The organism is Intestinimonas sp. MSJ-38, assembly GCF_018917925.1.
GTDB lineage: Bacteria > Bacillota > Clostridia > Oscillospirales > Butyricicoccaceae > Pseudobutyricicoccus.
On the sequence record NZ_JAHLPO010000021.1, the window covers coordinates 1 to 44,087 of the forward strand.

At 56.3% G+C, this 44,087-nt stretch carries 38 protein-coding genes; 21 read left to right on the forward strand and 17 right to left on the reverse strand.

Features of this window, described 5'->3' with window-relative positions; all coding sequences use genetic code 11:
- Positions 1–146: 146 nt before the first annotated feature.
- From KQI26_RS11690 to KQI26_RS11700, 3 genes are read right to left on the reverse strand one after another with little or no spacing between them, the layout of a single operon-like run.
- Positions 147–1,457 carry a S1C family serine protease gene (locus KQI26_RS11690; protein ID WP_216504563.1) on the reverse strand — a complete coding sequence of 437 codons (1,311 nt, stop codon included), beginning with the start codon at positions 1,455–1,457 and terminating at the stop codon, positions 147–149.
- A gap of 8 nt (positions 1,458–1,465) precedes the next feature.
- Positions 1,466–2,923, reverse strand: coding sequence for a HAMP domain-containing sensor histidine kinase (locus KQI26_RS11695; RefSeq protein WP_216504564.1), 1,458 nt, complete (start codon positions 2,921–2,923; stop codon positions 1,466–1,468).
- A 42-nt stretch (positions 2,924–2,965) separates the two neighbouring features.
- Positions 2,966–3,646, reverse strand: coding sequence for a response regulator transcription factor (locus KQI26_RS11700; RefSeq protein ID WP_118426830.1), 681 nt, complete (start codon positions 3,644–3,646; stop codon positions 2,966–2,968).
- Positions 3,647–3,910: 264 nt separating this feature from the next.
- Here KQI26_RS11700 and yfcE point away from each other — a divergent pair, with 264 nt between their 5' ends.
- The gene (yfcE, locus tag KQI26_RS11705) at positions 3,911–4,453 is read left to right on the forward strand and encodes a phosphodiesterase (RefSeq protein WP_216504565.1); all 543 of its coding nucleotides are present in this window, start codon (positions 3,911–3,913) and stop codon (positions 4,451–4,453) included.
- Between the two features lie 52 nt (positions 4,454–4,505).
- Here yfcE and KQI26_RS11710 read toward each other — a convergent pair whose 3' ends face one another.
- Positions 4,506–5,894, reverse strand: coding sequence for an MATE family efflux transporter (locus KQI26_RS11710; RefSeq protein ID WP_118747647.1), 1,389 nt, complete (start codon positions 5,892–5,894; stop codon positions 4,506–4,508).
- A 250-nt stretch (positions 5,895–6,144) separates the two neighbouring features.
- Here KQI26_RS11710 and ychF point away from each other — a divergent pair, with 250 nt between their 5' ends.
- The 3 genes from ychF to KQI26_RS11725 are packed head-to-tail and all read left to right on the forward strand — an operon-like array spanning position 6,145 to position 8,190.
- The gene (ychF, locus tag KQI26_RS11715; RefSeq protein WP_118747648.1) at positions 6,145–7,239 is read left to right on the forward strand and encodes a redox-regulated ATPase YchF; all 1,095 of its coding nucleotides are present in this window, start codon (positions 6,145–6,147) and stop codon (positions 7,237–7,239) included.
- The gene (locus KQI26_RS11720) at positions 7,211–7,948 is read left to right on the forward strand and encodes a heparan-alpha-glucosaminide N-acetyltransferase (protein ID WP_216504566.1); all 738 of its coding nucleotides are present in this window, start codon (positions 7,211–7,213) and stop codon (positions 7,946–7,948) included. The genes ychF and KQI26_RS11720 overlap by 29 nt, the downstream gene beginning before the upstream one ends.
- A gap of 41 nt (positions 7,949–7,989) precedes the next feature.
- Entirely contained in the window at positions 7,990–8,190 is a 201-nt protein-coding gene (locus KQI26_RS11725) for a hypothetical protein (protein WP_216504567.1), read from the forward strand.
- A 76-nt stretch (positions 8,191–8,266) separates the two neighbouring features.
- Here KQI26_RS11725 and KQI26_RS11730 read toward each other — a convergent pair whose 3' ends face one another.
- A complete protein-coding gene (locus tag KQI26_RS11730; protein WP_216504568.1) occupies positions 8,267–9,028 on the reverse strand; it encodes a M23 family metallopeptidase in 762 nt (253 codons plus the stop codon).
- A 72-nt stretch (positions 9,029–9,100) separates the two neighbouring features.
- Positions 9,101–10,135, reverse strand: a complete 1,035-nt coding sequence (gene spoIID, locus KQI26_RS11735) for a stage II sporulation protein D (protein WP_216504569.1) — start codon at positions 10,133–10,135, stop codon at positions 9,101–9,103.
- Positions 10,136–10,274: 139 nt separating this feature from the next.
- Here spoIID and KQI26_RS11740 point away from each other — a divergent pair, with 139 nt between their 5' ends.
- The 3 genes from KQI26_RS11740 (at position 10,275) to KQI26_RS11750 (ending at position 12,820) form a co-directional block, all read left to right on the forward strand.
- Positions 10,275–11,063: a hypothetical protein gene (locus KQI26_RS11740; RefSeq protein WP_216504570.1), complete on the forward strand. Its 789-nt coding sequence runs from the start codon at positions 10,275–10,277 to the stop codon at positions 11,061–11,063.
- 311 nt (positions 11,064–11,374) lie between these two features.
- The gene (locus KQI26_RS15795) at positions 11,375–11,803 is read left to right on the forward strand and encodes a transposase (RefSeq protein ID WP_216504571.1); all 429 of its coding nucleotides are present in this window, start codon (positions 11,375–11,377) and stop codon (positions 11,801–11,803) included.
- Positions 11,804–12,205: 402 nt separating this feature from the next.
- A complete protein-coding gene (locus KQI26_RS11750; RefSeq protein WP_118746898.1) occupies positions 12,206–12,820 on the forward strand; it encodes a CPBP family intramembrane glutamic endopeptidase in 615 nt (204 codons plus the stop codon).
- 448 nt (positions 12,821–13,268) lie between these two features.
- Here the strand turns inward: KQI26_RS11750 and KQI26_RS11755 are convergent, their stop codons facing one another.
- A complete protein-coding gene (locus KQI26_RS11755; protein ID WP_216504572.1) occupies positions 13,269–14,720 on the reverse strand; it encodes a M20 family metallopeptidase in 1,452 nt (483 codons plus the stop codon).
- A 285-nt stretch (positions 14,721–15,005) separates the two neighbouring features.
- Between KQI26_RS11755 and KQI26_RS11760 the strand changes: the two genes are divergently transcribed.
- The gene (locus KQI26_RS11760) at positions 15,006–16,190 is read left to right on the forward strand and encodes a M20 family metallopeptidase (protein WP_216504573.1); all 1,185 of its coding nucleotides are present in this window, start codon (positions 15,006–15,008) and stop codon (positions 16,188–16,190) included.
- Positions 16,191–16,243: 53 nt separating this feature from the next.
- Here the strand turns inward: KQI26_RS11760 and KQI26_RS11765 are convergent, their stop codons facing one another.
- Positions 16,244–17,056: a mechanosensitive ion channel family protein gene (locus KQI26_RS11765; protein ID WP_118748364.1), complete on the reverse strand. Its 813-nt coding sequence runs from the start codon at positions 17,054–17,056 to the stop codon at positions 16,244–16,246.
- 222 nt (positions 17,057–17,278) lie between these two features.
- Between KQI26_RS11765 and KQI26_RS15380 the strand changes: the two genes are divergently transcribed.
- Complete coding sequence (locus KQI26_RS15380; protein WP_253292823.1) at positions 17,279–19,300, forward strand: S9 family peptidase; 2,022 nt, start codon at positions 17,279–17,281, stop codon at positions 19,298–19,300.
- Between the two features lie 299 nt (positions 19,301–19,599).
- Here KQI26_RS15380 and KQI26_RS11775 read toward each other — a convergent pair whose 3' ends face one another.
- The 5 genes from KQI26_RS11775 to KQI26_RS11795 form a co-directional block, all read right to left on the reverse strand.
- The gene (locus tag KQI26_RS11775; RefSeq protein WP_118748366.1) at positions 19,600–21,027 is read right to left on the reverse strand and encodes a 4Fe-4S dicluster domain-containing protein; all 1,428 of its coding nucleotides are present in this window, start codon (positions 21,025–21,027) and stop codon (positions 19,600–19,602) included.
- Positions 21,028–21,064: 37 nt separating this feature from the next.
- On the reverse strand, positions 21,065–22,234 hold the full coding sequence (locus KQI26_RS11780; RefSeq protein ID WP_216504574.1) for a SpoIIE family protein phosphatase: 1,170 nt from the start codon (positions 22,232–22,234) through the stop codon (positions 21,065–21,067).
- Positions 22,231–23,925 carry a [Fe-Fe] hydrogenase large subunit C-terminal domain-containing protein gene (locus tag KQI26_RS11785; RefSeq protein ID WP_216504575.1) on the reverse strand — a complete coding sequence of 565 codons (1,695 nt, stop codon included), beginning with the start codon at positions 23,923–23,925 and terminating at the stop codon, positions 22,231–22,233. The genes KQI26_RS11780 and KQI26_RS11785 overlap by 4 nt, the downstream gene beginning before the upstream one ends.
- 4 nt (positions 23,926–23,929) lie before the next feature.
- Positions 23,930–24,169 (reverse strand): NAD(P)H-dependent oxidoreductase subunit E, encoded by a 240-nt coding sequence (locus tag KQI26_RS11790; protein ID WP_118426798.1) that lies wholly within the window; start codon positions 24,167–24,169, stop codon positions 23,930–23,932.
- A gap of 172 nt (positions 24,170–24,341) precedes the next feature.
- On the reverse strand, positions 24,342–25,535 hold the full coding sequence (locus KQI26_RS11795) for an FprA family A-type flavoprotein (RefSeq protein WP_118748372.1): 1,194 nt from the start codon (positions 25,533–25,535) through the stop codon (positions 24,342–24,344).
- A gap of 243 nt (positions 25,536–25,778) precedes the next feature.
- Here KQI26_RS11795 and KQI26_RS11800 point away from each other — a divergent pair, with 243 nt between their 5' ends.
- From KQI26_RS11800 to KQI26_RS11815, 4 genes are all read left to right on the forward strand, one after another.
- Complete coding sequence (locus KQI26_RS11800; RefSeq protein WP_216504576.1) at positions 25,779–26,924, forward strand: glycerate kinase; 1,146 nt, start codon at positions 25,779–25,781, stop codon at positions 26,922–26,924.
- A gap of 67 nt (positions 26,925–26,991) precedes the next feature.
- A complete protein-coding gene (locus KQI26_RS11805; protein ID WP_216504577.1) occupies positions 26,992–27,414 on the forward strand; it encodes a hypothetical protein in 423 nt (140 codons plus the stop codon).
- A 19-nt stretch (positions 27,415–27,433) separates the two neighbouring features.
- Positions 27,434–28,753, forward strand: coding sequence for a ClC family H(+)/Cl(-) exchange transporter (locus tag KQI26_RS11810; protein WP_216504578.1), 1,320 nt, complete (start codon positions 27,434–27,436; stop codon positions 28,751–28,753).
- A 178-nt stretch (positions 28,754–28,931) separates the two neighbouring features.
- Positions 28,932–31,613: a cation-translocating P-type ATPase gene (locus KQI26_RS11815; RefSeq protein ID WP_216504579.1), complete on the forward strand. Its 2,682-nt coding sequence runs from the start codon at positions 28,932–28,934 to the stop codon at positions 31,611–31,613.
- A gap of 94 nt (positions 31,614–31,707) precedes the next feature.
- On the opposite strand, the gene KQI26_RS11820 is transcribed toward KQI26_RS11815, so the two are convergent.
- Entirely contained in the window at positions 31,708–32,568 is an 861-nt protein-coding gene (locus KQI26_RS11820) for an aminotransferase class IV (RefSeq protein WP_216504580.1), read from the reverse strand.
- 228 nt (positions 32,569–32,796) lie between these two features.
- Entirely contained in the window at positions 32,797–33,612 is an 816-nt protein-coding gene (locus tag KQI26_RS11825) for an undecaprenyl-diphosphate phosphatase (RefSeq protein ID WP_216504581.1), read from the reverse strand.
- Between the two features lie 223 nt (positions 33,613–33,835).
- Here KQI26_RS11825 and KQI26_RS11830 point away from each other — a divergent pair, with 223 nt between their 5' ends.
- Both KQI26_RS11830 and KQI26_RS11835 read left to right on the forward strand, forming a co-directional pair.
- Positions 33,836–34,696 carry an Mrp/NBP35 family ATP-binding protein gene (locus tag KQI26_RS11830; protein WP_216504582.1) on the forward strand — a complete coding sequence of 287 codons (861 nt, stop codon included), beginning with the start codon at positions 33,836–33,838 and terminating at the stop codon, positions 34,694–34,696.
- A gap of 64 nt (positions 34,697–34,760) precedes the next feature.
- Positions 34,761–35,198 carry a YaiI/YqxD family protein gene (locus KQI26_RS11835; protein WP_216504583.1) on the forward strand — a complete coding sequence of 146 codons (438 nt, stop codon included), beginning with the start codon at positions 34,761–34,763 and terminating at the stop codon, positions 35,196–35,198.
- A gap of 107 nt (positions 35,199–35,305) precedes the next feature.
- Here KQI26_RS11835 and KQI26_RS11840 read toward each other — a convergent pair whose 3' ends face one another.
- Positions 35,306–36,220 carry a selenium metabolism-associated LysR family transcriptional regulator gene (locus tag KQI26_RS11840; protein ID WP_177613900.1) on the reverse strand — a complete coding sequence of 305 codons (915 nt, stop codon included), beginning with the start codon at positions 36,218–36,220 and terminating at the stop codon, positions 35,306–35,308.
- A gap of 127 nt (positions 36,221–36,347) precedes the next feature.
- On the opposite strand from KQI26_RS11840, the gene selD reads away from it, so the two are divergent.
- On the forward strand, positions 36,348–37,385 hold the full coding sequence (selD, locus tag KQI26_RS11845) for a selenide, water dikinase SelD (RefSeq protein ID WP_216504584.1): 1,038 nt from the start codon (positions 36,348–36,350) through the stop codon (positions 37,383–37,385).
- Between the two features lie 78 nt (positions 37,386–37,463).
- Here the strand turns inward: selD and KQI26_RS11850 are convergent, their stop codons facing one another.
- Positions 37,464–38,618: an aminotransferase class V-fold PLP-dependent enzyme gene (locus KQI26_RS11850; RefSeq protein WP_216504585.1), complete on the reverse strand. Its 1,155-nt coding sequence runs from the start codon at positions 38,616–38,618 to the stop codon at positions 37,464–37,466.
- 116 nt (positions 38,619–38,734) lie between these two features.
- On the opposite strand from KQI26_RS11850, the gene yedE reads away from it, so the two are divergent.
- The 5 genes from yedE to selB all read left to right on the forward strand — a co-directional run bounded on the left by yedE (position 38,735) and on the right by selB (position 43,853).
- Positions 38,735–39,913, forward strand: a complete 1,179-nt coding sequence (gene yedE / locus KQI26_RS11855; RefSeq protein ID WP_216504586.1) for a YedE family putative selenium transporter — start codon at positions 38,735–38,737, stop codon at positions 39,911–39,913.
- Between the two features lie 12 nt (positions 39,914–39,925).
- On the forward strand, positions 39,926–40,138 hold the full coding sequence (locus KQI26_RS11860; RefSeq protein ID WP_118426764.1) for a sulfurtransferase TusA family protein: 213 nt from the start codon (positions 39,926–39,928) through the stop codon (positions 40,136–40,138).
- 26 nt (positions 40,139–40,164) lie between these two features.
- Positions 40,165–40,401, forward strand: coding sequence for a DUF3343 domain-containing protein (locus KQI26_RS11865; RefSeq protein WP_216504587.1), 237 nt, complete (start codon positions 40,165–40,167; stop codon positions 40,399–40,401).
- A gap of 137 nt (positions 40,402–40,538) precedes the next feature.
- The gene (selA, locus tag KQI26_RS11870; RefSeq protein WP_216504588.1) at positions 40,539–41,933 is read left to right on the forward strand and encodes an L-seryl-tRNA(Sec) selenium transferase; all 1,395 of its coding nucleotides are present in this window, start codon (positions 40,539–40,541) and stop codon (positions 41,931–41,933) included.
- A gap of 21 nt (positions 41,934–41,954) precedes the next feature.
- Positions 41,955–43,853, forward strand: a complete 1,899-nt coding sequence (selB, locus tag KQI26_RS11875) for a selenocysteine-specific translation elongation factor (protein WP_216504589.1) — start codon at positions 41,955–41,957, stop codon at positions 43,851–43,853.
- Positions 43,854–44,087 lie beyond the last annotated feature (234 nt).

The following is a 44,087-nucleotide window of genomic DNA, read 5'->3' on the forward strand; positions in this document are numbered from 1 at the left end:
CCGCAGGATCAAGGCAAAGCTAAAGGGCTTGCCGCCTGCAATTCACAGACAGCAAGCCCTTTCGGCTGCTTGAACAATTTTTACTTCAAAATATTGTCTAACTTTTTGGGGTCACTTCACGTCCTTTTTGTGCTGGTTTATTTTGATTAAAAATCATACTCGGATTGTTGATTGGTTTCTTCCATCAGCTGGATGTTGATCTCATGGGTGGAACCCTGACGGTAGAAGGTCAGTTTCATGGTATCGCCTGCCTTGTGTTCATCCCGCAAGGTACAGGCATCGGAGATGTTTTCCACCCGGATATCATCCACGCCGATGATCACATCCCCGGCGGTCAGACCCTTGGCAGCGGCATCGCTTTCCGGCGCCACCTGATCCACCAGGATGCCCTGGGGAATGTTATAGAAGGCGGCGGTCAGAGCGCTCACATTGCGGCCGCTGATGCCGGTGAGGGGTCGGCCGGACACATAGCCCTTATCGATCAGTTCCTCCACAATGGGCCCTACGGTGTTGCTGGGAATGGCAAAGCCCAGGCCCTCGGAATCCTCGCTGCTGATTTTGGCGCTGTTGACGCCAATGACCTGGCCGTATTCATTGAGAAGGGCGCCGCCGCTGTTGCCCGGGTTGATGGAGGCATCGGTTTGCAGCAGAACCATATTGCTGCTGCCCACCTGGATCTCCCGATCCACCGCGGAGATAATACCGGCGGTTACCGTGCCGTTGAGCCCCAGAGGATTGCCGATGGCAATGGCGGCTTCTCCCACTTCCACCTGGCTAGAATCGCCGAACTCGGCGGCCGGCAGGTCCTGAGCGTCAATTTTCAGCACGGCAATATCGCTTTTCACATCGGTGCCGATGAGCTCGGCCGCGTAAGTTTCTCCATCGTCCAGTGTGACGGCAATGCTGTCGCCCCCTTCCACCACATGGTTATTGGTGACGATATAGCCGTCCTCCGACAAAATGATCCCCGAACCGGTGCTGCTGGTGGAATAGGTCTGGAAACTTTCGGTGATGACCCCCACCACTGAGGGGCGCACCTTCTGCACCACATCGCTTACATCTTTCACCACAAAGCCGCCATCGCTGTTTTCGGGCTTTTTCCGGATCTCCATGGAAAAGGCAGAATCATCGGAAGATTGGGCGGAGTCGGTTTCCTGGGAGTCGTTGCCGCCCCAAATAGCGGTGAGACCGTTTTCCGAGGAAGGGTCGGCCTCGGCTGATTCAGAAGGGACTTCGTTGGGATCGCTGCGCAGCAGGAGATATCCCCCGGCGCCGCCCACCGCCACCAGAATGGCGCAGACGGCACAACCCCGGCGCAGACGGGCCCGCCGGCGCTTCTGGGCCAGTACCTCCTCATAGCTGCGGTAGGAAGCGGCATTCTGGTAATAGTGAGGGGTGTTGTTTTCCTGGAAGTGATCTTGGGAATCTTGGGGATCGTGGCGATGAAACATAGGCATTCTTCACCTCATAGGGATGTGGGGATGGTAAAACAGAATTCGGTCTGGCCGTCGCCGCTTTTGGCGTAGATATCGCCGCCATGACGGCCCACCAGGGTTTTGACGATGTAAAGGCCCAGGCCGGAGCTGGTGACTTTGCTTCCACGGGACCGGTCGCCTTTGTAAAAGCGTTCGAAAATATGGTCAATGGCCTCCGGGCCGATGCCCGGGCCGGTGTTGACGATGTTCATCTGCATCTTGCCGCCCTTGGCCGACAGATAGATGATGATCTTGCCCGCCTGATCGGTGAATTTCACCGCATTATCCGTCAGGTTATAGACCACCTGGAAGATGGCGTCGTGATCGGCGGAGATCTCCAGCTTGTCCGGAATGTCCAGCGTCAGGTCGATCTCCTTGTCGGTGAGCTGTTTTTCAAAGCCCAGCACGATGCGGCGCACCATTTCGCTGATGTCAAAGGTGGTTTTGTTCAGGGCCCGCTCTCCCGATTCCAGCCGGGAGACTTCCACCATGCTGTTGGCCAGACGGGAAAGACGGCGGATTTCCTCCGAGATGATCTTCAGGTAATATTCCTGTTTTTCCGGTTTGATGGTGCCGTCCAGGATACCGTCGATAAAGCCGCCGATGGTGGTCATGGGCGTGCGCAGATCGTGGGATACATTGGCGATGAGATCCCGCCGCTGGGTCTCCATGTTCTCGATGGCGTCGGCCATATGGTTAAAGCTGATGGTCAATGCGTACAGCTCATCCCGCCGCTTGGGCACGGCCACCCGGCAGCTGAAGTCGCCGTGGGCGAAATTCCGGGCGGCGGCCGCGATGTTCTTCAAAGGGCGTACGGTGCTGTCTACCATCACATAGGTGACCACCAATACCACCAGAAAGACAATGAAGATCATCAGGATAAAGGTGCTGGAAATATTGATAAACAGTTTGAGGGAGGAGTCGGCCGAAAGAGAGGCAAAGACCATGCCCAGCATTTGCCCATCCTCTCCGGAGGCGGGAATGCCCAGAGTGTAATGGGGAGAGGTGAGCAGGCCGGAGAAGCTGCCCATTTCGGAGAACCGGCCATCTTCCTGGATGGCCTTCACAGCATCCTGGGAGACCTGGGTCACATCTTCATGGGTATAGCAGCCTTCGCCGGTGGCGAAGAACAAAAGCTTGCCCTGGCTGTCGCAGACAAAGAGGATGCCGCCCAGGTTTTCCGCCAGATTCACGATGCTGGCCCGGTACATATCGTTGTAAGTTTGCAGACTGAAACTGGAGCCGATCATGTTGGGAGCGGTCTGCATATAGGTGGTGGTGATGGAAGAGGCCCGGCGGGCGGCGAAGTTCAGGGCCGAATCCCGCTCTTCGGCGGCATAGCGGCTGATCTGGTAGATGAAGGCCCCGCCCAATGCGGTAAAGCTGAGCATGACCACCAGGGAGTAAATGATAAAGTTTTTCAGGAAAATACTTTTCAGGCCCTTCACACACTCACCGCCCTTCCATCCTGGATTTCACCCTGGGGATGGTTAATTTTTTGTCTCGAATTTATAGCCCACACCCCATACAGTTTTCAGCTCCCATTTGTCGCTGACACCGGACAGTTTTTCCCGCAGACGCTTGATGTGCACATCCACTGTGCGGGTGTCGCCAAAATAATCAAAGCCCCACACATCGTCCAGCAGTTGGGAACGGGTGAACACCCGGTTGGGGGAGGATGCCAGGAAATAAAGCAGTTCGATTTCCTTGGGAGGAATTTCCATTTTCTGGCCTTTGACCACGATGTTGTAGCTTTCCTTGTCGATGATCAGGTTGTCGTATTCCAGCTTGGCCGGGGCGTCATCGTCATCGAAGCGGCGCATCACTGCATGAATACGGGCGATGACCTCCCGCATTTCAAAGGGTTTTGTGATATAGTCATCGGCCCCCAGCTCCAGGCCGGAGACCTTGTCGAAGGTTTCTCCCTTGGCGGTGAGCATGATCACCGGGGTTTTGGAAATGGCCCGGATCTCCTTGATCACCTGCCAGCCGTCCATCTGGGGCATCATCACATCCAAAAGAACCAGATCCGGGTGAATGCGCTTGAAGGCCCGCAGGCCTTCGGCTCCGTCGGAGGCACTTTCCACAGTGTAGCCTTCCTGCTCCAGATACAGGCGGAGAAGTTCTCTGATATTTCCATCGTCTTCGATGATCAGCAGTGTTTTTGCCATAAAAAGGGCTCCTTTCCCGCCGCCGGATATTCCAGCGGGGATAAATTGGGCGAAGGGATAAAAAGAGCCTCCCGAAAAAGTGAAAGGGTGGCGCTTTCGCTTGATTTTATTATAGTGTGTATCCCATTTGATTGCATTAACAAAATGTAAACTAATCTTTGGGAAATTGAGGCCGCAGAGACCCTTTTTCCGGCGATGGACTTGCGGGGGACGAGGAGAGCGGGTATAATCGGGAAGACAGAACCACAAAAAGGAGGGTTTGAGATGAAATGGATGATCGCATCCGATCTCCACGGGGCGGCCGGATTTGTGCGCCGTCTGCTGGAGCGTTTTGAACAGGAGGGAGCGGACAGACTGCTTTTGCTGGGGGATATCCTCTACCATGGTCCCCGCAACGATCTGCCCCCGGAATATGCCCCCAAGGAGGTCATCGCCCTTTTGACCCCTTATAAAGACCGGATCTTCTGTGTGCGGGGAAACTGCGACACCGAAGTGGATCAGATGGTGCTGCCTTTTCCTATCTTGGCCGACTATGCCGTTCTGAGCCAGGGAAACCGGCTGATCTACGCCACCCACGGCCATGTATACAATCCCCAGAACCTGCCACCGCTGCAGCCGGGGGATGTGCTGCTGATGGGGCATACCCATGTGCCCATGGCCAAGGAGGAAAACGGGCTGCTCTTTTTGAATCCCGGCTCGGTGTCCATTCCCAAGGAACAAAGCCCTCACAGCTATATGATCCTGGAAGAGGGAACATTGAGTTGGAAAGACCTGGACGGAAAAACCTATCAGAGCCGCAGTCTCTAAACAAAAAAATCCCCCGGCTGGGGGATTTTTTGTTATGGTATGATCTGAGAAATCAGTGAATGGAAGCCACCGGTTCCGGTTCGGGAAGAGGTGCATCCTCCCGGGGCATTTTCCGGCGCACCCAGAAATAGCAGCCCAGATGGGCCAAGGCGGTGATGAACCAGGACACCGGATAGGAGACATAGAGCATGGACAAGGTGCGGTTTGCAGCAAAAAGGGTGAAGATCCACAAAATACGCAGGCCGCAGGCGCCGGTGAGGGACACGATCATGGGCAGAATAGAATAGCCCATGCCCCGCATGACGCCGGCCATCACATCCATGATGCCGCAGAGGAAATAGAGGGTGGCCACAAAGCGCATCCGCATGGTGCCATAGGCGATCACCTGAGGATCGCTGGAATAGATGCCCAGAAGCTGGTTGTGGAATAGCACGGCAGTGAGGCCCAGCCCCAGGCCCACAGCGGTGACCAGGGCCAGGCACAGACGCATCACCCGGCTGATCCGGTGATACTGACGGGCGCCGTAATTCTGGCTGGTAAAGCTGAGGGCGGTCTGATAAATGGCGTTCATGCCGGTATAGACAAAGCCTTCGATGTTACCGGCAGCGGTGTTGCCCGCCATGGTCACCGAGCCGAAGGAGTTGACCGAAGACTGGATGAGCACATTGGAGATGGAAAAGATACATCCTTGCAGTCCGGCCGGCAGGCCCACCCGGACGATCTGCCACATTTTGTCCTTGTAGATGTGCAGCTTGTGCAGATCCAGATGACAGGGACCTTCCATTCGCATCAGACACAGAAGGATCAGACCGGCGGAAACTACCTGAGAAATGACGGTGGCCAAAGCGACGCCGTCCACATCCATGCCGCAGACGATGACGAAGAACAGATTGAGCACCACATTGATCAGTCCGGCCACAATGAGAAAATAAAGGGGACGCTTGGTGTCGCCCACCGAACGGAGGATGGCGGCGCCAAAGTTATAGAGCATGATTACCGGCATACCGCAGAAATAAATGCGCATATAGGTGGCGGACATATCGATCACATCGTCGGGGGTACCCATCAGCTCCAGCAGAGGCTGGGCCAACAGCACGCCCACGGCGATCAGAACCACGCCGCACAGCAGACTGAGGAGCACCGAGGTGTGTACCGCCTGGCTCACCTGTTCTTTTTCACCGGCGCCGTAGTAGCGGGCCACCAATACATTGGCGCCCACCGAAAGGCCGATGAACACATTGATGATCAGGTTGATCAAAGCGCCGGTGGAGCCCACGGCGGCCAGGGCCTGGCTGCCGGCGAAGCGGCCCACCACCACAATGTCTGCTGCGTTAAAGAGAAGCTGCAGGATGCCGGAGAGCATCAGTGGGAAGGCGAAGATCAGGATTTTGCCCAAAAGCGGGCCGCGGCACATATCCACTTCATAGCTGCGTTTTGCCATAATCGATCCCCTTTCTTTGGGACGTCCCGGGGCAAAAGCAGCGGGGCGCGAACCGTAAAAATTTTATGATGAAAGCATTATAGCACGGTAAAGCCAAGGGGGCAACCGGCAGAAACAGGATGAAAGGGCGAGAAAATCCCCCGTCCCCCTTTACGAAAAGGGGGCAAATCGGTATAATATTCCTTACGAAGTCCCCTCCGCCCCCGGGAGGAAACGGACATGATCTATGGGGAGAAATGGCGGTTTTATTATGAAATTAGGAATCGTGGGCCTGCCCAATGTGGGCAAGAGCACCCTTTTTAACGCACTGACCAACCTGAAGGCCCAGTCGGCCAACTATCCCTTCTGCACCATCGATCCCAATGTGGGCATCGTCAATGTGCCCGACAAACGGCTGGACGCTCTGGCGGAAATTTACCATCCCAAAAAAATCACCCCGGCCATCCTGGAATTTGTGGATATTGCTGGTTTGGTCAAAGGCGCTTCCAAAGGCGAGGGTTTGGGAAACAAATTCCTCTCCCACATCCGTCAGGTGGATGTGATCGTTCATGTGGTGCGCTGCTTTGAAGACAGCAACATCATCCATGTGGATGGCAGCGTGGACCCGGTGCGGGACATCGGCACCATCAATCTGGAGCTGGTGCTCTCTGATATCGAAGTGCTGGACCGGCGGATCGACAAGGCCCAGAAGGCCCTGAAAGGGGACAAGAAGTTTGCCCACGAGGTGGAAGTGCTCACCCGGCTGCGTCAGCACCTGGAAGAGGGCAACACCGCCCGCACCTTTGAATGTGACGAAGAAGAGCGGGAGATCATCGAGGGCAGCGATCTTCTGTCCTATAAGCCGGTGATTTATGCTGCCAACATGGACGAAAGCGACATCGCCGGGGACTATCGGAACAATCCTTTGTTCCAGGCGGTGGAGGAGTATGCCGCCACCGAAAACAGCAAAGTGCTGCCGGTATGTGCACGGCTGGAAAGCGAGATTTCCGAAATGTCCGCTGAGGACAAAGCCATGTTCCTCACCGAGCTGGGCTTTGAGGAATCGGGCCTGGATCGCCTGATCCGGGAGTGCTACGATCAGCTGGGCCTGATCTCCTACCTGACAGCAGGTGAGCCGGAGGTGCGGGCCTGGACCATCACCAAAGGCACCAAGGCTCCCCAGGCCGCCGGCAAGATCCATACCGATTTCGAGCGTGGCTTTATCCGGGCCGAAGTGGTGGCCTATGAAAAACTGATGGAATGCGGCTCCTTTGCCGCTGCCAAGGAAAAGGGCCTGGTGCGTTCGGAAGGCAAGGATTATGTGATGCAGGATGGGGATGTGGTCCTCTTCCGGTTCAATGTGTAATCCAAACGGAGAGCGGGGAAGACGGTATTATGCCCTGGATGTGCTGCGGGGGCTTTCCATCGTTCTGATGGTGTTCTACCACTGGGGCTATGATCTGGTGCTCTATGGCCTGATCCCCGCCTGGGTGCTGTACAACCCCTTGCTGGATGCTTTGCAGCTTTTGTTTGCTTCGGTGTTTGTGGCTATATCCGGAGCGTCCAGCACCTTTTCCCACAGCAATGTGCGCCGGGGCCTGCGGATTTTGGCCTGTGCGTTGGTGGCGAGTGCCGTCACTTTCTGGTTTGATCCTCAGGAGGCCATCCGGTTTGGCATTCTCCATTTCCTGGGGACGGCGGCGCTGCTTTATGCTTTGCTGGCTCCGGTGCTGCGCCGGTTTCCCCCCAATCCGGTGCTGTGCCTTGTGCTGTTCTTCCTGACCCGGGCGCTGACACAGCCCTATTATCAGGTCCATGGCCTTTGGTGGCTGGGTTTCCGCCGGCCGGAGTTTTCCTCGGCGGATTATTACCCCTTGCTGCCCTGGTTTTTTATGTACCTTTTCGGCGTGTGGCTGGGAGAAATTGTGAAAAGGGGAAAGATGCCCTCTTGGTTTTACCGTGTGCGCCTGCCTTTTCTGGAAAAGGTGGGGAGCCATACTTTGATCGTCTATCTGCTCCACCAGCCGGTGTGCATGGGTCTGACCTTGCTGCTGGTGAAGCTTTGCGGGCAGTAATATTTTCCGTTTGAAGAGCTGAAATAGAGGAGGGATGAGCGATGAATGTTTCCATCCATATTTCCGGTTTGATTTTGTTTCTGGCCGGGGTGTTGTTTCTGGTGTCCGCCCTCATCTCCCGGCAGGTCTATCTCTATGCCGCCGGAGCAGTGTGCCTGATCTGCGGCCTGATATGGATGTGGCCCCGGAGGAAGAAGAAAAAAGAACCAAAAGAGAGCGGCGCTGGCCGGTACCTTTCCTGACAGCAGGGAAGGGCAGACTTTTGCAGCAATAGAAAACGGGAGAGGATGGCAAAATCCTCTCCCGTTTTATGATGTCTTATTTTCCCTCGATCAGGGTCATGGGGTCGATGAAGGCTCCATCCCGGGTCACTTCCAGATGGATGTGGGGAGCCATGGCGCTTTCGGTGGTCATGGTACTGCCGCCTCCACCTACCAGATCGCCCATCTTCACGGTGTCGCCTTCTTCCACCGTGGCGTTTTTCATCAGCCCGCGCAGAGTGCTGATAACGCTGTTGCCGTGGTCGATGGTGAGGCAATAGCCGGTGAGATCATCATAGAAAACGGCAGTGACAATGCCGTCGCCTATGGCGGTCACCTGGCCGCCGTCCTCACAGGCGATATCCACACCGCTGTGGACCCGCCAGTCACCCATGGTCTCATCCTGAATCAGGGTGTCGCCGGAAAAGCCCCGCAGCACCTGGCCGCCCTGTACCGGATTGATGAACTTTTCCGCCACCGGTGCTTTCGTCTGGGCGGCGGGCACATCCTCTTCCGGCAGAGAAGAGGGAGCGGCTTCTTCTTCCTGGACCTGGGGCGCAGGGATTTCAGCCGTGCCTTCCTCCGGCTGGAGGGTTTCCTCTTCCTCCGGCTGGGAAATCTCCGGTGTTTTGGGCACCGTGTCCACCTGGCTGCTGATCTGCAAAAGCTGGTCCTCTTCCTCCTGATTTCCTCCGGTGAAGAACAGTACATAACCCGATACCCCGATGGCCGCGGCACACAGGGCAAGGATTATGTAAAATCCTTTGCCGGAGACGAAGTCCGATGCCTTCTCCATGAATCCCGAATGTTTTTGCTGCATATTGTAGCACCTCCGCCTGTAGTATTGCCTTCCCAGGGAGGGAGTATACCAACCGGGGCGGAGAGAAATATTTTAATTCTGCAGCAAAATTTCCGTGTCTTTATAATACCATTTGAGGATTTCATCAAAGGTTTTGCCTTCCAGAGCCAGTTCCCGGGCGCCGTATTGGCTCAGACCGACGCCGTGGCCATAGCCCACAGTGGAAAACACCAGGGCGCTGTCGCTGGCCTGGAGGGTGAAGTTTGTGGAGTTGAGTCCCAACAGAGTGCGGATCTCAGAGCCGCTCACCCGCACGCCTCCCACCAGCACATGGATGATCCCGCCGGTCTGGCTGCGCTGGGAGTCCCGGAACCAGCCTTGGGGAGGATCGTTGAAGTTGGCCTCCGGATGCTTTGCCCAGAACTTCTGGGCAAACTCCTGGGGCGTGATGGAAACGGTGCCATAGTAGTTGGGGCAGGCTTCTTCACCGGGGCTGTCCACGCTCACCAGATAAGGATGGCTGGTACCCCATACATCCAAAGCGTCCTCGGTCTTGCCGCTGGAGGCGGCGTGGAACACGGCGGCGATGGCCTGGCCATCATAGGTGACCACCATGCCGTCGGTACTTTCCACCGCTTCCCGGATGGCCTCCCGGTATTCCTGGGCCTGATCCCCCCACAGGGTCTGCTGATTTTCTTCCAGATTCACATAGGCTTTGCAATGGGTGAAGTCGTCACAGAGCTGGGCGCCCTGGTGGGTGTCGGGGATGGTCACCCCTTGTTCGTAGGCGTTGAGTTTGTACAGGGTATAAGTCCGGGCGGCCACCGCCTGGGCTTTCAGTGCTTCCGGGGGAAAGCTGGCGGGCATCTCGGCGGCCAGCACGCCCTCCAGGTAATCTCCCAGGGCCAGCTCTTCCACCTGCCCGTCCCGCAAAAGGGTGATGTGAACGCGCTCATCGTAGCTTTCTCCCGTTTCTTCCGGGGAAGCGGTGGGTTGGGCGGCCGTCTCCGCGGAGGGAGAGGCGGGGGGATTTTCTTCTTTTTCGCCTCCCTCCAGCCCCAGAGTGCACAGAGGAAGAGCATAAACCAGCGCCAATGCGGCGCAGGCTGTGAGCAGAGATCGTTTCATGGCAAGTTCCTCCTTTCCAGGTCCTTTTCCCATATTTATTCCGAAGGGAAGGCAGATATCCCTGTTCTTTTTGCTGCCTTTGTGCTATGATGGTACTGCTCACAGTATTGGAAAGACCCAGAAGAAGGAGTATTTCAACATGAAAATAAAGAAATTGCTTTTGTTTTTGCCCCCTGTGATAGCCGGGCTCATCACCGCTTTTTTCCGGTATCAGATGGTGGAAAAAACGGTGGACCCTCAGACCGGCATTGCATCCTCCCACAGCTGGATCTATGGGATCTATTTTTTTGCGGCCCTGATGGCGCTGTTGTTCCTGGCCGCCAGCGTTCTTTTGGGAAAAGGGGGCAAAGTGGAGATCAAAGGCCCCGGGGCCATGGGCTACCGGCTGCTGGGAGCCGGAGCGGCACTGCTGTTTGTCCTGTCCGGCGGAGCCTATTTCTTCTCCCTGGCCGGGGAGAACGCAGGAGCTCTCACATTGGTGAAAGCTCTGGCGGCCATCCTTTGCGGCGGCGGTCTTCTGGCCGGTTTGCTGGCCAAAAGCAAAGAGGGAGAAGGGGCCAAGGTATGTCTGCTGCTTCCCGTGTTTTACAGTGCTTTTTCCCTTTTGGTGTTTTATCGGGACAACAACGCAAACCCCTTGGTGTATAGTTTTGCCACAGAGCTTTTTGCTTATATCGCTGTGATGTTCACTTTGTATGGCGCGGCGGCCTTTTTCTTTGGCAAGGATCGTCCCCGGCTGGTGTTCTTTGCCTCTTTGAGCAGCATCTATCTGCTGGTCACTGTGCTGTGCAGCGACAATTTGCTGCCGGCCTTTACCCAGGGGCACATTCATTTTACCGTGGGGGATCTTTTGTCCCTGGGAGCTTTTCTGCTTCTCAGCGGCGCCTGGCTTCTGGCCCTGCGTCTGCCCAAACTGGGAGAAAAATAAAAATGCGTGAAAAAAACGGCTTCCCACGGGACAATGTCATTAAGTTAATCTAAAGACCCGGCCGTTGAGGGGTGGAAAGATGCTTTCCTCTTCTTAACGGCTGGGTGCTTTTTGGGCTGTTGCATTTAATCAACCGCAAATTTTGAATAAAATGTAAAGAATTGCCCTATCCGCTTGCTTTTTCCGTCGCATGGAGATAGTTTAAATTAAACACCGTGGTGAACGGTGTTCGCAAGCAGAATTTCAGACAGCCAAAATGTGAGAGTTTAGCCAAAATTGATTGAATTTTAGAAGTTTTTGATTGCTTTTGTTTGGTTGCCACTTCTCTGCCCCCGTCCTTTACGCTTGCGGATATTCGGGAACTGTATCATCTCCGTTGGGGCATAGAAACGGCCTTCCGTGACTGGAAATATACGCTTGGCCTTGTCAATCTGCACGGCAAATCGGACGCGTTCGCGGAACAGGAGATATACGCCAGCCTGACCGCGTTCAACTTTGCAAGCCGCGTCTGTAATGAAGTCGTTGTCCGTCAGCCGAAAAACGGCGTTTACGCCTACAAGGTCAATTTCAAAATGGCGGTCATGCTCTGCAAGGAGTTCTTGCGAACGCCCCGCACGGACGGTGAACAGCTGCTGGAGAAAATCGCACGGCATACCGTTCCCATCCGCCCTAACCGACAGGACGAACGCAATTTGAAAGTGAAAGGTTTCGCGGGATTTGTCTACCGCGTAGCCGCTTGACAAAAAAGAGGGGGTGGTGTTTGCGGACACCGCCCCCTCAACGCATTTATTTTTTGAAACCCCTGTTTTTGGGGGTCAAAACAGGCATTTTCAGAAAAATAAATGTCGCCTTAACTTAACAGCCGCAGCGGAAAGACTTGTGAGCGACGCATAGGGGCATATCGGAAGAAAAGCTGACCGACCTCACAACAAGTCCTCGCAAAGATGTCGAAATCAGCGAAAACTACCGCAAACCAGCAGAGCGAAATCATTCCAAGGAAATCTCTACAAGTCCTGCCAATGCTCTGAAAATTCCATCACAGATTTTTTGTGGCTTATTGCTCTGTATGGAAACACATGATATGATGGATTTGGCAGCGGTGAAAGAAACCGGCAAATTTAGATTTATCTAAGGTGATGTGTATGATTTTAATAAGCCAATTAATAAGTGCAATCCTTCAAGTTGTTATATTAACAGCTATTCCATTTATATTTTATCTTTTCAAAGAAAAGAGAGCAAAGGGTTTTTTTGAATGGATTGGATTTAAGACTACTGAAAACAATGTTTTCAAGTATATGGTGATAATATTTGTGTCTTTTTTAGTGATAATAATATTGCCATATCTGTATCTTTACAATACAAATAGCTTGACATATACAGGATTCACAGTTGATGCATACAAACAATATGGCTGGAGTATGCAGACAATATTAGTTATATTAATCTGGGCAGTTGTACAAACCTCATTATCTGAAGAAATATTTTTTAGAGGATTTTTAGGTAATAGACTATTTGAAAAATTAGGAAATGGTGGAAATATTATACAAGCTATAATTTTTGGTGGTATACATATAGTTTCTGTTGTAGGAAAAGGAATTTTGCCAATGGTGATAATTTTTCTTCTTACAGGTGGAATTGGATATGCACTTGGTTGGCTTTCTAAAAGTAAAGCAGATGGAAGTATAATCTATGGCTGGATAATTCATGCAACTGTAAATATAATTTCTCCAATAGTTGTATTTATGTTTTTGATATAATTATATAAAAGTAAAAGCTAATACAATTTGATATTATTCATGATTTTAGAATTTCCCTAACACGCTCTGTTTCAGAATTGATAGTCTTTATTATTGAACTTACTGTTTTGAGGAGGGACACATTGAGAAGTTCTATGCTAATGGGAACAGTTAGTATAGTTCTTGCATTTTTACTTGATATGTTCATTCCATTCCATTTTGGATAAACAATTTCGGAATTTGATGAAGTACCATCTTCGAGCGCAACGCCGACCGTCTTGTGAACGCCAACACCATCTTTGAGGGACAGGTCATTGTCCTGCCCGCGAAGTAAGCACAAGCAAACCACATAACGAAAGCATAAAAAATGCCCACCTCGAAAAATCGAGGTGGGCATTTTTTCGTCTGCGCGGATTTGCTTAACTTAATGACATTGTCCCACGGGAAGCCGTTTTTTGATGTACTCTGTTTATTTTTTGGGGTTGATAGCCTGGGGCTTGATGCCTGCGGGGATGGGGCACTTGTAGGTTTCCCCTCCCAGACGCTCCAGGAACTCTTCGTTTGCTTTCTTGATGATCTCCGGGTTCTCGATCAGGTCAATAACAGTGGCGCCCATGACCTTACCGGCACAATTCACGCCCTTGTGAGCGATGGAAGTGCGGTTGCAGGAGGTGAACTGCCAGGAATGACCCGGGGTCTTGGCGGCGGTGGTCACCACATGGATCTGAGCGGTGGGGCAGTTCCAGCTCACATCGCCCACATCGGTGGAACCGGCGCTGGCCTTGTCATAGGATTGGAGGGACAGCAGGAAGTCATTGAGGGAGACGCCGTGCTCGGCCTGGTACTCAGCCAGTTCCTTGCCCCAGGCCTTGGTGGTGCCGGCAGCACCGTCCATGGCGTTGGGACCGGCTTCGTAATGGGCGATGATCTGGCGGGCAAACTCGTGCTCTTCCGGGGTGTACTTGGGCACGCCGATCTCCTTGAAGTTCTCATACAGCTGGGCTTCCAGCACATTATTGGGAATGGTGTTGGAGCAGCCTTTGATGAATTCCATCTCCATGCGGGTCTCGGTCATCAAAGCAGCGCCCTGAGCGATCTTGTTCACCCGCTGATACAGCTCTTCTACCTGGGAGTTCTTGGGAGAACGGATCAGGTAGAGCACTTCGGCATAGGGCTGCACCACATTGGGGGAATATCCGCCGGCGTCCAGAATGGCATAGTGAACACGGGCTTCATCGATCATATGCTCCCGCAGGAACTGCACACCCACATTCATCAGCTCCACAGCGTCCAGAGCGGAGCGGCCCAGATGGGGATCGCCCGCGGCGTGGGCCGAGGTGCCGTAGAAGCGGTATTTCACTTGATAGTTGGCCAGGGAGGAGCCGCTGGTCACATTGTTGGTGCTGGAGGGATGCCAGGTGATGGCGGCGTCCAGATCCTTAAAGACGCCTTCCCGGGCCATGAAAGCCTTGCCCGAGCCGCCTTCTTCACCGGGGCAGCCGAAATAAATCACAGTACCGGAAACCTGGAGATTGTGCTCCAGATAGTTTTTCACAGCGATGGCCGCCGCCAGAGAAGCGGTGCCCAGGCAGTTGTGACCGCAGCCGTGACCGGCAGCGCCGGGAACCAGGGCTTTCTTTTCCGGGCAGCCGCCCACCTGGCTCAGGCCGGACAGAGCGTCAAACTCGCCCAGAAGGCCGATGACCGGTTTGCCATGGCCATAGGTGCCGGTGAATGCGGTGGGAATATCCCCCACGCCCTTTTCCACTTTGAAACCTTCCTGCTCCAGCGCTTCGCAGAGCTTATCCATGGACTTGAATTCCTGGAAAGCGGTTTCGGCATATTCCCAGATGCTGTCGTTCACATCGTCCAAAAGGGCCTGTTTTTCGTCGATGACGCGGATCGCTTCCGCCTTATTCATGGGACATTACCACCTTTATATAAGATTTTTGGGACACAAACCAACGAATACAGTATAAACGCCGCTTTCGGGGATTTCAATAACCCTCCGGATTTTTTGACAAATCGGTGAAGTGGTAGGCCGTTTTTCCGGCGATTTGCACAGGGGACTCTGTTGCAGGGCATCGGGCAAAATGCACGAAAATAGGCCAATTTTTTTGGCACCGCCTCCGGGGACAGGTTTGATATAATAAAGAACGGTGAATATGGCCCTTCAGGGCCTTTTCAGAAAGGGAGGAATTGACCAATGAACAAATATCTGGCACGGGCCAATCAGCTGGTCCCCGAGCTGGTGGAAAACCGGCGGCATTTCCATCGTCATCCGGAAGTGCGCAACGAGCTGTTTGAGACCGTGAAATATGTGAAAGCCCAGCTGGAAGACATGGGCTATCAGGTGCAGGAGATCTGTCAGTGCGGTCTGGTGGTGCTGGCCGGAGGCAAAAAGCCCGGCAAGTGCATCCTGATCCGGGGCGATATGGATGCGCTGCCCATGCCCGAGGACACCGGACTGGAATTTTCTTCGGAGAATCCCGGCGCCATGCACGCTTGCGGCCATGACCTGCATATGGCCATGTTGCTGGGTGCAGCCAAGTTGCTGAAAGAGCACGAGGACGAGATCGAAGGCACTGTGAAGATCTGCTTCCAGCCCAACGAAGAGACCTTTGGCGGCGCAAAGGCCATGATCGAGGCCGGGGTGCTGGAGAATCCCCATGTGGACGCTGCTTTTGCCATCCATGTGGGCTCCATGGCCGATGTGGGCACCCTGGACTACGGCAAGGGCCTGACCATGGGTTCCGCCGATGGCTTCAGCATCCATGTAAAGGGCAAGGGATGCCATGGCGCTGCTCCCAACAGCGGTATTTCCCCCATCAACATCGGGGTACATATCTATCTGGCTCTCCAGGAGCTGCTGGCCCGGGAGGTCAATCCGGCCGAGCAGTGCACCCTCACCGTGGGCTCTATGCTCTTCGGCGATGGGGCTACCAATGTGATCCCCTCGGAAGGCGTGCTCAATGGCACCATGCGGGGCTTTAACGCCGAGCTGATCAATCATCTCCGCCAGCGTGTGGAGGAAATCAGCGTGGGCACCGCTCGGGTCTTTGGCGGCGACGCCGAAGTGGAGTGGCTCTTTTCCTCTCCCGCCATGTACTGCGATCCTGAGTTCACCGACGAAGTGGTGCGCTATGCCGCCGATGTGGTGGGACAGGATCGGATGATCCCCAAAAAGAGCCGGGCCACCGGTTCCGAGGACTTTGCGTATTTCGGCGAAAAAGTCCCCAGCCAGATCTTCTGGTTGGGCGCCGGTGTGGATGACAAAACCAAGCGGATTTCCAACCACAACCCCAAAGTCCTGTTCAGCGAGGACGCTCTGCCCTATGGTGCGGCTGTGTATACCCAGTGCGCCATTGAATGGCTGAAAGAGCACAAATAACTTTTCAGTTAAAAAAGGAGACAGGCTGCGGCCTGTCTCCTTTTTGTCGTTTTTTACAGTGCTTTTTCCGGGAAATGGAGCTGACGCTGGGGATAAGGGATATGGAAGCCATTTTTCTGCAAAGCGTCTTTGATGGCCTCATACAGATCACAGCGGGCAGGGATCATATCCCCACCGGGGACCCAGGCCCGGATGCGCAGAATGACGGCGTTGTCTCCCAGTTCCCACACTTTCACAAACACCGGCTCTGTCTTGTCTATCCGGGGATCGGCGGAGACCACCTGCTCGATGAGCTGGCGGGCCGCGGCAGAGTCGTCCTCATAGCCGATACCCACCGTCATTTCCAGCTGGCGGCGGCCTTCGGCGGAATAGTTGATGATCTTGTCCTTGCTCAGCTGGCCGTTGGGCACATAGACTAGTTTGTTGTCAATGGTGGTGAGGGTGGTGTGGATAAATCCGATGAGTTGCACCGTGCCTTCCACGCCCCAAAGCTCCACATAATCTCCCACCTTAAAGGGCTTGGTGTAGAGGACAAACAGTCCGCCGGCGATGTTGGAAAGGGTGTCCTGGAGGGCCAGGGACAGAGCCAAGCCGAATACGCCCAGCAAAGTGACAAGGGATGTGGACGAAATGCCCAGCTGCCCCATGACCATGGTAAGTAAGATGAAATAGAGCACCAGGCGGCAGGCCGTGATGAGGGTGTGGGAAATGTGGGCATCCAGGTTGGTGCGATTCAGGGCCCGGCGCACCAGTTTCAGAATCAGCCGGATGAGCACATAGCCCACCAGGATCAGAATCGCTCCCCGCAGAAGGGTGTCTATACTCAGGCGGGAGAGGGTATCAAAAAGGGGTTCCAGACTGGTCAATGGTTTTTCTCCTTTCGATTCAACCAAAAATTGCGGTGGATTCTTTCATAATATACACTAAAATTCAGGGTTTTGGCAAGATTTCGTGGACAAGTTCCACAGACTGCGGTATGATAGAACCAGCGGGAAAAAGGGAAGATGCTCTGCCGTGAGGCGGAGGCCTTGCCTGCATGGCGTAAAGCCATTGATTTTTTTCAAAACCGGAAAAGGAGACTGAGCAGTATGAAACCGATCAAAGTTCCTGACTTTGCCAATTACAAAATGCTCTCCAACATGGAATTTTCTCCTGATGGAAAGTATGGCGTGCTCTGCGTTTCTCAGGCCGATGTGGAAAGCAACAGCTATTACACAAACCTGTGGGCCTTTAACACCAAGAAGGGCGCTTTCAGACAGCTGACCTCTGGCAACAGCGAGCGTTCCTTTGATTTCAACAGCCCCAAATCGGTGATTTTCCCCGGTGTGCGGGCCGAAAGCGATAAGAAAAAGGTGCAGAAGGGCGAAATGCTCACCGTCTTTTATGAGATCAGCCTGGAGGGCGGCGAAGCCAAGGAGCTGTTCCGTGTGCCTCTCAACGGCGCCACAGCCAAAAAAGTGGGCAAGGATCTGTATCTGATCTCTGCCCTGTTTGACAATGCCCGTCCGGATTTTGCCGCCCTCAAGGGGGATAAGCTGGCGGCGGCCAAGAAGACCTGGGAAGAGGAAAAGGACTATGAAGTGGTGGATGAGCTGCCCTTCTGGTTCAACGGCCGGGGCTTTATCAACAAAAAGCGCAACCGTATCTATCTTTATAATGCCAAGAAAAAGAAGCTGCAGGCCCTCACCGAGCCCTTGTTTGATGTGGGCGGCGTGAAGTTCTGCTCCAAGTGCGGCAAGGTGGCTTACACTGGCCACACCTTCAACGCCCGTCGGGCCCAGAGCAGCGCCCTCTATCTCTATGATGTGGAGACCGGAGAGACCAGCTGCCTGGTGGAAGACGGCACTTACAGCATCGGCAATTTCTGCTTTGATAACGCCCATGGGGAGATCGTCTTCAGCGCCAATCCCATCAAGGACGGCTATCCGGCCCCGGGCAACAACCTGTATGCCGTGTCCCTCAAGGGCGGTAAGGTGGAAGCCGTTTACGAAGGCATCCCCGAGGAACTGGGCTGCACCACCGGCTGCGATGTACGCTATGGCGGCGGCAACTCCATGAAGGCCGTGGACGGCGTGCTGTATCTGGTCACCTCCTATGACAACACCAGCGGCCTGTGCTCTTTGAAGCGGGGCGAAAAGAAGCTGCATCATATCACCGCTCCTTCCTTTGGCGTGGACTTCTTCGGCGTCGGCGAAGGCCGGTTCTTCACCGTGGGCCTCAACGGCACCAAGATCCAGGAAGTCTATGAAGTCAATGTGGAAAACGGCGAATACAAGCAGCTGAGCCAGTTCAACACCGCTTTCTTCAAAGACAAGTATGTGGCCGAGCCTCAGCCCCTGTCCTTTGTGAACAAGGATGGCGTGCGCATCGACGGCTTCGTGCTGCTGCCCATGGACTATGACGACAAGAAAAAGTATCCCGGCATCCTGGAAATCCACGGCGGTCCCCGCACCAACTACTGCGGCGGCTTTATGCATGAGATGCAGGTCATGGCCAGCGCCGGCAGCTTTGTGTTCTTCTGCAACCCCAGAGGTTCTTCCGCCCGGGGCGAGGAATTTGCCGACATCCGCGGCAAATACGGCACCATCGACTATGAGGACCTGATGGCCTTCACCGATGAAGTGCTGAAGAAATATCCCCAGATCGACGAGAAGCGGCTGGGCGTCACCGGTGGTTCCTATGGCGGCTTTATGACCAACTGGATCATCGGCCACACCAACCGGTTCAAGGCGGCGGCTTCCCAGCGTTCCATCTCCAACTGGGTCAGCTTCTATGGCGTGTGCGACATCGGCCCCTGGTTCGGCCAGCGTGAAATGGGCGGCGCTACTCCTTGGAACAACCTGGAAGGTCTGTGGAGAGCTTCTCCTCTGCAGTATGCCATGAACGCCGAGACTCCCACCCTGTTCATCCATTCCGATGAGGACTACCGCTGCTGGCTGCCCGAAGGCATCCAGATGTATTCGGCCTTGCAGCTGAAGGGCGTTCCCACCAGAATGTGCATCTTCCATGGGGAGAACCATGAGCTGTCCCGTTCCGGCAAACCCAAGCATCGTATCCGCCGGATGAACGAGATCAACGACTGGCTCTTCGGCTACATCATGGAAAAATAAGCAAGCATTCTGCGGACCATTGTGTTTCGGCCCCGGGTGCAGCGTACAGAATCAACATGAAAAAAGTCCCTCCTGATCAGGAGGGACTTTTTGTATACCGGATTGCAGCCAATCAGACTTCGTTCTGTTGCCCGTTTTTTGACAGATTGCAGTCAACCAAACCTGGTTCTGTTGCTCAGCGCGGGAGCGCAGTATGGGAGCGGCGCCACGCCGCCCGCTGTCGGTCCTCTCTTTGCCATTGCCGGTTGTATTTGCCTGGGCAAAGAAAGTTTTGGGTGCAGCGTCACGCTGCCACGCCGCTAGAAGTTCAGAATTTCGATGGCGTCCTTGATGGTCTTTTCCATGGCCTCGTGGCCGTATTTGTCCACATCGGCCTTGCTCTTGGGCCCGTGGGTGATGCAGCCTGCGCCGCCGATGCAGCCGCTTTCGCAGGCCATACCCTCGATAAAGTTGTTGGGCAGCACATTCTTGCTGGCCCGGAGCAGGGCGGCTTTGCATTCGGTGATACCGTTGCAGGAAATGGCGTTGAGGGTGAACTCCTCAGGGGAGATACCACATTCCTTCAGGGCCTCTTCCACCGCCACGGCCAGACCGCCGCTGCGGGCAAAGACCCGGCCGAAATAGGAGGCGTTGTCCAGGGCCTCACCGGGGAGAGAGGTAAGGTCGATCTCCTTGCTGTCGAAGAGGGCCTGCAATTCTTCAAAGGTGAGGACGCAGTCCACCAGATCCTTCACCCGCTCCTGCTTCCGCTCGGCCTTTTTGGCGGTGCAGGGCCCGATGAACACCACTTTGCAGCCAGGGTGAATGCGCTTGATGTACTTGGCGATCTCGCCCATGGGGGACAGGTTGTGGGAGATGTGCTGGGCCATGTCGGGGAAGCTCTTGCGGATGTAATCCACAAAGGCCGGGCAGCAGGAACTGGTGAGGAACTTCTTTTCGGCCAGCTCCTGTGCTTCCCGCCAGGCCACCATGTCGGCGCCCAGCGCCACTTCCACCACATTGAAGAAGCCCAGGGCCTTCAGGCCGGAGATCACTTGTTCCACCGTGGCATGATGGAACTGGCTGGAGATGGAGGGGGCTACAATGGCAAAGACCTGGTATTTCTGGTTGTTTTCCGATTTCTGGATCAGGTCGATGCAGTCCAGAATGAAGGACTTGTCGGAAATGGCGCCGAAGGGGCACTGATAGACACAGGCGCCGCAAGCGATACACTTGCTATTATCGATAGAGGCCTTTTTGTTTTCGTCCATGTGGATGGCGCCCACCTTGCAGGCGTTTTCACAGGGACGGGAGGATTTGACGATGGCGCTGTAGGGGCAGGCGCTGACGCAGCGGCCGCACTCAATGCACTTTTCCTGATCGATGACAGCCCGGTGGTTCACAATGGAGATCGCTCCCTTGGGACAGGCATTCATGCACCGGTGGGCGATGCAGCCACGGCAGGATTCGGTGACCCGGATGCCAGCCACAGGACATTCGTCACAGGCGATGTCGATGACCTCGATCACATTGTCGTTTTCCGGATCGCCGCCCATGGCCATGCGCAGGCGTTCTTCCATGATGGCCCGCTCTTTGTAGATGCAGCAGCGCATGGTGGGCTGAGGGCCGGGAACCAGCCGGGCGGCGCTGCCCAGAAGCCCCCGGGCCAGATTGTCTTCCCAGGCCAGAGCGGCCACTTCCTTGAGAGCCTGGTATTTCAGCTCCTGTACTTGTGTATCAAAAACCATAGTATTTGTTCCTTTCCTGTATTCGTTTCGGGAAAGATCAGCAGTATTCCACTGTGACCCGCTTGCCCATTTCCCGCAGGATCTTTTCCAATTTTTCGATGATGCTCATTTTCAGAGAAAAATCGATGTGCAGGGAGGGGGATTGGTGGGAGGGGTTCACCGCTCTTCCCACAAAAAAGTGGATGTCGGTGGCGTCTTCCAGCAGCACCCGGGCGATCTGGGTGGCGGCGTCGCTGCGGGTGTCCCAGTGAGAGGGGATGGATTGGGAGGACGCATAGCGGTCGGCCATCTCCAGCACTCGGCTGAGGGTGACGATGCCCTCGGTGACCAGGTCGATGCCCCGGATTTTGGCCACCGGCGGGATGTCCGGGTCCACATAATCCTCACTGATGATCAGCTGACGCCCCAGATAGCGGCTGACCATTTGGGCGGTGCTGCCGCCGCAGACGATATGGGTGCCTTCGCTGGCGAAAAATCGGTGCATAAAGGCTTCGTCATCCTTTTGCTGACGGGGCGGGCCCACCAGAAGGTTGACCGCCTGACGGGTACGCATTTTGAATACGGCCACCGTCACATCGTCGTCGATGCGCTCCAAATATAGATCCCGGCAGGCATCGGCTACCCGGGTGGCCAGGTTCTTGGCCGAAAGGTCCGGGGTGTAGATCTCCTCCACATACTGAAGCACCCCTTCCCGCTGCCAGCCGTCGGGGATCAGGTTCCCCAATCCGGCATGGGTGACTCCGTCGGTCATCAGCAGGAACACATCGCCGCTTTGCAAAGTCAGACGGCTTTCCAGTATCCGCTTGTCACCCACCATCAGTTCCTGGGTGGGATATTCCACGCTTTTGCCGTCCCGCAGCAAAATGGCCTGGGGATTGTCAAACTGGGCCAGGTAGACCTGCCAGTCGGGAAGCACCTGCATCAGAGTGAAGGTGGAATAGGCCAGCTTGCGCACGCTGCACACCGGCAGAGTCTGGGCCAGGGTGGTGACGCTGTCCCGGATGGACAGGTGGTTGGCCGTCATAGTGGCCAGAATCTTGGCGGTGAGAGTGGCCAGAATATTGGCCTTGACCCCGCTGCCCATGCCGTCGGAGAGCACAAAGGTGGTGGCGTCATCGTCGGAGACGGTGGTGAAAAAGTCCCCGCACAGATCCTCCCCCTGCTTGTTCAGGCTGACAAAGCCGCTTTCCATACATAATGTGTTCATGGCAGTTTTTCCTCTTCCATGGCCACGGTGTTTTTCAGCTGGGTGAGGGCCACCTTGGTTTCGGCCGCCGTCTCGCCCAGGAGAGAGGCGATTTCATGGACAATGCGCATTTGCTTTGCAATGATCTGGTCGGTGATCTCAATGGCATCGCTCTTGGTTTTTTGCAGGGAAAGACGGGTCTTTTCCGCCTGGGTGATGTCCTTCATCAGGCAGATCACCAGATTGTTGTTTTCATCGGAAATAAAGACCTGCTCCACATACTTGTCGTATTGTTCCAGGTAAGTTTTGCGGGCCTTGGTGTGCTCCCCGGAGGAGAAGGCGGTGATGAATTCGAAGTCGTCCATCAGGTCGGAGACCTGGCGGCCGGTGAACACCGTATCTTCGGGCAGGCCTAGAATATCGGCCAGGGCCCGGTTGGCCAGTTTGATGCGCAGGGCGCTGTCCACGGCCAGAATGGCGTTGGGGGAGTTGCTGATGATCTTGTCGGACAAAGATTCGGCCCGTTTTTTCATATAGGGCAGGCACATGGTGATGTCGGCCTTGCCCTGGAAGATGGCAATGGCTTTTTCACGGCAGGTGGAATAGCCGCAGGTGCCGCAGTTCAGCTCATCCGCCGGGCTGTTTTTGCCCAATTTGCGCAAAATATCCTGGATCTCTTCTTCGGTGGGCATTTTGGCCTGGGCATAGCGGGGCTGGAAGGTGCGCTCCAGAGGCAGAGTGGGCTGAGGCGGGAAATCTTCCAGAGTGTCGGCGGTGTGGGCAATGCGGATACGCCCTTCCAGTCGATTGCGGGCGTCGGCACTCATCTTGGGACCGCCGGCGCAGGAGCCGGTGCAACTCCGCAGCTCGATGAAGCAGTGGTGCAGCCGGCCGGCCTTGATCTCGTTCAAGGCGGCAATGCAGTTTTCCAGGCCGTCCACCGACAGATAGGAATAGTCCTCCTGTTTGTTCATGCAGCCGATGACACCTCCCGGCAGGGGGAAGGAACGGCTGCGCCGCCGGGGCTCCGGGCTGCACTGGGCGCCGTGAAGGTCCACCGGCAGTTTGTTGCTGACAAAAAGGGCGTTGAGCTCGTCATAGGTCAGAGCGTAATCGGTGAGCCCCGGGGTCTGGTCGCATTCGTTTTTGGCGGCGATGCAGGAGCCGATGTAGACGATGGCGGCGTCGGGCCCGAAGCGGCGGCGCAGCAGCTTGGCTTCGGCCTGCATGGGGGAGAGCACCGGAGCCAGAAGCGGTACCAGAGAGGGGAAATGCCGCTCGATGAGCAATACCACCGCGGGGCAGCAGGAAGAGAGGATCACATCCCGGTCTCCCTGGGCCACCAGGTTCTCGTACTGGGTTTTGACCAGGCAGGCGCCCTCTGCCGATTCAAAGGCGTCGGCAAAGCCCAGGGTCATCAGCTGGCGGCGCAGCGGCCCGAATTCATCGGGGCCGTACTGGAAGGAAAAGGAGGGCGCCACCATGGCGTATACCGGTTTGTCCGACTGGAGCAGCTGGCGCACCGGCTGGATATCCCACCGGGCCTGGTTGGCATATTGAGGGCAGGCCAGCACACAGCGGCCGCAGAGGACGCAGTCCTCATCGATGACCTCGGTGTGATGATCCCGCATGGCGATGGCTTTCACCGCACACCGGCGGATGCATTTATAGCAGTCCTTGCAGTTGGCTTTTTGAAAGCGCAGAACATCCATGGCCTTATCCTTTCAGCACATACTGGCGGAAGATGTCGGCGGCGTTTTCGGTGGTGACGCCGCTGATGGGCTCCCCATCGATTTTGACGCTCACCCCTTCGCCGCAGTTGCCCAGGCAGAAAGCGGGACGCAGGGTGATCTGCTCTTCCAGCTGGTTTTCGCGAATGAGGTTTTCGAAGATGGTTTTGACTTCGTAAGAACCCTTTACATGGCAGGAACTGCCAATGCAGACTTGTATCATCATAGCAGGTGGCCTCCTTGGAATAAAAATGGGGAGAAACGGGGGAAAGTTCCCCCGTTTTCAGTTCGGAAGTATTATATCAGATACCCGGGGCCTTGAACAGAGCAAAAGGGAGAAAGAGGAAGAAAAGACAGAAAAAAGCCCCCACCGGAGCTGATGGGGGCGAAAAAATTTTTTACTTTTTCAGAGCCTGAGCAAATTCTTTGCCCATTTCCCGGGCATTGGCCAGATCCTCTTCGGTGGGCTTCAGCTTGACCCGCAGGCCGGGCAGAGGCAGCTTGAAGCGCAGGGACTTGAGCCGCTCCATCAGGTTGGGCACGGCCTCGCCGCTCCAGGCAAAGGAGCCGAAAGCGCCGGCCACCTTGCCGCGGTGGATCACCGGGTTGAGCCCCAGAAGCATTTCATACACCGGGGGCAGAGCATCGCCGATCAAAGTTGGGGAGCCCAGCAGGAATCCGTCGGACTGGACGATGGCCTGGAAGGCCTCCTGCTTGTCATCGGTCACCAGGTCGAACATGCGCACATCGGAGACGCCGCCTTCCCGGATGCCCTGGGCGATGTTTTCGGCCAGCTGACGGGTGTAGCCATAGGCAGACACATAGCAGATAGCGGCCATGGGTTCTTTTTTGGCTTCCGGCTGGGACCAGGTGCGGTACATCTCCAGATATTTGGGGATATCCCGGCGCAGCACAGGGCCGTGGCCGTTGCCGATAAACTGGATGTCCAGGTTCTCGATCTTTTTCAAAGCGCCCAGCATATGGGGGTTCTTATAGGGCCCGATGATGTTGTCGAAGTAATATTTGTAAGCTTCGGTGAAATCTCCGTCCATCAGGTCGTTGAACACCCGCTCATCGCTGTAATGGCAGCCGAAGCTGTCGCAGGAGAAGAGGGCCTTTTCTTCGGGGCAATAGGTGTACATGGAATCGGGCCAGTGGAGCATGGGCACCTGGATGAAGCGGAGGGTCAGGCCGCCCAGGTCGATCTTGTCCTTTTCGGTGACAGCCTGGCAGGGGAAGGGCTTGTTGACGATCTCCTGCAAAAAGGACAGGGCGGTCTGGGTGCCCAGCACAGTGGCGTTGGGGGCGATCTCCAGCATCCGGGCCACCGAGCCGGAGTGGTCGGGTTCGGTATGATCCACAACGATGTAGTCGATTTCAGCGGGGTCCATCACCTGGCGGATCTTTTCCAGGTGTTCATCGAAAAATTTATCCTTTACTGTTTCGAACAGGGCGGTTTTTTTGCTGCCCCGCAGCAGATAGGAGTTGTAGCTGGTGCCATGATCGGAGTGCATGACGATGTCAAAGACCCGCAGATCCGGGTCCAGAGCTCCCACCCACCAGATGTGTTCTGTGGCTTGCAATGCTTTCATGAAATCTCCGTCCTTTCTATAATCAATGTGAAAAATCATCGTTTACCGAAATAGTATACTATATCCTGTCAAATTTTCAAGGGTTTTCTCACAGATTTCACATGATTTTTTTTGCATTTTTCCAGCGGGTGTTGTATAGTAGTGTCTATCCAATGAGGATGCCCCCCTTTTTTCGGGAAGAGGATGGGAGGCAATCTGTTGTGAGTGAGGAAAAATTTGCGCATCGCGCGGAGGGAAGAAAAAATGATCTTTGTGGTTGCGCCCGATTCGTTCAAGGGCAGCCTGACTTCGAAAAATTTCTGTGATACGGCGGAGAGCGCTTTGCTGGAGCGGTTCCCCGGGCTTACGGTGTACAAGGTGCCTATGGCCGACGGCGGCGAGGGCACGGTGGAGGCTTTGATTCTGGCCACCGGCGGCAAAAAGCAGAGCTGCTGGGTCACCGGCCCCTTGTTTGACAAGACCATGGCGGCTTATGGCATTATGGGCGATGGGAAAACAGCGGTGATCGAAATGTCCAGCGCCGCAGGCCTGCCCCTGATCCCATCCTGGAAGCGGGACCCCTTCACTTCCACCACTTATGGCGTGGGAGAGCTGATCGAGGACGCTTTGGAAAAAGGATGCACGGAGTTTATCATGGGCATCGGCGGCAGCGCCACCAATGACGGCGGCGCAGGGATGGTGGAGGCCCTGGGGGCCCAGCTGCTGGACAAGGATGGAGTTCCCATCCCGTCGGGGGCGGCAGGACTTCTGAAGCTTCATTCCATCGACCTTTCCGCCATGAATCCCAAGGTGCGTCAGGCCAAGTTCCGGGTGGCCTGCGATGTGTCCAATCCCCTGTGCGGACCTCATGGCGCGGCCTATGTGTTCGGGCCCCAGAAGGGGGCCAAGCCCAAGGATCTGCCCTTGCTGGATGAGGCTTTGCGCCGGTTCAGCCAGGTGGTCAAGCAGGATCTGGGCAAGGATATCCTGGATACCCCGGGCAGCGGCGCCGCCGGAGGCATGGGAGCGGGGCTGATGGCCTTCTTTGACGCCCAGCTGGTTCCCGGCTTCCAGATCGTCAACGAAGGGGTGGGCTTTGAAGCTCTGCTTCAGAAGCTGCGTCCCGATGTGGTCATCACCGGGGAAGGGCGGATGGATGCCCAGTCGGTGATGGGAAAACTGCCGGTGGAAGTGGCCAAGGTGGCCAAAAAATACGGCGCCCGGGTGGTGGCCGTGGTGGGCTGCAAGGGCCAGGGCTATGAAAAGGCCAAGGAAGCCGGCGTGGATGCCATCTACGAGCTGAAAGAAAAAGATATGACCTTGGAATATTCCATGATGAATGCCGCAGAGCTTTTGCACAACAAGCTGCAGAAGATCAATTTTCTGCCGGCGCAGGAAAAGCGGGACTAAACAAGCGGGCAGCAGGTGATGAAATCTGCTGCCTGTTTTCCATAGCCAGCAAAAAGGAGGCGGTTTTGTGGATGTAGTCTATCGTTTTCAATCTTCCATCCCGTATAGCCTGCACGACGGGCGGGTGAAGAGGATGGTGTGGGAGAATGGGGATCTGCGGCTGTTCTTTGAGGATGGATATCTGGAACTTTCCCAACCGCCCTGCCCGGTAGAGGGCCAGGTGCGTATCCGGCAGGTGGACGAGGATTTTTCCTATGTCCATTTTCTCAGCGACTACGGCCGCTTCGGCTCGTTTCAAGGGGAAAAGATGCCTCTTTCGGAGTTTATCCGCCGGTATCCGGATTTTTCCTTTGAGATCGTGGGCGAATACTACGGCTACCAGAGCCTGGTCTATGGGGGCTATCTCTCGATTCCCGAGAGGGAAAGTGTGGTGGATATGACCCTGTCCATCACCTATACCGGGGCCATTGTCTACGAAAGAGCAGAATAAAAAGAGTGGAGGAAGCACGGTGAACGGGGAAGAGGAGAAAGAGCGGCGGCAGGGGCTTTTTTATCTGCTGGAAGGGGCGGTGTGCGGCCTCCTGGCCGGGAGCCTGGCTGTGGGTTACCGCCTGGCCCTGGAGGGGGCTGGAGTTCTTTTGGATCTGGGGCTGGAGATGGGGAGGACCCATCTTTGGTTTTTGCCGCTGTGGTTTGCCCTTTTGATGGCCATGGCCTTCTTGGTTTACCGGCTCACTCGCTGGGCGCCGGAGATCAAAGGGGGCGGTGTGCCCCGGGTGATGGGGGAGCTGGATGGAGCCTTTGACGCCCCCTGGCTGCGGACGGTGCTGGCCAAATTCCTGGGCGGTACGCTATGCGCTGTGGCCGGGCTGTCTTTGGGCCGGGCAGGCCCTTCGGTGCAGCTGGGGGCCATGGCGGGCAAGGGACTGTCCCTGCTGGGAAAGCGGGAGAGGCAGGAGCGACGGCTGATGCTCACTTGCGGCGCGGCCGCCGGTATTGCTGCCACTTTCAATGCTCCTTTTGCCGGTATCCTCTTCGCTCTGGAAGCCCTGCGCCGGGACTTTCGGCCCCGGATGCTCACTCCTTGCATGGCCGCAGCGGTGTGCGCCGATTATGTGGCTTCTGCCCCCTTTGGCTTGACGCCGTTGTTTCGTTTTTCCCTGAATGGCCCCATGGGTTGGCGTATGGGGCCGTTTCTGGTGCTGCTGGGAGCTTTTTTGGGCGTGCTGGGGGCCCTTTACAGCAAAGGAGTGAAAATAGGTCAGGGCCTTTATGGGAAGATCTCCTGGGAGCCGGGACGACTGCTCATTCCCTTTCTGGCCGCCGGTGTGCTGGGGTTCTGGGTACCCGAGGCCCTGGGAAGCGGCGCCGGACTCATGGGCTTGCTGGTGGAGGGCTTGCCGGTGCTGTCCGTGCTTCTGGTGCTGCTGGCTGCCAAAACAGCTCTGTCCCTCCTGTCCTTCTGCTCCGGTGCTCCAGGAGGGCTTTTTCTTCCGGTGCTGTCCATGGGGGCGTTGTGGGGAGGCGTCTGGGCCTATCTGATGGCCGGACTGGGTCTGCCGGGAGACTGGACGGCCAGTTGGGTGATTTTGGCCATGGGCGGCTTTTTTGCCGCTGTGGTGCGTGCACCTCTCACCGCAGCCATGCTCTGTCTGGAAATGACCGGCTCCTTTTCTCAGCTGTTGGCCGTGGCCATGGTCTGCCTCACCGCCCAGGCGGTGTCCGGTCTTTTGGGGATGCCGCCCATTTACCGCCGGCTGCGCCGCCAGCTGGACACAGGGAAAAAAGGCTTGACAAACGGGAGTGGGACCGGTAAGATGAAAGCATAAAAGGGAGTAGTTCAAAGCGTAAACGCAACATCCTGGCACCCGCCTGCGTTTGCGGCCTGTTGAGAGGTAACGAGACTTTTTGCATACGGAATGCGTGTGCAAAAAGTCTCTTTTTGTTTGCAGGCTGAAAATGCTCTCTTTTGGGTATATTGCAAGAAGGAAAAATCATGATGAGGTGATGAACGCGGTGTTTGAAAGCAAGAATGTCTCTCAAACGGAGCAGGAGCTGCAGACCGATCTGCAAAAGGGCCTGAGCCAACAGGAAGCCAAAAACCGGTTGGAGAAGAACGGCCCCAATGCCCTGGTGGAAAAGAAGGGAAAGACAAAGCTTCAGATGTTCCTTTCCCAGCTCAATGAGCCCATGATCTATATCCTGTTTGCGGCAGCGGCCATTTCCCTGCTGCTGAAGGAAGTGTCCGATGCCATCATTGTGCTGATCGTGGTACTGCTCAACGCGGTGATCGGCATGGTGCAGGAGGGCAAGGCCCAGGAGGCTCTGGAGGCTTTGAAAAAGCTGTCCAGCCCCACGGCCATGGTGCGCCGGGACGGCGTGACGAAAGAGATCCCTGCTTCGGAACTGGTGCAGGGAGATGTGGTGGTGCTGGAAGCGGGACGGCAGATCCCTGCTGACCTGCGCCTGACCCAGACCACCAATCTGAAAGTGGACGAATCGGCCCTCACCGGTGAATCGGTGCCGGTGGAAAAGGACTGCAACGCCATTTTGCCCCAGGATGCTCCCTTGGGCGACCGGATCAACATGGGTTATATGACCACCAGCGTCACCTATGGCCGGGGCGAAGGCGTGGTGGCTGCCACCGGTATGGATACCCAGATCGGCCGCATCGCCCAGATGATCAACGAATCGGAAGAAGAACTGACCCCGCTGCAGAAGCGTCTGGCCGACCTGGGCAAGATGCTGGGCGTGGTAGCCATCGCTTTGTGCGTGGCTCTGTTCCTCATCGCCCTGGTGCAGGGGCGGAATGTGGTGGAAATGCTCATCACTGCCATTTCTCTGGCGGTGGCCGCCGTGCCCGAAGGCCTGCCCGCTGTGGTGACCATTGTGCTGGCCCTGGGTGTTCAGCGGCTGGTCAAGGTCAATACCATCGTGCGCCGTCTGCCCTCGGTGGAAACCCTGGGCGCTGTCAGCGTGGTTTGCTCCGATAAAACCGGTACTCTGACCCAGAACAAGATGACCGTGGTACGGGCCTATTGCGACGGGGCCATCTTCCCCGCCGATCAGATGGACAGCAAAGCCCATCGCCGCCTGGTGGAAGGCATGATGCTCTGCAACGACGCCTCCATTGAAAACGGCCAGCGGCTGGGTGATCCCACCGAAATCGCTTTGCTGGATATGGGTGCACCTCTGGGGCTGACCCGTCAGGGCCTGGAGGAAAAGCTGCCCCGTATCGATGAGATCGCCTTTGACTCCACCCGGAAGATGATGACCACCATGCACCGGGAGGGCGAGGGGAACATCTCCTTTACCAAAGGTGCTCCCGACCAGGTGCTCAAGCACTGCGACCGGATACTGGATCGGGGAACGGTGCGGGAGATCACTCCGGCGGACAAAGAGAAGATCACATCGGCCATGCGGGAGATGTCCATGGACGCTCTGCGGGTGCTGGCCCTGGCCTTCCGGGACGATGCGCCCCAGGTGTGTGAAGAGCGCCTGACCTTTGTGGGTCTGGTGGGCATGATCGATCCGCCCCGTCCCGAGGCCAAAGACGCGGTGGAGATCTTCAAGGGCGCTTCGGTGCGCACCGTGATGATCACCGGCGACCACAAGGATACCGCCTTTGCCATTGCCCGGGAGCTGGGCATTGCCGAAAGAGAAAATCAGTGCATGACCGGCGAGCAGCTGGATACCATGACGGTGGATCAGCTGAGCCAGGTGGTGGACGATCTGCGGGTCTTTGCCCGGGTGTCTCCCGAGCATAAGGTGATGATCGTCAAGGCCCTGCGGCAGAAGGGGTATATCGTCTCCATGACCGGCGACGGCGTCAACGACGCTCCTTCCCTGAAGGCTGCTGATATCGGCGTGGCTATGGGCATCACCGGCACCGATGTGGCCAAATCCGCTGCCGATATGGTGCTCACCGACGACAACTTTGCCACCATCCAGAAGGCCATCGAAGAGGGCCGGGGCATTTATGCCAACATCAAAAAATCGGTGCTCTTCCTGCTTTCTTCCAACTTCGGTGAGATCATCACCATGTTTGTGGCCATTCTGGCGGGCCTGGCCGCTCCCTTGAAGGCCATCCACATCCTGTGGGTCAATCTGATCACAGACTCCCTGCCCGGCCTGGCTCTGGGCGTGGACAAAAATGATTCCAAGCTCACTATGCGCCGTCCGCCCCGTGATCCTTCGGAAAGCCTGTTCGCCGAAGGCGGCCTGGCCATGACCCTCTTCTATGGCGCAGTGATCGGCCTGCTGACTTTGAGCGCCTTCCTCTTTGTGCCGGTGCGGATGCTTCTGCAGGAGGGCAGCGCCGTGACCATCGGCGCCATCGACAAGATTCTGGGCGACAGCGCCATCCTGGCCGAGAGCCAGACCTTTGCCTTCACCGTGCTGGGCATTTCCCAGCTGTTCCACGCCATCGGTATGCGCAATGTGGAAAAGTCGGTGTTCCGCAACAACCTGATGGAAAACAAGTTCATGATCCTGGCTGTGATCATCGGCTTTGCGCTCCAGATCGCTGTGACCGAGATTCCCTTCCTGGTGAAGGTGTTTGGCACATACAGCCTGCATCTCAACGAGTGGCTCATTCTGACGGCGGTGTCCGCTATTCCGCTTCTGCTTCACGAGCTGCTGGTGTCGGTGTTCCGCCACGCTTCCAAAAAGCGTAGTCAGAAAAAATAAAGCAAAAGAAAAATCCCGGGGATTTCCCCGGGATTTTTTGCGTCTTAGCGAAAGAAGGATACGGTTGGATTTTTGCAGGCGGCCACGCCGCTTATCAGCAGGAGAAGGTCTGGCTGTGAGTCTCTTCGTTGAACCAGGCGGCGTAGGCGTCCTGAAGGCGCTTCACCAGATCCTGGGCCTTGTCGCCCACCGGTTTGCCGTCAATGTGGCTCACCCGGTTGCACAAGGCGCCGGAATTGGTCACCAGTACTTCGTCGGCGTCAAAAAGCTCTGTCAGGGTGATGGGGGCCTCCTTCACCGGGATGTCCATCTTGTGGGCCAGTTCCATCAGGTGCTTGCGGGTGATACCCGGCAGGATCAGGTTGTCGGCGGGAGGAGTGCACAGTGCCCCGTCCTTGATCATCATGATGTTGCTGTGGAAGCCTTCGGTCACATAATCGCCCCGGTGATAGACGGCTTCGTCCACACCCTGCTCCACGGCTTGCTGGGCGGTGAGCACATTGGGCAGCAGGTTGAGGGTTTTTACATTGAGCATATGATGGCGGATATCCGGGGCGGTCATCAGAGTAAGCACCTTTTCCGGCGGGGTCATCTCACAGGGAGTGAGGTAGACCAGAAGATTGGCCGGTGTGCCCGCAGGAGGGAAGGCGTGACTGCGCTCTCCCGAGCCCCGGGTGGTGTGCCAGTAAAGGAGATAGCAGCCGTCCTCCACCTTGGCGCACAGGTCGCACAAAAGCTGGCGTAGTTCCTGTTTGCTCATGGCAAAGGGGATGCGGGCGGCCTGGAAGCTGCGGAAAAACCGGTCGATGTGGTCATCGATGGCAAAGGGGATGTGGTTGGCCGAGGTGGTGGCGTCGTAGACGCCGTCGCCGAAATAAAGCCCCCGATCGGTGAAGGGGACGGTGAGCTCCTCCGGAGCGCCGATCTTGCCGTTGTAATAGCCGAGACTTTTCATGGGAAAGTGCCTTCCTTTCTGTATTTTTGTAAAATGGCCGATGAAAGCAGTATACCACAGCCATTTAAAAGAGAAAAGAGCCGGAAAAATTTTCTCCGGCTCTTAGGCGGTCAAAAGCGTATTTGGTGGGTGACCTCACAAGCAAATATTTTTTGTCCGGGTATAGGAAACCTACCGGAGCAAAGAGAAGAATGGGAGCGGCGGCTTGCCGCCGGCCCTCGAGTGAGATTACTTGAGGATATAGAAATAGCCCAGCACCAGAAGGCCCAGCACGATGCGATACCAGCCAAAGGCGGTGAAATCGTGGCGGCGGATATAATGCAGGAGGAAGCGGATGGCGAAGAGGGAGACCAGGAAGGCCACAGCAGCCCCGGTGAGCAGCACAGCCCACTCAGCACCGGTAAAGGCAAAGCCCACCTTCAAAAGCCGCAGGAAGCTGGCACCCAGCATCACCGGGATGGCCAGGAAGAAGGAAAACTCCGAAGCCACTTTCCGGGAGCAGCCCAGGATGGATGCACCCAGGATGGTGGAGCCGGAACGGGAAGTGCCGGGCACCAGGGAGAGGCACTGGAATACACCGATGAGAAAGGCGGTTTTATAGCTCAGGTGGTCGATGTTATCTACCTTGGGCTTGCGTTTGTTTTTTTCCAGTACCAGAAAGGCAATGCCGTAAATGATGAGGGCCAGAGCCACCACCACAGCAGTGCTGATGCGCTCCACTGCTTCATCAAAAAGGATGCCCAGCACACCGGCAGGAATGGCGGCCACAATGATGTGCAGCCACAGGGAAACGGTGTCGATCTTCTGGTTTCGGTCCTTCTTGGGGGAGAAGGGGTTGAGCTGATGGAAATAAAGCACCACCACTGCCAGAATGGAACCCAGCTGGATCACCACCAGGAAGGTGTTCCAGAATTCCGGGGTACAGCGGAGATGGACCAGCTCGTCCAGCAGGATCATATGGCCGGTGGAGCTGATGGGAAGCCATTCGGTGATGCCCTGCACCAGGCCGAAAAGCACCGCCTTGAGAAGTTCGATCAAAAGCATAGCAGTCCTCCTTGGGATATGGGTCAAAGTTTCTGTCTGTGCCATTGTAGCACATAGCGAGGGGAAAAAGAACCGGTTTTCCCAAATTCCCGGGGATTTTTCCCCACTTGCGGCTTTTCCCAGGAGGGGTTATAATAGGGGAGCCGGAAGGCCCCGGCGGTAAACAAATGGAAAATGCAGTTTATGCGATACTTTATCTAATAAGTAAGGAGGCGCACATTCCATGAGCGAAGGGTGCACACACAACTGCGAAACTTGCAGCCAAAACTGCGGGGAACGCAATTCTCCCCGGAATATGGTGGAAAAACCCAATCCGGGCAGCCGTGTCAACAAAGTCATTGGTGTCGTCAGCGGTAAGGGTGGCGTAGGCAAGAGCTTGGTCACTTCTCTTCTGGCGGTGTCCATGCAGAGAAAGGGCTACAAGGCCGCCGTGCTGGATGCCGACATCACCGGCCCTTCCATTCCCCAGATCTTCGGCGTTCACGAAAAAGCCCGGGGCAATGGCCAGGGCATTCTGCCGGCTCACAGCGAAAGCGGCGTGGATCTGATGTCCATCAACCTGCTGCTGGAGCATGAAAGCGATCCTGTGGTGTGGCGTGGCCCGGTGATCGCCACCACCGTCAAGCAGTTCTGGACCGATGTGGTGTGGGGGGATGTGGACTTTATGTTCGTGGACATGCCTCCGGGAACCGGTGATGTGCCACTGACGGTGTTTCAGTCCCTGCCTGTGGACGGCATCATCATTGTCACCTCTCCCCAGGAACTGGTGAGCATGATCGTGAAGAAGGCCATGAAAATGGCCCAGCTGATGGATGTGCCCGTCATCGGCGTGGTGGAGAACATGAGCTATGTGGAGTGCCCCGACTGCGGCAAGAGGATCATGATCTATGGCGAGAGCAAAACCGCTCAGGCCGCCGCAGAAGAAGGTCTGCCCCTGCTGGCTCAGATGCCCATCAATCCCAAACTGGCCGCTTTGTGCGACGCCGGTAAGATTCAGGATTTCGAAGGTGATTTCCTGGACAAGGCCGTGAAAATGGTGGAGGATTTCCAGAACTGGGATCTGGAAGAGGACGAGGATTTCTAAACAAGCAAAACAGCAAAGCGGCGGCCAACCGGCTGCCGCTTTTTCTCAGAAAGGAGGGGGCTGCTTGAGGGTTTTGGTGGATGCCGATGCCTGCCCGGTGCGGGAGATCATCGTCAGGCTGTGCCGGGAAAAGCATATCCCGCTGGTGATGGTCACCGACACCAGCCACCGGATCAATGACGGATACAGCCGGGTGATCACGGTGGACAAAGGGCAGGACAGCGCCGATCTGCGCCTGGCCAATGAAATGGAAAAAGGGGATATTGTTGTGACCCAGGATTATGGGGTGGCGGCCCTGGCCCTGGGGAAGGGATGCCAGGCTGTAAGCCAGGATGGACTTTTGTTCACCGGGGAAAATATCCAAGGGCTGCTCTTTTCCCGTCATGTGGGGCAGAAGGTTCGCCGGGGCGGCGGGCGCACCCGAGGGCCGAAAAAGCGGGAAAAGGCTCAGGATGCGCTGTTTGAACAGGCGTTCCGCAAACTGCTGGAAGCCTCCCGCTAGGCAAAAAAATAAAAGCGCAGCCAACCTTGGTTAGACAAAGGTCAGGCTGCGCTTTTCTTGTGCCGTGAAACTCTCCTGGCGCAGTCCATGCGCCCAGAGAAAGAAGATCAGGCTTTTTCCGGATGCTGTTCAAAATAGTCCCGGGCAAATTTCATAAAAGCTTCGGCTGCCGGGGAAAGGGGACGGTCCTTGTGGTAGACGAAATAGAATTTCCGCTGGAGGAATTCGCTTTTCAGGTCGAAAATCAGAAGCAGGCCGAAGCGGGCGTAATCCTCTGCGGCGATGCGGGAGGTGATGGAGACGCCCAGTCCCTTGGAGACCGCCTGTTTGATGCTTTCGGTGCTGTCCATCTGGGCGATGAGATGGAGGGATTTAGGGTCCACACCCATATTGCTCAGGGATTCCTCGGTTTCCTTCCGGGTGCCGGAACCGTATTCCCGCAGGATGAAAGGCTCCTTTTTCAGCATGGACAGAGGAAAATTTCCCTTCAGTTCCCGGTATTTTTCCAGGTTGGGGGTGATGAGCACCAGCTGATCAGAGGCAAAAGGTTCAAAGACGCATTTGTTCTTTTCCAGCTGGGTTCCCACGATGCCGATTTCGGCGTCCATGTTGATGATGTGGTTGGCCACTTCCCGGCTGTCATATTGCTTCAGCTCAAAAAACAGGTTGGGATAGTCCTTGGCCATCTGGGGCAGAAGCTCGGGGAGGAGATACTGGGAGGGGACGGTGGAAGCGGCGATCTCCAGTGTGCCCCGGATATCGGTGGCGCAGCTTTTGACCGACAAAATGGCTTTGTCCCGCATCCGCAGCATTTCGCTGGCGTATTCGTAGAAGATCTTTCCCGCCTTGGAAGGGTAGACTTCCTTGGTGGAGCGGATGATGAGCTTTGTGCCAAATTCGCTTTCCAATGCGCTGATGTGAGCGCTGATGGTGGGCTGGGAAAGATAGATTTCCTCCGCCGCCTTGGAAAAGCTTTTGAATTTGATCACATTCACAAAGGCTTCCAGTTGCTTGAAATGCATAATCAGGCTTCCTTTCATTGTGGCTTCCCGCAAGGTTATCCCTTGCCAAGAGCGGTTTGTTGCGATATGATAGGCAATGACATTGGCCCACGGCCGGTGAAAACAAAAGAGAAAGGCGGTAATGGCGATGAACGGAAAACCCAGGCTCACTGAGCTGACCAAAAGCGGTGGGTGAGCATCCAAGATAGGACCGGGTGTCCTCAATGATGTCCTTGCCAAATTGCCCAAATTCCAGGACGAAAATCTGCTGGTGGGGTTTGACTCCAGCGACGATGCCGCCGTTTACAAGGTGCGGGAGGATCTGGCCATTGTGCAGACAGTGGACTTCTTCCCTCCCATGGTGGACGACCCCTATGTATTCGGCCAGATCGCGGCCACCAATTCCCTCAGCGATGTATACGCCATGGGTTCCACTCCGGCTACGGCCATGAACCTCATCTGCTTCCCTTCCTGTCTGCCGGTGAGTATTATGGGCGAGATTCTGGCGGGTGGCTATGCCAAAGTACAGGAGGCCGGAGCCATCATTGCCGGTGGCCATACCATCGAAGACGAAGAGCCCAAATACGGCCTGTGCGTCACCGGTTTCATCCATCCCAAGGATGTGCTGACAAACGCCGGATGCCAGGTGGGCGACGCCCTGGTGCTCACAAAGAGCCTGGGCACCGGCATTCTGTCCACCGGCGGCAAAGCCGATCTTCTCACCGATGGGGAATATAAGCGCATGGTGGAGCTGATGACCACCCTGAACAAATACGCCCGGGACTGCATGGTCCGGGTGGGGGCTCATGCCTGCACCGACATCACCGGCTTTGGCTTTCTGGGCCATGCCTACGAAATGGCGGCTGGCAGCGGCATGACGCTGGTCATCGATTCCCGCCGGGTGCCGGTGGAACAGAAGGCCCTGGAACTGGCCCAGGAGGGGATCATTCCCGGCGGGGCCTATAACAACCGGGGCTACCTCCAGGACGATGTGGAGATGGGGAGCGGGGTGTCTCTGGAGCTGAGCGATGTGCTCTACGATCCTCAGACCGCCGGCGGTCTGCTCATCTCCCTGCCGGAGCACAAAGCACCGGAGCTGCTGCGTCAGCTGGAAGAGTTCACCGGCGACGCCCGTTTGGTGGGGTATGTGAAGCCCTTTGACGGCAAGAGCATCGTGGTGAAGTAAAAGGCAAGAATGGTTTCCCGGCGCCGACGGCGCCGGGAACAGAGCGGGACCCGTGTGGGTCCCGCTTTTTTGTTTGTGTTAGCCCTGGGTGAGGATCTTCCGCAGGCCCTCAATGCAGGTGTCCACTTCCTCCGGGGTGTTGTGATGACTGAAGGAGAAGCGGACAGTGCCCTGGGGGAAGGTGCCCAGGCTCTTGTGGGCCCGGGGGGCACAGTGCAGGCCGCAGCGGGTCATGACGCCGTACTGGTTGTCCAGCAGGAAGGAGACTTCCGCATTGTCCATCTTCTGAAAATCAAGGGAAACAATAGCGGCCCGGTCCTGGGTATCCAGCTTGCCCACCACACGGGTGTCAGGCAGAGTGAGAGCGCCGTCGATGAACCGTTGGCAGATGGCCAGTTCCTGGCGGGCGATGTTTTCAATGCCGTATTCCTCCAGATAGGTGAGGGCCCGGTGGAGTCCGGCAATGCCTGGAAGATTCATGGTGCCCGATTCAAACCGGTCGGGCATGAAGTCGGGCACTTCTTCGCTGTCGCTGCGGGAGCCGGTGCCGCCGGAGATGAGAGGGGTCATCTGAGAGCACAGCTCATCCCGCAGCAGCATGCCGCCCACGCCCTGAGGACCACGCAGGCCCTTGTGGCCGGTGAAGCACAAAGCGTCGATGTGCATTTTTTCCATGTCGATGGGAGAGACGCCGGCGGTCTGGGCGGTGTCCACCACAAAGATCAGGCCATGGCGGGCGCAGATCCCACCTACCTGCTGGATAGGCAGCATGGTGCCGCACAGATTGGAGGCGTGGAGCATCATCACGGCCCGGGTGTTAGGGCGAATCAGGTCCTCCACCTTCTGGGGGTCCAGCACCCCGTCCCGGTCGGCCTGAGCGGCATCAAAGGTCACGCCCTGATGGGCCATCTGCACCAGAGGGCGCATCATGCCGTTGTGCTCCATGGAGCTGACGATCACATGATCTCCCGGCTTGAGCAGGCCCTTGATCACATAGTTGAGGGAGTAGGTGATGCTGGGGGTGAAGACCACATTGCGGGATTCTGAAAAATGAAACAGACGGCACAGCTGTTCCCGGGTAGTGAGCACCATGTCGGCCACTTCGTAGGCGCCTTCATAACCGCCCCGGTTGATGTTATAGGCCCCGTGCTCGATGATATCCCGGATCGCGTCTCCCACCCCAGGGGCTTTGGGGAAGGAGGTGCTGCCGTTGTCGAAATAGATTTTCTCCACGATAAACCCTCCAATAAAAGGGCCGTTTCGTCCCAAAGGGACACGGCCCGTCCAGATGTACCCTTATTATACATGAAAGGCGGGGACAAGACCATGTTTATTGATAAAATCTATAAATGCCATTTGAAATATTAAAAATAAGTATTATACATTTGGGAAGGTATGGGATAAAATGGGCGGAGAAATCAATGGGGCGCAGGCCCCAAGAAAAAAGAAGGGGAATGAAGAACATGAAGAACAAAAAGACGCTATGGATGATCCTCACCGGTTTGATCATCGGCGCCATTTCGGTGGTGCTGGTGGCCAATGGCAATCCCAAGAACATGGGATTCTGCATCGCCTGCTTTATCCGGGATATCGCCGGCGGCGTGGGAATGCATCAGGCGGCCATCGTGCAGTACATCCGGCCGGAGATCATTGGTCTGGTGCTGGGCGCTTTGATTATGTCGGTGGCCGGCAAGGAGTTCAAGGCCCAGGGAGGCTCTTCTCCCGCCACCCGGTTCGTGCTGGGCTTTTTCGTCATGGTGGGTGCACTGATGTTTTTGGGCTGCCCCCTGCGGATGGTGCTGCGCATCGCCGGCGGCGATCTGAATGCTGTTGTGGGCCTGGTAGGTTTTGTGGTGGGCATCCTGGCCGGTATTTTCTGCCTGAACCAGGGCTTCAGCCTGCGGCGCACCTATGAGCAGAGCCCTCTGGAAGGCGGCATGATCTCTGCCATCAATGTGGCCCTTCTGGTGTTGGTGGTGGCTGCACCTCCTGTGATCTATTTCAGCACAGAAGGCCCTGGCTCCATGCGGGCCCCTCTGCTGCTGGCTCTGGCTGCCGGTCTGGTGGTGGGCGCGCTGGCCCAGAAGACCCGCCTTTGCATGGTGGGCGGCATCCGGGATGCCGTGCTCTTTAAGGACTTTTATCTGCTGTGGGGCTTTATCGCCATCATCGTGGCCGCCCTCATCGGCAACCTGATCACAGGTAACTTCACTCTGGGCTTTGCCGGTCAGCCGGTGGCTCATACCGACGGCCTGTGGAACGCTCTGGGCATGGTGCTGGTGGGCTTTGCCAGCGTGCTGCTGGGCGGCTGCCCTCTGCGCCAGCTGATCCTGGCCGGCAGCGGCAACAGTGACAGCGCCATTACCGTGCTGGGCCTCTTTGTGGGCGCTGCTTTCTGCCATAATTTCAAGCTGGCCGCTTCTGCCGAAGGCCCCACGCCCAATGGCAAGATCGCTGTGATCGTGGGTCTTGTGGTGGTGGCTGTCATCGCCTTTGTAAACATCCAGAAACAGAAAAAGAACAGCTAGGAGGAAAGAATCATGGCTGACAACAATGTGGTAGACGCCCGGGGCCGTTCCTGCCCCGAACCTGTGATCCTCACCAAGAAGGCTTTGAGCAAAAACGGCAACAAGGCCCAGGTGCTGGTGGACAATCAAGTGGCTGTTGACAATATCACTCGTTTCGCCGAAAATAAAGGTCTGAAGGTCTCCGTCACAAAAGGGGATGGAGAGTTCAAGCTGACCATCGGTTAAAAACAAAAGGAAAAGGAGCGGCAGCCGTGACCTATATCGCCACATTTTACACTCATTTCGGCGCTTTGACCTTTCAGCGGGAACAAAAGCGCCGGGGACTTAATGCCCAGATGATGCCGGTGCCCCGGGCTCTCAGCGCCTCTTGCGGCGTGTGCGTGCGCTTTGCCCAGGAAGAGGCACCCCAGGTGGAAGGGGCCACCGATCTGGAAGGGCTTTATCAGGAGGAAAATGGCGGTTACCGCTGCGTTTTCCAGGCGGAATAGAAAAAAGGCCGGCAAGTCCGGCCTTTTTTCCTGTTTTCCCGGCCTTGCGGGAGGGCTTGGGGATGATGTATAATAAGTGCACTATGGCCGCCTTTTGGGCGGGACGATGAATTTTCAAAAGACAGGATGAGATAGAGATGGAGATCAAAAAAGAATTGCTGCGCTCGATCCCCAAGGTGGACGAGGTGCTGGCCCAGCCCCAGGTGAAAAAAGCCATGGAAGAGGGCCGCAGCCAGGTGACCGACGGGGTGCGCCAGGTGTTGGACGGTCTGCGGGAGCAGATCCTCCGGGGCGAAGAGCCGGACCTGACCCTGGAAGGGGTGACCCGGGCGGTGCTGCAGCAGGTGGAGGAAAACAGCCGCATGAGCCTGCGGCCGGTGATCAACGGCACCGGTATTGTGTTGCACACCAACCTGGGCAGAGCGGTGATGTGCCATGAGGCCGCCCAGGCTGCCATGGATGTGGCGGAAAACTACAACACTCTGGAGTATGACTGCGAAAAGGGACGCCGGGGCAGCCGGTACAGCCATGTGGAGGATCTGATTTGCCGCCTCACCGGGGCGGAAGCCGCTTTGGTGGTCAACAACAACGCCGCCGCCGTCATGCTGGTGCTGGGCACCATGGCGAAGAACAAGCAGCTCATCGTTTCCCGTGGGGAGCTGGTGGAGATCGGCGGCTCCTTCCGTGTGCCCGAGATCATGGAGCAGAGCAACTCCACCTTGCTGGAGGTGGGCACCACCAACAAGACCCATCCTTCGGATTATGAAAACGCTATCGGCCCGGATACTGCCGCATTCCTTAAGGTGCACACCAGCAACTATAAGATCATGGGCTTTACAGAGGAAGTGTCGGTGGAAGAGCTGGTGGAGATGGGCAAGCGCCACGATCTGCCGGTGATCTACGACCTGGGCAGCGGTGCGCTGGTGGATCTGGCCCAGTACGGCATCGAAAGCGAGCCCACAGTGCAGCAGGCCATGGCCGCCGGAGCCGATGTGACCTCTTTCAGCGGAGACAAGCTGTTGGGAGGACCTCAGGCTGGCATCATCATCGGCAAAAAGAAATATGTGGACGCCATGAAGAAAAATCCCCTCACACGGGCGCTGCGCATCGACAAATTGACCCTGGCCGCGTTGGAAGCCACTTTGCGCATCTATCTGGAGCCCGATGAGATCGCCCGGAAGATCCCTACCTATCGGATGCTCTCCATGTCCATGGATGAACTGCGCAGCAAGGGCAACCGTCTGCTGCGCCGTCTGAAAAAGGTGCCCGGCCTTTCCTGTGCTCTGTCTCAGGAGGAAGGCCAGGTGGGTGGCGGCAGCGTGCCCACCCAGATGCTTCCCACCTGGGCGGTGGCCATGGAACATGAAAGCGTTACCGTGGATCAGATGGAAAGCCGGCTGCGCTCCTGCCGCATCCCGGTGATCGGCCGCATCTCCAAGGATCGTCTGCTGCTGGATATGCGCACCGTACAGGAAGAGTATTTTGGCTATATCGCCCAGTGTCTGCTGGAGGTCACAGGGGGCGCCAAGTAAAAGCGCCGGGGAGGAATCACAATGAACAACATCATCATCGGCACCGCCGGTCATGTGGACCACGGCAAAACCTGCCTGATCCGGGCACTCACCGGCATTGAAACCGACCGGCTGCGGGAGGAAAAGAAGCGGGGCATCACCATTGAGCTGGGTTTTGCTTATCTGGACCTGCCCGACGGCGGGAGAGCGGGCATCATCGATGTGCCTGGCCACGAAAAATTCGTCCGCAATATGCTGGCGGGGGCGGGAGGCATCGACCTGGCCCTGCTCATCGTGGCCGCCGACGAAGGGGTCATGCCCCAGACGGTGGAGCACCTGGGTATTTTGTCCCTGCTGGAGATCCAGCACGGCATCATCGTCCTCACCAAGACCGATATGGTGGACGAGGACTGGCGGGAGCTGGTGGCCGAGGACATCCGCAGCCAGGTGAAGGGCACTTTCCTGGAGGATGCCCCCCTCATTCCGGTATCCTCCTATACCGGCGAGGGTATTGAGGAACTGCGTCAGGAGATTTTCCGCCAGATCTCCCTGCTGGGAGGCAAAAAGCTGGACATCCCCTTCCGTATTCCGGTGGACCGGGTCTTTTCCATGGAAGGCTTCGGCACCGTCATCACCGGCACCATGATCGAAGGCCAGCTGAAAGAAGGGGATGAGGTGATGCTCTACCCCGGGGAGAAGATGGGCAAGGTGCGCAACATCCAGGTGCACTCCCAGAGCGTGGGCACCGCCTATGCCGGACAGCGGGTGGCGGTAAACTTCTCCAACCTGAAAAAAAGCGATATCCAGCGTGGCGATGTGGTGGCCGTGCCCGGCTCCATGCACACCACCATGATGGTGGATGTGCGCTTGAATGTGCTGAAAGATGCCAAACGGGTCATCAAAAACACCAGCCGTCTTCATTTCTACCACGGCAGCCGGGAAGTGCTGTGCAAAGCGGTGCTGCTGGAAGGAGATGTGCTGGAAGCGGGCCAGAGCGCCTTTGCCCAGCTGCGGCTGGAAGAAGAAGTGGCCCTCAAGGCAGGAGACCATTTTGTGGTGCGGTTTTATTCCCCTCTGGAGACCGTGGGCGGCGGTGTGGTGCTGGACCCCAGCCCCTTTAAGCGCCGTCGTGGGGATGAACAGGCTCTGGAAGGGCTGCGGGTGCTGGAAAAAGGCAGTCTGAAAGATAAGATCGAGCAGGGCATCCGGGAAGGAAGCACTCACTACCGGCTGTTGGATTTTGTGGCGGTGCAGTTTGGCACCAGCCTGGAAGAGGCCAGAGCTTTGGCCAGAGAGCTGGAGCAGGAGGGAAAGATCGTTCGGATTGCCGGAGACCTGTACCTCCACCGGGATTTTGCCGAAGCCCAGGGCAAGCGCCTCAGCGAGATTTTGCGGGAGTATCACACCGCCAATCCCTTGAAAGAGGGCATGAAGAAGGAAGAGGTGCGCACCCGGTTTCTGCCCCGCCAGGAGCAGGCGGTGGCTGACGGTATGCTGGCCTATTATGAAAAAGTGGAACGGATCAAGATCGTAAATGGTCTGGTGTCCCTGTTCAAATTCAAGGTGAAACTGGACGAAGAAGCCTCCCGGATGATGAAGGAGATGGAAAAAATCTATCTGGACGGGGGTTATGCGCCGCCAGCCACCGAGGATGTGCTGGCCCAGATGGGCAAGGACCAGAAAAAGGCCCAGCAGGTGCACAACGCCCTGATCGGCGCCGGAATCCTGGTGCGGATGGATGCCCAGATCTGCTTTGCCCGGCAGCACTATGATGAGGCGGTGGAGCAGATCAAGGAGCAGATCCGTGCCCAGGGACAGATCACCTTGGGCGAAGTGCGGGATCTGCTGGGAACCTCCCGAAAATACGCCATGGTGATTCTGGAAACCCTGGATCGGGAAAAGGTCACCAAAAAAGTGGGAGACGCCCGGGTGCTTCTGTAAATCGTTTCATAAAAATCAAAAAGCCTGCCGGAGAATCCTCTCCCGTTTCAGACTGTCGAAAAACCTATATAACGAAAAGGGTCGTCCGCCCTACCCCTATAAATCCGCAAAAAGCCGCGACCTGTGCGTGGCTTTTTGCACTTCTCAAGGGGCAAGTGTGCGCCAAAGGCGTGCATACAGCCCCTTGCAAAAACTCGAAAAAGTGGCCTAAGCCACTTTTTCGACACGCTCAAG

Excerpts from the sequence above, each read along its gene's own strand:
- KQI26_RS11755 (WP_216504572.1), bottom strand. The coding sequence starts at position 14,720 with ATGAATAAGGCGGAAGCGATCCGCGTCATCGACGAAAAACAGGCCCTT.
- KQI26_RS11730 (WP_216504568.1), bottom strand. The coding sequence starts at position 9,028 with ATGCAGCAAAAACATTCGGGATTCATGGAGAAGGCATCGGACTTCGTC.
- KQI26_RS11760 (WP_216504573.1), top strand. The coding sequence starts at position 15,006 with ATGAACAAATATCTGGCACGGGCCAATCAGCTGGTCCCCGAGCTGGTG.
- KQI26_RS11700 (WP_118426830.1), bottom strand. The coding sequence starts at position 3,646 with ATGGCAAAAACACTGCTGATCATCGAAGACGATGGAAATATCAGAGAA.
- ychF (WP_118747648.1), top strand. The coding sequence starts at position 6,145 with ATGAAATTAGGAATCGTGGGCCTGCCCAATGTGGGCAAGAGCACCCTT.
- KQI26_RS11795 (WP_118748372.1), bottom strand. The coding sequence starts at position 25,535 with ATGAAAGCATTGCAAGCCACAGAACACATCTGGTGGGTGGGAGCTCTG.
- KQI26_RS11820 (WP_216504580.1), bottom strand. The coding sequence starts at position 32,568 with ATGAAAAGTCTCGGCTATTACAACGGCAAGATCGGCGCTCCGGAGGAG.
- KQI26_RS11840 (WP_177613900.1), bottom strand. The coding sequence starts at position 36,220 with ATGCATTTCAAGCAACTGGAAGCCTTTGTGAATGTGATCAAATTCAAA.
- KQI26_RS11720 (WP_216504566.1), top strand. The coding sequence starts at position 7,211 with ATGTGGTCCTCTTCCGGTTCAATGTGTAATCCAAACGGAGAGCGGGGA.
- KQI26_RS11740 (WP_216504570.1), top strand. The coding sequence starts at position 10,275 with ATGAAAATAAAGAAATTGCTTTTGTTTTTGCCCCCTGTGATAGCCGGG.
- KQI26_RS11690 (WP_216504563.1), bottom strand. The coding sequence starts at position 1,457 with ATGCCTATGTTTCATCGCCACGATCCCCAAGATTCCCAAGATCACTTC.
- KQI26_RS11800 (WP_216504576.1), top strand. The coding sequence starts at position 25,779 with ATGATCTTTGTGGTTGCGCCCGATTCGTTCAAGGGCAGCCTGACTTCG.
- selA (WP_216504588.1), top strand. The coding sequence starts at position 40,539 with ATGGAGATCAAAAAAGAATTGCTGCGCTCGATCCCCAAGGTGGACGAG.
- KQI26_RS11825 (WP_216504581.1), bottom strand. The coding sequence starts at position 33,612 with ATGCTTTTGATCGAACTTCTCAAGGCGGTGCTTTTCGGCCTGGTGCAG.
- selB (WP_216504589.1), top strand. The coding sequence starts at position 41,955 with ATGAACAACATCATCATCGGCACCGCCGGTCATGTGGACCACGGCAAA.
- KQI26_RS15380 (WP_253292823.1), top strand. The coding sequence starts at position 17,279 with ATGAAACCGATCAAAGTTCCTGACTTTGCCAATTACAAAATGCTCTCC.
- KQI26_RS11785 (WP_216504575.1), bottom strand. The coding sequence starts at position 23,925 with ATGGATGTTCTGCGCTTTCAAAAAGCCAACTGCAAGGACTGCTATAAA.
- KQI26_RS11790 (WP_118426798.1), bottom strand. The coding sequence starts at position 24,169 with ATGATGATACAAGTCTGCATTGGCAGTTCCTGCCATGTAAAGGGTTCT.
- yedE (WP_216504586.1), top strand. The coding sequence starts at position 38,735 with ATGCCATTTGAAATATTAAAAATAAGTATTATACATTTGGGAAGGTAT.
- KQI26_RS11860 (WP_118426764.1), top strand. The coding sequence starts at position 39,926 with ATGGCTGACAACAATGTGGTAGACGCCCGGGGCCGTTCCTGCCCCGAA.
- KQI26_RS11780 (WP_216504574.1), bottom strand. The coding sequence starts at position 22,234 with ATGAACACATTATGTATGGAAAGCGGCTTTGTCAGCCTGAACAAGCAG.
- KQI26_RS11750 (WP_118746898.1), top strand. The coding sequence starts at position 12,206 with ATGATTTTAATAAGCCAATTAATAAGTGCAATCCTTCAAGTTGTTATA.
- KQI26_RS11775 (WP_118748366.1), bottom strand. The coding sequence starts at position 21,027 with ATGGTTTTTGATACACAAGTACAGGAGCTGAAATACCAGGCTCTCAAG.
- KQI26_RS11815 (WP_216504579.1), top strand. The coding sequence starts at position 28,932 with ATGAACGCGGTGTTTGAAAGCAAGAATGTCTCTCAAACGGAGCAGGAG.
- KQI26_RS11710 (WP_118747647.1), bottom strand. The coding sequence starts at position 5,894 with ATGGCAAAACGCAGCTATGAAGTGGATATGTGCCGCGGCCCGCTTTTG.
- spoIID (WP_216504569.1), bottom strand. The coding sequence starts at position 10,135 with ATGAAACGATCTCTGCTCACAGCCTGCGCCGCATTGGCGCTGGTTTAT.
- KQI26_RS11725 (WP_216504567.1), top strand. The coding sequence starts at position 7,990 with ATGAATGTTTCCATCCATATTTCCGGTTTGATTTTGTTTCTGGCCGGG.
- yfcE (WP_216504565.1), top strand. The coding sequence starts at position 3,911 with ATGAAATGGATGATCGCATCCGATCTCCACGGGGCGGCCGGATTTGTG.
- KQI26_RS11830 (WP_216504582.1), top strand. The coding sequence starts at position 33,836 with ATGAGCGAAGGGTGCACACACAACTGCGAAACTTGCAGCCAAAACTGC.